General features: G+C 71.7%; 38 protein-coding genes and 2 pseudogenes. 11 read left to right on the plus strand and 29 right to left on the minus strand.

The annotated features are described in order from the left end of the window. Positions 1–860: pseudogene (locus ABT336_RS13370) on the minus strand (sugar-binding protein); the annotation flags it as partial. Positions 861–1,308: 448 nt separating this feature from the next. On the opposite strand from ABT336_RS13370, the gene ABT336_RS13375 reads away from it, so the two are divergent. From ABT336_RS13375 to ABT336_RS13385, 3 genes are all read left to right on the plus strand, one after another. Then, complete coding sequence (locus ABT336_RS13375; RefSeq protein ID WP_350896824.1) at positions 1,309–4,500, plus strand: FG-GAP-like repeat-containing protein; 3,192 nt, start codon at positions 1,309–1,311, stop codon at positions 4,498–4,500. 155 nt (positions 4,501–4,655) lie between these two features. Then, positions 4,656–5,033 carry a hypothetical protein gene (locus ABT336_RS13380; protein WP_350896825.1) on the plus strand — a complete coding sequence of 126 codons (378 nt, stop codon included), beginning with the start codon at positions 4,656–4,658 and terminating at the stop codon, positions 5,031–5,033. A 1,126-nt stretch (positions 5,034–6,159) separates the two neighbouring features. Further along, on the plus strand, positions 6,160–6,603 hold the full coding sequence (locus ABT336_RS13385; protein WP_350896826.1) for a hypothetical protein: 444 nt from the start codon (positions 6,160–6,162) through the stop codon (positions 6,601–6,603). Between the two features lie 152 nt (positions 6,604–6,755). Here ABT336_RS13385 and ABT336_RS13390 read toward each other — a convergent pair whose 3' ends face one another. Next, positions 6,756–7,304 carry a GNAT family N-acetyltransferase gene (locus ABT336_RS13390; RefSeq protein ID WP_350896827.1) on the minus strand — a complete coding sequence of 183 codons (549 nt, stop codon included), beginning with the start codon at positions 7,302–7,304 and terminating at the stop codon, positions 6,756–6,758. 51 nt (positions 7,305–7,355) lie between these two features. On the opposite strand from ABT336_RS13390, the gene ABT336_RS13395 reads away from it, so the two are divergent. Beyond that, positions 7,356–8,240 carry a YhjD/YihY/BrkB family envelope integrity protein gene (locus ABT336_RS13395; protein ID WP_350896828.1) on the plus strand — a complete coding sequence of 295 codons (885 nt, stop codon included), beginning with the start codon at positions 7,356–7,358 and terminating at the stop codon, positions 8,238–8,240. Here the strand turns inward: ABT336_RS13395 and ABT336_RS13400 are convergent. Next, entirely contained in the window at positions 8,210–9,370 is a 1,161-nt protein-coding gene (locus ABT336_RS13400; RefSeq protein WP_350896830.1) for an alkaline phosphatase PhoX, read from the minus strand. The genes ABT336_RS13395 and ABT336_RS13400 overlap by 31 nt on opposite strands. A gap of 63 nt (positions 9,371–9,433) precedes the next feature. Beyond that, positions 9,434–11,665 (minus strand): MMPL family transporter, encoded by a 2,232-nt coding sequence (locus ABT336_RS13405; protein WP_350896831.1) that lies wholly within the window; start codon positions 11,663–11,665, stop codon positions 9,434–9,436. A 407-nt stretch (positions 11,666–12,072) separates the two neighbouring features. On the opposite strand from ABT336_RS13405, the gene ABT336_RS13410 reads away from it, so the two are divergent. Then, complete coding sequence (locus ABT336_RS13410; RefSeq protein ID WP_350896832.1) at positions 12,073–13,668, plus strand: phytoene desaturase family protein; 1,596 nt, start codon at positions 12,073–12,075, stop codon at positions 13,666–13,668. 166 nt (positions 13,669–13,834) lie between these two features. Here ABT336_RS13410 and ABT336_RS13415 read toward each other — a convergent pair whose 3' ends face one another. After that, positions 13,835–14,818: a pyridoxamine 5'-phosphate oxidase family protein gene (locus ABT336_RS13415; RefSeq protein WP_350896833.1), complete on the minus strand. Its 984-nt coding sequence runs from the start codon at positions 14,816–14,818 to the stop codon at positions 13,835–13,837. A 183-nt stretch (positions 14,819–15,001) separates the two neighbouring features. Continuing rightward, the gene (locus ABT336_RS13420) at positions 15,002–16,573 is read right to left on the minus strand and encodes a Rieske 2Fe-2S domain-containing protein (RefSeq protein WP_350896834.1); all 1,572 of its coding nucleotides are present in this window, start codon (positions 16,571–16,573) and stop codon (positions 15,002–15,004) included. A gap of 236 nt (positions 16,574–16,809) precedes the next feature. Between ABT336_RS13420 and ABT336_RS13425 the strand changes: the two genes are divergently transcribed. Continuing rightward, positions 16,810–17,031, plus strand: a complete 222-nt coding sequence (locus ABT336_RS13425; protein WP_350896836.1) for a DUF2631 domain-containing protein — start codon at positions 16,810–16,812, stop codon at positions 17,029–17,031. Between the two features lie 144 nt (positions 17,032–17,175). Here the strand turns inward: ABT336_RS13425 and ABT336_RS13430 are convergent, their stop codons facing one another. The 9 genes and pseudogenes from ABT336_RS13430 to ABT336_RS13465 form a co-directional block, all read right to left on the minus strand. Beyond that, complete coding sequence (locus ABT336_RS13430) at positions 17,176–18,279, minus strand: DivIVA domain-containing protein (protein ID WP_502891174.1); 1,104 nt, start codon at positions 18,277–18,279, stop codon at positions 17,176–17,178. 231 nt (positions 18,280–18,510) lie between these two features. After that, positions 18,511–18,756, minus strand: a pseudogene (locus ABT336_RS27520) (DivIVA domain-containing protein); the annotation flags it as partial. Positions 18,757–18,787: 31 nt separating this feature from the next. After that, positions 18,788–19,936 (minus strand): dual-specificity RNA methyltransferase RlmN, encoded by a 1,149-nt coding sequence (rlmN, locus tag ABT336_RS13435; RefSeq protein ID WP_350896838.1) that lies wholly within the window; start codon positions 19,934–19,936, stop codon positions 18,788–18,790. Between the two features lie 101 nt (positions 19,937–20,037). Continuing rightward, positions 20,038–21,420 (minus strand): phosphatidate cytidylyltransferase, encoded by a 1,383-nt coding sequence (locus tag ABT336_RS13440; RefSeq protein ID WP_350896839.1) that lies wholly within the window; start codon positions 21,418–21,420, stop codon positions 20,038–20,040. A gap of 453 nt (positions 21,421–21,873) precedes the next feature. Next, positions 21,874–22,431: a ribosome recycling factor gene (gene frr, locus ABT336_RS13445; protein WP_350896840.1), complete on the minus strand. Its 558-nt coding sequence runs from the start codon at positions 22,429–22,431 to the stop codon at positions 21,874–21,876. Between the two features lie 103 nt (positions 22,432–22,534). Then, the gene (pyrH, locus tag ABT336_RS13450; RefSeq protein ID WP_350896841.1) at positions 22,535–23,302 is read right to left on the minus strand and encodes a UMP kinase; all 768 of its coding nucleotides are present in this window, start codon (positions 23,300–23,302) and stop codon (positions 22,535–22,537) included. Positions 23,303–23,465: 163 nt separating this feature from the next. Next, entirely contained in the window at positions 23,466–24,293 is an 828-nt protein-coding gene (gene tsf / locus ABT336_RS13455) for a translation elongation factor Ts (protein WP_350896842.1), read from the minus strand. A gap of 129 nt (positions 24,294–24,422) precedes the next feature. Further along, on the minus strand, positions 24,423–25,325 hold the full coding sequence (gene rpsB, locus ABT336_RS13460; protein ID WP_350896843.1) for a 30S ribosomal protein S2: 903 nt from the start codon (positions 25,323–25,325) through the stop codon (positions 24,423–24,425). 284 nt (positions 25,326–25,609) lie between these two features. Further along, the gene (locus ABT336_RS13465) at positions 25,610–27,460 is read right to left on the minus strand and encodes a hypothetical protein (protein WP_350896844.1); all 1,851 of its coding nucleotides are present in this window, start codon (positions 27,458–27,460) and stop codon (positions 25,610–25,612) included. Positions 27,461–27,676: 216 nt separating this feature from the next. Here ABT336_RS13465 and ABT336_RS13470 point away from each other — a divergent pair, with 216 nt between their 5' ends. The 5 genes from ABT336_RS13470 to ABT336_RS13490 all read left to right on the plus strand — a co-directional run bounded on the left by ABT336_RS13470 (position 27,677) and on the right by ABT336_RS13490 (position 33,008). Continuing rightward, positions 27,677–28,036 carry a YraN family protein gene (locus tag ABT336_RS13470; protein WP_350896845.1) on the plus strand — a complete coding sequence of 120 codons (360 nt, stop codon included), beginning with the start codon at positions 27,677–27,679 and terminating at the stop codon, positions 28,034–28,036. A gap of 15 nt (positions 28,037–28,051) precedes the next feature. After that, on the plus strand, positions 28,052–29,572 hold the full coding sequence (locus tag ABT336_RS13475; RefSeq protein WP_350896846.1) for a YifB family Mg chelatase-like AAA ATPase: 1,521 nt from the start codon (positions 28,052–28,054) through the stop codon (positions 29,570–29,572). Next, positions 29,482–30,798 carry a DNA-processing protein DprA gene (locus tag ABT336_RS13480; RefSeq protein ID WP_502891175.1) on the plus strand — a complete coding sequence of 439 codons (1,317 nt, stop codon included), beginning with the start codon at positions 29,482–29,484 and terminating at the stop codon, positions 30,796–30,798. Before ABT336_RS13475 ends, ABT336_RS13480 begins: the two co-directional genes overlap by 91 nt. Positions 30,799–30,813: 15 nt before the next feature. Then, positions 30,814–31,752: a tyrosine recombinase XerC gene (locus tag ABT336_RS13485; protein WP_350896861.1), complete on the plus strand. Its 939-nt coding sequence runs from the start codon at positions 30,814–30,816 to the stop codon at positions 31,750–31,752. Between the two features lie 74 nt (positions 31,753–31,826). After that, on the plus strand, positions 31,827–33,008 hold the full coding sequence (locus ABT336_RS13490; protein WP_350896848.1) for an aminotransferase class V-fold PLP-dependent enzyme: 1,182 nt from the start codon (positions 31,827–31,829) through the stop codon (positions 33,006–33,008). Positions 33,009–33,164: 156 nt separating this feature from the next. On the opposite strand, the gene ABT336_RS13495 is transcribed toward ABT336_RS13490, so the two are convergent. From ABT336_RS13495 to ABT336_RS13560, 14 genes are all read right to left on the minus strand, one after another. Further along, a complete protein-coding gene (locus ABT336_RS13495) occupies positions 33,165–33,812 on the minus strand; it encodes a M23 family metallopeptidase (protein ID WP_350896862.1) in 648 nt (215 codons plus the stop codon). A 313-nt stretch (positions 33,813–34,125) separates the two neighbouring features. Continuing rightward, positions 34,126–34,449 (minus strand): DUF2469 domain-containing protein, encoded by a 324-nt coding sequence (locus ABT336_RS13500; RefSeq protein ID WP_350896849.1) that lies wholly within the window; start codon positions 34,447–34,449, stop codon positions 34,126–34,128. After that, a complete protein-coding gene (locus tag ABT336_RS13505; protein ID WP_350896850.1) occupies positions 34,446–35,258 on the minus strand; it encodes a ribonuclease HII in 813 nt (270 codons plus the stop codon). Before ABT336_RS13505 ends, ABT336_RS13500 begins: the two co-directional genes overlap by 4 nt. After that, positions 35,252–35,785: an NUDIX hydrolase gene (locus ABT336_RS13510; RefSeq protein WP_350896851.1), complete on the minus strand. Its 534-nt coding sequence runs from the start codon at positions 35,783–35,785 to the stop codon at positions 35,252–35,254. Before ABT336_RS13510 ends, ABT336_RS13505 begins: the two co-directional genes overlap by 7 nt. A gap of 103 nt (positions 35,786–35,888) precedes the next feature. Next, entirely contained in the window at positions 35,889–36,530 is a 642-nt protein-coding gene (gene lepB / locus ABT336_RS13515; protein WP_350896852.1) for a signal peptidase I, read from the minus strand. After that, the gene (gene lepB / locus ABT336_RS13520; RefSeq protein WP_350896853.1) at positions 36,527–37,414 is read right to left on the minus strand and encodes a signal peptidase I; all 888 of its coding nucleotides are present in this window, start codon (positions 37,412–37,414) and stop codon (positions 36,527–36,529) included. Before lepB (ABT336_RS13520) ends, lepB (ABT336_RS13515) begins: the two co-directional genes overlap by 4 nt. 178 nt (positions 37,415–37,592) lie before the next feature. Continuing rightward, a complete protein-coding gene (rplS, locus tag ABT336_RS13525; RefSeq protein WP_350896854.1) occupies positions 37,593–37,949 on the minus strand; it encodes a 50S ribosomal protein L19 in 357 nt (118 codons plus the stop codon). A 173-nt stretch (positions 37,950–38,122) separates the two neighbouring features. Next, entirely contained in the window at positions 38,123–38,923 is an 801-nt protein-coding gene (gene trmD, locus ABT336_RS13530) for a tRNA (guanosine(37)-N1)-methyltransferase TrmD (protein WP_350896855.1), read from the minus strand. Positions 38,924–38,944: 21 nt separating this feature from the next. Then, positions 38,945–39,499 carry a ribosome maturation factor RimM gene (gene rimM / locus ABT336_RS13535; protein ID WP_350896856.1) on the minus strand — a complete coding sequence of 185 codons (555 nt, stop codon included), beginning with the start codon at positions 39,497–39,499 and terminating at the stop codon, positions 38,945–38,947. Then, complete coding sequence (locus ABT336_RS13540; protein ID WP_350896863.1) at positions 39,499–39,759, minus strand: RNA-binding protein; 261 nt, start codon at positions 39,757–39,759, stop codon at positions 39,499–39,501. The genes rimM and ABT336_RS13540 overlap by 1 nt, the downstream gene beginning before the upstream one ends. Next, positions 39,734–40,204 carry a 30S ribosomal protein S16 gene (gene rpsP, locus ABT336_RS13545; RefSeq protein WP_350896857.1) on the minus strand — a complete coding sequence of 157 codons (471 nt, stop codon included), beginning with the start codon at positions 40,202–40,204 and terminating at the stop codon, positions 39,734–39,736. Before rpsP ends, ABT336_RS13540 begins: the two co-directional genes overlap by 26 nt. A 237-nt stretch (positions 40,205–40,441) precedes the next feature. Beyond that, entirely contained in the window at positions 40,442–41,089 is a 648-nt protein-coding gene (locus tag ABT336_RS13550; RefSeq protein ID WP_350896858.1) for a ribonuclease FAU-1 family protein, read from the minus strand. Between the two features lie 93 nt (positions 41,090–41,182). Next, positions 41,183–42,589, minus strand: coding sequence for a proline--tRNA ligase (gene proS, locus ABT336_RS13555; RefSeq protein ID WP_350896859.1), 1,407 nt, complete (start codon positions 42,587–42,589; stop codon positions 41,183–41,185). Between the two features lie 200 nt (positions 42,590–42,789). Beyond that, positions 42,790–43,551, minus strand: a 762-nt coding sequence (locus tag ABT336_RS13560) for an amidohydrolase family protein (RefSeq protein ID WP_350896860.1), incomplete at its 5' end; no start/stop codon positions are given.

The following is a 43,551-nucleotide window of genomic DNA, read 5'->3' on the forward strand; positions in this document are numbered from 1 at the left end:
GGGACGTCCTGGCCGGCGAGCAGGGCGGCCACCGAGACACTGCCGTTGACGATCCGGCGGACCGGCTCGTCGTCCTCGGCGTCGGTGGGTGCCTCGTCGGCTGCGACCAGTTCCACCTCGCTGGTGACGACCGCCTCGGCGCCCTGACCGGGTGCCGAGAAGGGGGCCACCCGCAGCGGGGCCGCCCCGCCCTCGTCGGTGGCGCAGTCCCCGCCGTCGGGGTCGTCGAAGACGCAGTCCGGGAGCAGCATCAGGCCGAACCGGTCAGCGGCCTGGGGGCCGTACAGGTCGGCGAAGGGGGTGTAGTCGACGCTCAGCGCCACCTCGGCGGCCGGGTCGGCGGTGGCCGGGGGCGTGACCTTCATGATCAGACCGGCGACCCCGGCTGCCTGGGAGGCCTCCGGCGCGGCCAGGTCGACGGTCCAGGTTCCGGCCAGGTCGGCCGCGTCACCCCCCTCCGGTACGCCGAGCGCCACCGGGAGGTCCTCCACCGGCAGGGAAACTCCGGGAGCGGCGGCGGTGAGGTCGACGGTGCCGGTGCCCTCCTGCCAGGGGTCGACGGCCTGCGGCTCGTACGGGACCGCCGGGACCTCGGCTCCGGTGGTCAACTCGGAGACGGCGTCGGTGTCCCGGTCGACGTGCACCATCGTCGGGATCTCCGGCAGCTCGACCGGCATCCCGGTCCGGCTCATCCCCGGTCCGGGTACCGCCCACGCCTCGGCGGGGACGAGGGTGACCAGGAGGGTGGAGGAGAGCGCCAGGGCGATGGTGGTCCGGGTACGGGACCACGGGAGGCGGCCCGCAGTCGCCGGGTCGGGTCGGCCGGGCCGCCGTCGGGGCAGCAAACCGATTCCAGGCATACGTCGACTCCCACCCAGGCGCGAAGACGGAGGAAGAGCCACGGCGAGAGCCGTGACGGCGCACGTCAAACACGGCGTGCGTCCGAGCACTGTCGACCACCACGCCCGGTAACTCAAGATCACTTTCAGTAGCCGCCGACGATTGGTCGTGATCTACGTCACCGGCGAACACTCACCCATGCCCGCACACCGGAACTGTCCACCACAGTGAACTAATGCTGATTTAGCCCTTAGATCACGTACCGCAAAAGGTGCATAAGATCGATCTCACGGGCGTAACCATCGATCACCGATCCGTGATCATCACGGATTGGTAAACCTCCGGGTCCTAACGCAACCAAACGTCGACATGGGATCGTGTGCCCGCGATCGGCCCCCCGGCGCTGCCGGAAGGGGCTGATCGTCGTTGCCTCCCCTGTCCCGCCGGCCCCCACGGGAGTAGACCGCCGTGACCGCGCCACGCCTGCTCAAACCCTTCGTGCGTACGCGCACCCGGCTGTTGTGCACCCTGGGTTTCCTGGTCGCCGCCCTGCTGGCGACCTCGTTGCCGTACTGGCTGCGAACCGCCGACCCCCGCGCCGGGCGGGACCGGGTCACCGAGGCGGCACCGGCCGCCGTCGAGAAGGACCAGGCGACAGCGGTGGCCGAGGCGCTGCGGACCGGGCAGGAGGTGGCGGTGGAGACCGCCACCACCGAGACGTCCCAGACGTGGGCGCTTCCCGACGGGCAGCTGCGGACCACGATCTCGGCCCTGCCCCGCCGACTGAAGACCGACACCGGTGGATGGGCACCGATCGACACCACCCTGACCCGGACCGCACGGACCCCCGGCGGTCTGGACGTCCGACCGGTGAACGCCCCCGACGAGGTCCGCTTCTCCGGCGGCACCGTCGCGGCCGACCGACCGGCCGAGGACCGGAAGCGGGACGGGACCACCCAGTCCCTCCGGATCGTCCCGGTCGCCCGGACCTCCCCCCAGGGCGACCCCACCGAGTCCGTCCTGGCCGAGGTGGAGGTCGGCGAGCACACCGTCGGCTACCTCTGGCCCGGCCCGCTGCCGGAGCCTGTCCTCGACGGTCCCCGTGCCCTCTACCCCGAGGTACGCCCCGGAGTGGACCTGCTCGTCGTCGCCCGCGAGGAGGGCGGCTTCGGGCAGTTGCTGATCGTCAAGAACAACCTCCCGGCCACCACCGACGCCGTCACCTCCCTGACCTACGGGCTCCGCTCCACCACGGCGGTCTTCGAACACAACGCCGCCACCGGCGGGGTCAGGATCCTCGACCCGGAGACCGGGAAGGAGGTCAGCTCGATCCCCACCCCCGCCGCCTGGGACTCCGCCGGACGGGAACCCGCCTCCCCGGAGGTCGCGCCCCGGACCTCGGTGGCCACCACCGCCGACGTGCTCCAGCTCTCCGGCCTCGGTGGACCCGAGCCCGGTGCCCGGCAGGCGCCGATGCCCACCCGTCTCGACGGCGACCGCACCGGCGAGGCCCGACTGCACCTCGACGCCGCCGCCACCGGTCTGCTCACCGATTCCGAGGCGGTCTTCCCGCTCTTCCTCGACCCGACCCTGCACAGCCGGATGCAGTCCTGGGCCACCGTCCTGCGGCAGCACCCGAACACGAACACCTTCTACAGCACCAACTTCAACACCGGCACCTCCGACGCCCGGGTCGGCTACGAACAGCAGACCCCCCTGCTGACCCGGTCCTTCTGGCGGATGCAGTACGACGCCAAGATCAAGGGCACCACCGTCAGCTCGGCCACCTTCCGGGTGGAGAACACCCACTCCTGGTCCTGCACCAACCGGGAAATGCAACTCTGGCTCACCGGCGCCATCTCCTCCAGCACCACCTGGAACAAGCAGCCCGAGTGGCGGACCCTCCAGCAGCGCCGGTCCTTCGCCCACGGGTACGGCTCGAACTGCAACCGTGACTACGTCAGCTTCAACGTCATCAACGCCGCCCAGGAGGCCGCCGACAAGGGCTGGGCGAGCATCACCCTGGGGATGCGCGCCACCAGCGAGTCCGACACCCTCACCTGGCGCAAGTTCCGGGCCAACAGCGCCGAGATGACAGTCGTCCACAACACCCCGCCGAACGAGCCGACGGGCGGGAGGAACATGCCCGGCGGCAACTGTGTGCCCGGCCCCGGTGCCGGGGTCACCATCGCCCGTACCGCGATCACCCTCTCGGCCACCGGCAAGGACGCCAACGGCAACCTCAGGAGCCTGCGTTTCCGGTGGTGGCGGACCGGCACGACGGTCCCCGCCGGCACCCTCGTCACCCCCGACCACAACGGCTACGCCACCCTGACGATCCAGGCCAGCGCCCTGGTCGATCAGGCCACCTACTCCTGGGACGTCCGCGCCGAGGACCACTCGAACGCCAACTCGTCGTACTACCCGCCCGGCAGCGAACCCTGCCGGTTCACCATCGACGCCTCGGCACCGCCCGCCCCGACGGTCACCAGCACCGTGTGGTTGGAGGCGACCCCGGACGGGGCCACCTGGTCCACCCGGAAGTTCGGCGAGACCGGCCCGATCCGGTTCACCGCCGAGGGGGCCACCCAGTTCAGCTACTCCTACGAGAGCGTGGGGATCACCCACATCCCGGCCACGAACGGGGTCGCCGAGGTGCCGAACCTGGCACCCCGACACTCCGGGCCGGTCACCCTGCACGTCTACGCCTTCGACACGGTCGGCAACCGCAGTCTCCGTACCGACTACACGTTCTACGTCCCGCCCCGGGACATCGCCGACCAGCCCGCGGACACCACCGGTGACGGGATTCCCGACCTGCTCCTGGTCGACACCACCGGAAACCTGCGCAACTACGTCGGCGACGAGGGCGGGGAGTTGTACTCGTGGCTCGCCGGGTCGTACACGAAGGGCAACGTCCTGAACCCGTCCGGCCACTGGTTCGACCCGGGCACCGGGAAGGCCGCCCTGATCACCAAGTACGCCGACGCGTACCCGGGTGACGGCTCCACCGACCTGTTCGCCCGTACCCCCGACGGTCGGTTCTGGCTCTACCCCGGCGACGGGTACGGCAGCTTCGACGTCGACAGACGGCTGCGGATCCTCCTCCCCGCCGACGTCCCCGACCCGGCCACCTGGACGCAGATCAAGGCGATCGGTGACGTCACCGGCGACGGGCTGCCCGACCTGTTCGTCAGGGCCGGCACCGCCATGTGGGCGCTGTCCGGCTACACCGGGGCCAGCTTCCAGGAGGCGACCCTGATGGAGGGCACCGCCTGGGCGCGCCGGGAGGTGGTCAACGTCGCCGACGTCGACCAGGACGGCACCCCGGACCTGCTCTGGCGCAACCTGGACAACGGCAACATGTACGTCCGGCACGGCCGTCCCGGCCCGGTCACCGGAAGCGTCGACCTGAACTCGCTCAAGCAGGCAGCCGCCTCCCGCGACGGTGACGTCTCGTACGGCACCGGCTGGTCGGAGGCGAACATCAACGCGCTGATCGCCATCCCCGACGTCAACGGCGACGGAGTGCCGGACTTCTGGGCCCGGTTCGCCTCCGACGGGCAGATCCGCCTCTACTACCCGTCCCGCACCAACACCGGGACCCCGGTCAAGGTGGTGTTGGGAGCAGACTGGAACGGAATGAAATCCTTCGGCTGACCCGCTACCCACTGTCGGCACAGTTCATGCCATGGGATTCGGCACACGATCCATGTCGTACGCCGCCGAACCAGCCGCCACCTCCGTCCGTAGTCGGCACCACACCCGACTGCCGACTACCGACGACCGACCGACCACCGACGGAGGCTGGAAAAATGTCGATGCCCATCGAACACCCGGTGCCCACCGAGGACGAGACCCGCCGTAAGGCCGGCGGTATCCATTTCGAGGCCGACGACCCGCAGATGCAGAACGTCATCGAGCAGCAGAAGACCGCCGCCGCCCTCGACAGCGTCATCAGCGACCTGGAAGAGGACCACCTCGTCGGCACACCTGAATACGCGGAGGCCCGCCGCAAGCGGGACCTGGCCGCGAACGGCCAGCCCGTCGCGACCAGCCAGATCGCAGCGGTACGCGTCGCCGCCGCCACCCGGGAGGACCGGGTCGAAAGCCAGGAGAGCCGACCGAGTCCCCCCGTCGAGCACCTCGACCCGTCCCTCGAAGAAACCCCGACCCAGCATCGAACCCTCTGACTCGGAACCTCGCTCTCCTCGACCGACGAGGAACCGCTGACTCCGACCCTCGCTCTCGTCGACGACGAAGCCCGGTGCCGACCCTCCGGTCCACCGGGCTTCGTCGTTAGTACCGGCCGTCCCCTCCCCATCGTGTACACACATCTGGCCCACCGGGGAACCAAGATGGAACGTCACCCGATCAACAACGGTCTTCACGACTCCACAAGCAACGCCGCTACTGAACCATCCTTCCGATCGTCCGCCCGAAACCGCCACCAGCGACTCCCCGACAAACTCGGATCCGGCGGCAACCTCCGACGAACGGGGATACCGCGACAGAAATCCGAAAGGCCGAAGTACGGCGACCCGAATCGGCAGCGGCAGCGGCAGCGGCAGCGGCAGCGAGGGCCAGTGGACGCAGAGGGCCAGCAGGCCAGCGGGCCAGGGGGGCGAGGAGGCAACGATCAGTTGGACCGCCCCGTTCATGGGGGCAGCTCGACAGTGTCCGAAGCACCACCCCTGCCGGGCGTGCGAGCGGCCGTCGCGACACCCCTGACAGACCTGTGACCAGGCCCGAGGAGAGGGTTGGTGTCGGAGCCGCGACCATGCCGACGGGCGGAGCTACGACAAGGCCCAGGGCGGTAGCGCCGCACCCGACCCCGCCCGACGAGACCCAAGGCGACACCGCCGAACCAGACCAGACCCAGGGCGACACCGCCACACCAGACCCCCGCGACCAGACCCAGGGCGACACCGCCACACCGGACGCCTGAGGCACCGAGGCGACGCCGGCGCCGCGTCCGGGCGACTCGCCGCCGCTACGTTCCCACCTCCGCCGGGGCCAGGGGCCAACCCGCCGCTACGTTCCCACCTCCGCTTCGGCCGGGTGGGCCGGGTCGGGCCAGGTCGGGTCGGGTCGCGGGAAAGGGGGCGAGCTGGGCGGGCGGCCCGCTAGACAACCCCGTTCATGTCGCATTGTCGGTGAGGCCGGTCACGAATGCGACATCGGTGAATTTTGTGTCAGACAGTCTCATTTGTAATGACCTGGGACACACATTTCGTGCTGGTTCTCTCTGAACCGCTGGTGGGGACGGGCCGTAGGTGAGGCGCACGTCCACACACCTACCTTCCGGGAGGCCCAGGAATGACCGTCTACTACAGCATGCAGCACCGAGAACGTAGCGGTGACGACGCACACAGGAATACGAAAAATCCCCGCGTCGCACCAGACCAGCAGCAGGCCCGGGAGGCTATCGAACGGGTCAGCAACATCGCCGCCATCAACCAGGTGCTGGGCATCCTCAACGACCACGGCCTGCAGGGATCACCGTTGTACGCGGAGGCCCGCCGGGCGTTGGCCGCCGCGAGCAGCAGCGGCCGGCCGTTGTCACCGGGTGAGGTCGCAGCCCTGCGGGTCTCGGCGATCGTCAGTTACCGCCGTCAAGAAGAGAAGGACGACACCCACCCCTGCAAGGACGACAGTCACCCGTGCAAGGACCGCAGCCAACCCTGCAGGCAGTTCGACAACCACGAGCACCACGACCACCTGCAGGACTACGAGCACCGCGTACTGCACCGGGTCAGATGACCGGGCACGAGGGGTCAGCAGGTCGCGGTGACGTCGACCGATGAGGCACGGAATCGGATAGTCGACGGCAGGGCGCTGCCCTTCTGAGGGAGTCCGGTGGCAGCGACGGTCACCGGGCTCCGGTCATCAGTCGTCAGGCGAGCCCACCAGCCTCAGTTCTCCGTCCGGTGCCGGACGAACGTCTCCAACTCCTCGCCGCCGTACCAGTCGGTGCGCCGACCGACGTGGGTCATGCCGAGTCGACGCGCCACCGCCATGGAGGCGCTGTTCTCCGGGTGGACCACAGCGTGCACCAGCGGGGTGCCGAGGGCCAGTTCCCGGTCGACGAGGACTCGGGCAGCCTCCGTGGCGTACCCCCGGCCCCACGAGTCAGGGTGCAGGTGCCATCCCACCTCGATGTCGTCGGTGAGCCGAGTGGCGTCCCGTCCGGGAAGCGGATGCACCAGTACGGTGCCCACGACGAGACCGGTCTCCCGCAGCTCGACGGCCCAAGTGCCGTACCGGTCCCCGCTGTCGGCGTGGCGTCGTCGCCACCTGGTCACCTGTTCGACGGCCTGCGCCGGGTCGACCAGGGGCAGGCCGGGGCTGGCCAGGAAACGGGCCACCTCGGGCCGGGAGTACATGTCGAAGAACCGGGCCAGATCCGCAGGGGCCTCGGTCCAGTTACGCACAACGAGCCGGTCGGTGGAGACGATCGTCATGAACCCGGATCGTAATGCGTGCCGCAAGAGGGTACGGGGAAGAGAATCGCCATGGGTAGCGGATGGCAGCGGGCGAAACGGATCACCAGTGCCGCCTTCCGGCCGGTACGCGGACGGGACCTGTCGCTGCACGCCGCCGCGATCACCTTCTACTCGGCGATCGCCGTGGTCCCGGTGGCACTGCTGGCCATCTGGTTGACCGGGCTGGCCGCCGGGGCGGACCGGGTACGCCGGCTCGCCTCGTACGCCGTGGAGACGTTGCCGGACGCGATCGGTGCGCCCCGGGCGGTGGAGGCGCTGGTCGACGCGGGGGTGGAGTTGACCCCGCTGTTGGCCCTGGCGGCCCTGCTCCCGGCGTCGCTCTACGGCGAGGGGCTGCGCCGGGCGTTCGTGTCGGTGGCCAAGCCGCCCAACCCCGACGAGTCCCTGGTCGGCTGGCGGGGACGGCTGCTGCTGCTCCCCCTGCTCGCCCCGGCACCCGCCCTGCTGTTCAGCATCCTGCTCGCCCTGCCCACCACCACCGGGCTGGTCCGGCAGGGCGGGTGGATCGGGTTCGGCGGCATCGTGTTGTCGTTCCTGGGGGTGTGGCTGGTGCTCACCCCGGTCCTGCTCTGGGTGTTCCGGGTGGTCGGCCCGGCCTCCCCGGACTGGCTCTCCGCGCTGGGCGTCGGGTCGTTCACCGCGGCGAACCTCTCCGGTTTCCTGCACGGTTTCGTGCTCTTCTGCTCCCTGCCGCTGGACCTGGGGATCCCCTTCGGCGGGTTCGACGAGATCGGCGCCGGGGTGGCGGTGCTGTTGTGGTTGTACCTGTTCCACGTGATCGTGCTCGCCGGCTACTCCGCCACCCTGGCGCTGTCCGGGTGGCGGGCCCGGCGAGCCGGAGCCGACGCCACCCCGACCGCCGGTCAGGCCCGGAAGGGCCCGGTCACCTCGTAGGTGATGCCTCCGCCGTTGACCCCTGCCGTGCCACGCTGGGAGGAGAAGTAGAACCGCTGACCGTCCGGGGAGAACGCCGGGCCGGCAATCTCCGAGGTGTCCTGCCCGAGGATCCGGAGGAACGGGGCTACCACCCCGGTCGGCGTGATGACGTTGATCTCCATGTCACCGCCGTCCTCGGCGACGTACAGGTCCCCGCCGCCGGATCCGGTGATGTTGTCGACCCCGGTCAGGGGCGCGGTGCCGGCCGGGACGAGGTCGTCGTCGTACGCCAGGTCGATGGTCTCGTTGACCGCGTCGTACGCCCACACCCGGTTGTCGCCCTGGGTGGTGAAGTAGCAGACGCCCCTGTCGTACCAGCATCCCTCGCCGCCGAAGAACGGCTTGGCCCCCTCCACCTGGCTGCGGGTGGGCACCGGGACGCCGTCGCGGTCGGGGATGTCGACCCACGTCACCGGCCCGCTGGTCTGCTCCTCCGGGGCGCACAGCACCTGGAGTTGACCGGTCCGCAGGTCACCCCAGGTCTCCGGGACGAACCGGTAGAAGCAGCCGTCGGCCCGGTCCTCGGTCAGGTAGATGACCTCCCGGTCCGAGTCGCAGGCGGCGGCCTCGTGGGTGAAGCGCCCCATCGCGAGCCGCACCTCGGCCGGGCGGTTCCCCTCCGGCCAGGTCTCGAAGACCCGCCCGAAGGGTGTCTCCTCACAGGACAGCCAGGTGCCCCACGGGGTCGCGCCACCGGCGCAGTTCCAGTTGGTTGCGTCGAGAATCCGGTACGCCGAGGTGATCGACCCGTCGGCGGCGAACCGGATCGCCGAGACCCCACCCCGCTGGAGGACCTCCGAGTTGGACACGTAGATCCAGCCCGTGCCGGAGGGGAAACAGGCCCCGCCGTCGGGTGCCGGATGCCAGACGTACGAGGTGCCGGCGACCGGCTCCGAGGAGCGGGCCACCACCCGGCTGGTGAAGCCGGCGGGTAGTTGGATGCCGTTGGCGTCGGCGGCGAGCAGCGGCCCGTACGGGCTGGGGCCGGGTTGGGCGGTGGCGGCGAAAGCCTGCTGCCACAGCGCCCCGGAGAAGGCGGCGGTGCCCGCGCCGATGACTGAGGCGCGCAGCACGGTACGACGATCCATGGATTCCTCCCGATGTGTCGATACCCGGCCGACTATAGGTCCGCCGGGTATCGATCACCTCCACTATCGGTTGAGCGTGGAGTGCGGCTCCCCCGGGCCGCCGGGAATCGTGTCCAGTTCCTCGTCGGTGGCCTCGCGGATGCCCCACCGGCGGTAGACCCGACCCAACGGTCCCGGTGCCCACCAGTTCCACCGGCCCATCAGTCGCATCGTCGCGGGCACCAGCAGGATGCGGACCAGGGTGGCGTCGACCACGATCGCCACGATCATCCCGATGCCGATCAGCTTCAGGTAGGTCATCCCGCCGGTGGCGAACCCGGCGACCACGACGATCAGCAGCAGCGCGGCGGCGGTGATGATCCGCCCGGTGTACTGCAGGCCCGCGGCGACCGAGGCGGTGTTGTCCCCGGTCCGGTCCCACTCCTCCCGGACCCGGGACAGCAGGAACACCTCGTAGTCGGTGGCGAGACCGAACAGCACAGCGAGCATGAGGATCGGATTCGTCGGTTCGATGAACCCGGTGGGGGTGAAGCGCAGCAGGTCGGCCAGGTGTCCGTCCTGGAACACCCAGACGACCACGCCGAACGACGCCCCGATCGAGACGAGGTTCATCAGCACCGCCTTGATCGGCAGCAGCACCGACCCGAAGGCCAGGAAGAGCAGGATCAGGATGGCGACCGCCATCAGGACCGCCATCCACGGCAGCCGCTCCACGAGGCTGTCCAGGAGGTCCCGGTCGGCGGCCGGTCGCCCACCGACCAGCACCTCCGCGTCGTCGGGGGCGGGCAGGGCCCGCAGCGCCCGTACCACGTCGTGGGCCTCGTCGCCGGTGGGCTCGCCCGCGTAGCTCACCGCGAGCAGTGTCGACTCCCCCCGGTTGGCGGTGGGGGTCACCCCGGTCACCCCCGGCACCTGCGCGACCCGGGCGGTGAAGGTCTGGACGGTCTCCGGGGACGCGCCGGAGACGAGGACGTCGATCGGGGCGACACTGCCGCCGGGGAAGTCGTCGGCGATCCGCTCGGCCACCTGCCGGGGGGCGGCGCTGGTCGGCAGGACCCGCTCGTCGACCCCGCCGAACTCCATCCGCAGGGTGGGGGTGGCCAGGGCCAACAGCAGAATCGTGACCCCCAGCAGGTACGGCACCGGGCGGCGCATCACGCTGTGCGCGATCCGGGCCCAGGCTCCCTTACCCGGCTCGGGCGGGCGGGCCGGCCCCTTGCGTCGCCAGGGCAGGGGCACCCGCAGGGCGTCGATCCGGCGACCCAGCACCACCAGCAGGGCCGGCAGTACGGTCAGCGCCCCCAGCATGGCGACCAGGACGGCGGCCATTCCACCCAGGGCGATGGAGCGCAGGAAGGGCTGGGGGAAGATCAACAGGCTGGCCATGGCCAGGGCGATGGTGAGCCCGGAGACCAGCACGGTCCGCCCGGCGGTGACCATGGTGCGGGCGATGGCGGCGGAGGTGCCGCGCCCGGCGGCCACCTCCTCCCGGAACCGGCTCACCACGAACAGGGAGTAGTCGACAGCCATTCCCAGCCCGATCAGGGTGATCACGTTGATCGCGAAGATCGACACGTCGGTGAAGAGGTTGACCACCCGGACGGCGACGAACGCCCCGAGGATGGCCAGCCCGCCGACCAGCAGGGGCATCGAGGCCGCGATCAGACCACCGAAGATCAGCACCAGCAGCACCAGCAGGATCGGCATGCTGATCAGTTCGGCCCGGAGGATGTCCCGGGTGGTCTGGGTGTTCACCGTCTCCAGGAAGGCCACCGCCCCGCCCACCTGGGTACGCAGGCCGGGGGCGTTCAACTGGGGGCGCAGCTCCTCGTACGCGGCGAGCTTGCCGTCCTCGTCCCGAGGATTCAGCTGCACCAGGGCGTAGGTGGCCCGCCGGTCGGTCGAGACCAGGGCCGGCGCCTGGGTGTCGTACCAGGTGGTGACGCTGGCCACCGAAGGCTGCTCGCGCAGCCCGGCGACGGTGGCGGTCACCGGGTCCCGAAAGGCCGGATCCTCCACGGTCCCGCCCGACGTGTACCCGTCCCCGCCTTCCTCGCCTTCCCCGTTCTCCCGGGCGGACCAGAGCACGATCAGGTCCGCCCCCTGGGGCCCCAGCTCGGTGGCGATCCGCTCCGCCGCCCGGCTCGACTCACTGGCCGGATCGTCGAACCCACCCCCGCTGAGCTGCCCGAACACTCCCACCCCCCAGGTGGACCCGAGCACCACCAGGGCCACCGCAGCGGCCAGTACGGCCCACCGCGCGCGTACCACCACCCGTCCCCACCAGGCGAACATGTGCGGCTTCCTCCCCAACGACCACGAGGCGCCCCGGGGTAAGGAAGGGCACCTTCTTCACGCATACCGTAAGGAAGGCCCCCGCCCCCACCGACAGGCACCACCCATTCCCCTCAATGCCCACCTCCCCCAAACCTCCCCCTCTGCCCCCGCCTCCCCCTCTGCCCCCGCCTCCCCCTCTGCCCGCCCCGCCCCCCCGCTTCACCCGATTCGCCGCGGTGATCAAGGGGTTTGCGTCACGGATCCAGCCCCTGTTGACGCAAACCCCTTGATCAACGCGGCGAGGGGGGATGGGGCGGGGAGGGGGCGGGGGGCGCGGGGGGTGGGGCGGGAGGGGGAGGGGGAGGGGGAGGGAGGGGTGCTGAGGGGGGTTCGGGGGTGCTGGGGCGGGGCTAGGCTGCCGGGGTATGAGTGGTGAGCTGCCCGCCCGGGCCGACGTGGTGATCGTCGGGGCCGGGCACAACGGACTGGTCTCCGCCGTCCTGCTGGCCCGGGCCGGGCTGAAGGTGGTGGTCCTGGAGGCGGCCGAGGTGATCGGTGGGGCCACCCGCACCGAGCGTCCCTTCCCGAAGGTCCCCGGGCTGGCCCACTCCACCGGGTCGTACCTGCTCGGGCTGATGCCCCCCGAACTGCTCGCCACCCTCGACGTGCGGATCCCGGTGCTGCGCCGGGACCCTCACTACTTCCTGCCCACCCCCGGGGGCCCCGGTTCGCCGTACCTGCTGATGGGGAGCGACCGGGCGGCGACCCGGGCCCAGCTCGCGGAGTTCTTCTCCCCCGCCGACCTCGCCGCCGACGAGGCCATGCAGACCGAACTGGCGGCCCTTCGGGAGGATCTCGCCCCGGCCTGGCTGGCCGAGCCCCTGCCGGTGGCGGAGACCGCCGAGCGTTACCTGCGCCCCGCCCTGCGGCAGGTCTTCCTGGACCTGGTCCGGGGCTCCGTCGCCGACTACCTGGACCGCTTCGGGTTCCGCTCCGAGCTGCTGGTCAGCATGTACACGGTCACCGACGGCCTCTCCGGGCTCACCGCCGGCCCCGACGACCCGGGGACGGGTCACAACTTTCTCGTGCACAACATGTGCCGCCTGCCCGGGGCGGACGGGACCTGGATGATCGCGCAGGGGGGCATGGGGACCGTTTCCGGGACCTTCGCCGAGGCCGCCCGCGCCGCCGGGGCCACCATCCTCACGGGTACCCCGGTCACCGCCATCACCCTGGCGCAGGGAGCCGCCGAGGGGGTGGTCCTCGCCGACGGCCGGCAGGTCACCGCACCGGTGGTGCTGGGGGCCTGCGACCCGTACCGGCTGATGGGGTTGCTGCCCGAGGGGGCCCTCCCGGCGGAGCTGACCGAGCGGATGGCGGGGGTCCGGCGCACCGGCACCACCCTGAAGGTCAACCTGGCCCTGACCGGGCTACCCCGCTTCTCCTGCCTGCCCCGGGAGGCCCCCAGCCCCTTCGGCTCCACGATCCACCTGCTCCCCGGCTCGACCAGCCTGGTCGGGGGCGCGGGCGAGCCCCCGATGGCCGCCCTGCGGGGAATGTGGGAGCAGGTACGCGCCGGGCAACTGCCCGCCGAACCGACGATCGAGTGGTACCTGCACACCACAGTCGACCCCTCGTTACGGGACGCCGAGGGGCACCACTCCTCGGCCCTGTTCGTCCAGTCGGTCCCCTACGAGCCGGCGGGCACCACCTGGGAGGAGGCCCTGCCCGGGTACGTGGAGCACCTGGTGGGGATCGTCGAGCGGTACGCCCCGGGCACCGGGGACCTGATCGCCGACGCGGTGCCCCTGACCCCGCCCGGGATCGAGGCCCACTTCGGCATCACCGGGGGGCACATCCACCACGTCGACAACACGGTCTCCTTCGCCGACCGGATGCCGTACGCCACCGGAATCCCCGGGGTGTACGCGGGCAGCGCCGGCTGCCACCCGGCAGGCAGCGTCATCGGAGCCGCCGGCCACAACGCCGCCCGCCGCATCCTCACCGACCTGCACCCCTGACCCCCTGACCCCCTGACCCTCCCTGGCCCCCCACCCCGCCCCCACCCCGCCCGGTTCCCGATGTTGATCAAGGGGTTTGCGTCAGCAGAATTCGGATCCGTGACGCAAACCCCTTGATCAACGTTGCAGAAGCCGCCGGTCAGCGGTCGGAAGCAGCGGTCTGGGATCAGTGGTCGGTGTCGGGGCGGAGGGCGCGGTAGGCCGCCCAGGGGACGGTCGGGCGCGACCAGCCGCGTCGGCGCAGGTAACGGCGGGTGGCAGCCCGGAGGGTGCGGATCGTGCGCAGTTGGTCCGTCGGGCCGGGCTTGTGCCGGGCTGCCGGCTCGACCAGTCGCCGGGGGTGCAGGATCCAGCCGTCGGCATCGTGCCCCAGCTCACCGCGCACGTTGGCGTTGTGCAGGCTCGACAGCTCCGCGTCGTGCCGGTGGACCAGCAGGGAGGCCGGCCCCTCGGCCGGGTCGAGCCCCTCCGGCACCCGCACCCGGTAGCCGTCCGCGCCGACGGTCGCGGTGGTCCGCACCAGCAGCGGCGCCCCGGCGGCGTCCCGGGCCGCCAACACCACACTCGGGTACGCCGCCACCACCTCCGCGCCGACCAGCGAGCTACCCCCGACGGGCGCAGTGTCGGTGGTGGTCGGCAGCGGACGGGTGGTCACCTCGGCCGGGGTGACGGTGGTGGTCGGCAGCGGACGGGTGGTCACCTCGGTCGGGGTGACGGTGATGAGCAACCGCATGAAGTAGAAGTCGGTGAACATGGTCGCCGGCCAGTCGAGGTACCTGCGGCTGACCGGCTGGCGCCGGAACATCTGGGCCCAGAAGGCGCCCAGGTCCCCGGTCGGCTCGGTGTGCACCTGGTCGGGGCAGTCCGCCGTGCCGCGTACCAGGATCTGCTCCGGCTGGTCCAGCCCACTGGCGGTGGGGTCGGAGAAGAGCAGCGCCACCCGGGGATCGCGGCGGACGTTGAAGGCCTTCTGCGGGTACCCCAACGAGGTGGTGACCATGATCGTGCCGTCCGGGCGCAGCAGTCCGGAGGTCGGCCAGGCGACCGGTGTCCCGTCCTTGGCGAGGGTGGCCAGCTCACAGGTGCGGTAGGCGGAGATCGCCGCGCCGAGCGCGGAATCGGACACGACGGCGCCAAAGGGATGCTGCATGGCCAGCATCGTAATCAGTGACCCGGCTCGATGCCGGACAAGTCAGTGATCCCGCTCGATGCCGGACAAGTCAGTGATCCCGCTCGATGCCGGACAAGTCAGTGAACCCGCCCGATGCCGAGAGAAGCGGTGACCCGGCTCGATGCCGGGTATGTCGGTGACCCGGCTCGACGTCGGTGACGCCTACGAGGCCTCGGCGGCCTCCGGCGTCTCGCCGACCCGGTGCGCGCGGACCTTGTGGCCGACGCTGGTCAGGCAGCGGCCCGACGGCAGGTCGAACCTCCAGCCGTGCAGCTGACAGGTGAGCTGGTCACCGTCGACGATGCCGAACCGGCTCAGGTCCGCCTTCAGGTGCGGGCACCGGCGCTGGACCGTCCAGTCACCGAGGGTGATGTCCTCGGCGTCGACGGACCGCTCGTGCTCGTCGTACCAGCCCTCGGCGTACTGGAGACGCTCGGTGGACAGGCACTTGAAGAAGGCGTACACGAACTCGTTGTACTGGCCGATCCGGGCGGCGGAGAACCGGCAGGACAGGAAGAGGGAGTTCACCCAGTCCACCTCGCCGATGTGCAGCAGGTGCTCCACGAGCGCCCGCTCGGTCCGGAACCGGTACCGGACCTTCTCGTCGGCGTACGGCCTGACCTGCTTGCCCGGGAAGTCCACAACGATCGACTCGACGCTCTCGCCGTCGTAGCCGACCAGGTCGAAGCGGACCGGGCCGCCGACCCCCTTGGCCAGGTAGATCGACTCCTCCAGCAGCGGCTCGACCCGCTGCTTCAGCTCCTTGAGCACGTCGATCTCCGGGTGCCGCCAGGATGCCTTCTCCGCCTCGATGACCGGCCGCTTACGCTCACGCATCTCTTCCAGGTGGGCGACCTTGTTCGCGAAGAACTCCTCGACCGGCTGCGGGTGGATGGTGGTCGCGCCGGAGGTGGTGACCTCCGCGACGCTGCCCGGCAGCAGGACGATCCCGTTCGTGCCGCCCACCTTCGCGTACTCGGACAGGAAGACCGACTGGTCGGGGAAGATGTTCCCCTCGTCGCCGTGGATGTCGTTGAACTGCCACAGCTCGTCGTCGAGGAAACACGGCGGGCCGGCGATCGGGAAGACGTTGTCGGCCTTGAGGTCGTCGATGTAGCGCCAGGTCCGGTCGAACTGCCGTTCCCGCTTCTGCTTGCCGAACGCGGACTTCGCCGCCTGCGGCAGCTCGTAGACCATCGGGTACCAGATCGCGCCGGAGAACTGGAGCAGGTGGGCGTGCACGTGACCCAGCTCGGCGAAGATGCTCAGGTCGGTGGGGCGGGCGTCGTTCTGGTTGAGCAGCCGCACCCCGTCGTACTCCACCCAGAGGGAGGAGTCGCCGATCGGGCCGTCGGTGGGGCTGGTCAACGCCTGGATCATGATCTTGAGCCCGCCGTCGAGCTCCACCACCTGCTCGTTGGGCGCCTTCAGGAACTTCGTGAACCCCAACTCCCGCAGCTCGTCGGCCATCTCCGAGGTGGGGAACTCGGGCAGCAGGACCGTGGCGTCCTTCGAGACGTACCGCTTGAGGTGCGCCGCGTCGAAGTGGTCCCGGTGCAGGTGCGACACGTACAGGTAGTCGACCTGGCCGAGGGTCTCCCAGTCGAGCAGGGAGTTGTCCGGGAAGGGGAACCACGAGGCGAAGTACGCAGGGTTCACCCACGGGTCGCACAGGATGCTGCCCGCAGGGGTGTCGATCCGCATGCTGGCATGTCCCGTACCGGTCACTCGCACCGCAGTTCTCCCTAACAAGGCAATCAAGGCGTACGCCAGAACGCTACCGGAGGCAGTGTCGCCACCCACCCGCGACGCCGGTAGTGCCCTCCGCCCCACCGGCACGGGACCTTCGGCAGCAGCTCGTCGGGGCCCCCGCCCAAGGTCCACGGGCACCATCAGGGCGGACCCCGCACCGACGCCGACACGGGGCGTGCCAGACTAACCGGAGATCCGATCGCGAGGAAGGACCGACAGTGGCTGGAAGTGAGCCGGTGACGTCGCCAGATCAGCACAAGCCCGGACACCGCAAGGCCGGGCGGATCGGCGCGGTGGTCACCGCGTTGGCGCTGCTCTCCATGCTGTGCGGAAACCACGAGGGCAGGGTCGAGGATCTCTGGCTGGTCGGACTGGCCGTCCTGCTGCTGGGCATCGTGATCGGCGACGTGGTGCTGCGCCGCAACGGTCTGCGGTCCTGACCCGGGTTCCGTTCGCGCCCGGGCGGCCCGCCCGAACCGACCCGACCGGCCGGAGTCGCAATGCCCGACGGCCCGCCCCGATGATCATCGGGGCGGGCCGTCGGCGTCACGTGGGGGTCTTCCCGGTGGGCGACAGGGGTGGGGTCAGCGGCCGAAGAGGATGTCCTGCACGTTCTTCAGGGCCTCGTCGACCTCGGCCTCGAAGTAGCCCCCCTGCACCAGGCCGAACCGGAGGGTGTCCAGGTCCTTCGGGTTCACCGGCATCGGGCCACGACCGGCCATCCCGCTGAGCAGACTCTCGAAGAAGTGGTCCACCTGGTCCGGGTCGTACCCGCTGCCGAAGCGGCGCACCTGGAAACTGCGCCGGATCTGGTCGACCTGGTAGAGGTCGCTGCCGGGGGGACCGGCCATCGGCGGACCGGCCACCGCAGGCGGACCACCGGCACCGGGGCCGGCCGGGGGTGGGCCGCCCGCCGGCGGACCGGCGATCTGCGGCTGCTGCGGCGGCGGGCCACCCGGGCCCCGCCCTCGCATCTCACGCTCCGGCATGTGGATCTCGGCGGTCATGTCCGGCCGCCCGTGTCGACCGGCGGCGAAGCCGTCGAAGCGGGACTCGTCCGACCCGTACCCGTCGTACCGGGACTCCCCCGGACCGTACGAGTCGAAGCGGGACTCGTCCTGGTCGTACCCGGTCGGACCGGCCGGCAGACCACGAGGCGGCGGACCGCCGTGGCCGATCGGCGCACCCGGTCCACCCGGACCCGGACCCGTCGGAGCCCGGGGCGGCTCGTACCCACCGCGCTGCGGCTCGTACCCACCGGCGAAGGCTCCGGTCGACTCCTCGTACCGGCCGTACCGCTCGGGTGGCGGGCCGGACTGCGCCGGCAGCGCCCGGGGGGGCATCGACGGCGCGCCGGGCGGCAGACCCCGGTCGTCGCGGGGCGGCGGACCCATCCGGTCCCGGTCCGGCGGACCCATCCGGTCGGGGGCACCCATCCGGTCGGGGGCACCCATCCGATCAGGGGGACCCATGCGGTCAGGCGGACCCATCCGGTCGGGGGGACCCATCCGGTCCCGATCCGGCGGCGGACCCATCCGGTCGGGCGGACCCATCCGGTCCCGATCTGGCGGCGGACCCATCCGGTCGGGCGGACCCATCCGATCCCCGGGACCCATCCGGTCGGGCGGACCCATCCGATCCCCGGGACCCATCCGGTCGGGCGGACCCATCCGATCCCCGGGACCCATCCGGTCGGGGAGACCCTGACGATCGGGAGGACCCATCCGGTCCCGATCCGGCGGACCCATCCGGTCCGAGGGACCCATCCGGTCAGGCGGACCCATCCGGCCTGCGGCGGCTATCCGGTCCGGGGGACCCTGACGGTCGGGAGGGCTCGTCCGGTCGCGCGGGACCATCCGGTCGCGGTCCGGGAGGACCCGGTCGGTGATCCGGGTCTCCGCGTCCCGGTTCGCGGCGTCGCCGCGCTCCTCCAGCTCGGCCAACTGCCGTTCGACCCGGTCCAGGTGCAGGTCCACCTGCCATTCGTCGTAGCCGTTGAACCGGACCCGGAAGACGACGTCGTGGACCTCCTGCGACGCCACCGGGGCACCGACCGGCTGGCCGTCGAGGGTGGCTTCCACCCGGTCGAGGAAGGCGTCGACCTCATCGACCTTGTAACCGCGGCGAAGCGCCTTGCGCCGGAACCGCTGACCCTGACTCGCCACTATGTCTCCTGGTCCTGTTCGCTGAGCCCGGTCACGCCGTCGCCTCCCGCGGCGGCTCGGTCTCCGTGTCCTCGGCGGCGGCGAGTTGCCCACACGCTCCGTCGATCTCCTGGCCCCGGGTGTCCCGCACGGTGGTGGAGACGCCCGCCGCGCGGAGCCGCCGGACGAACTCCCGCTCCACCGGCTTGGGACTGGCGTCCCACCGGCTGCCCGGAGTGGGGTTCAACGGGATGAGGTTGACGTGGGTCCGCCTCCCCGCCAACAACCGGCCGAGCAGGTCGGCCCGCCACGGCTGGTCGTTCACTTCTTTGATCATCGCGTACTCGATCGACACCCGCCGGCCGGTCCGCTCCGCGTACTCCCACGCAGCCTCCAGCACCTCGGCCACCTTCCAGCGCTGGTTGACCGGCACGAGCTCGTCGCGCAGATCATCATCGGGCGCATGCAGGGACAACGCAAGGGTCACCCCGAGGTCTTCGCTGGCCAGGCGGTGGATGGCGGGGACCAGGCCCACGGTGGAGACGGTGATGTGCCGTTGGGACAACCCGAGGCCCTCCGGCGGCGGCGCGATCAGTCGTCGGATCGCCCCCACCACCCGGGAGTAGTTGGCCAGCGGCTCACCCATGCCCATGAAGACGACGTGCGAGAGCCGGGACGGTGAGCCGGCCACCGCACCGGAGGCGGCCACCCCGGCCAGGTAGACGGCCTGGTCGACGATCTCGGCGGTGGAGAGGTTACGGGTCAACCCGGCCTGGCCGGTGGCGCAGAACGGGCAGGCCATGCCGCATCCGGCCTGGCTGGAGATGCAGACGGTGACCCGGTCGGGGTAGCCCATCAGGACGCTCTCCACCAGGGCGCCGTCGTGCAGCCGCCACAGGGCCTTGCGGGTCGCACCGTCGTCGCAGGCCAACTCGCGAACCGCGGTGAGCAGGGTGGGCATCAGTTCCCCGGCCAGCCGAGCCCGACCGGCGGCAGGCAGGTCGGTCATCTGTTCCGGGTCCCGCACCAGGCGACCGAAGTAGTGGGTGGAGAGCTGTCGGGCCCGGAAGGCCGGCTCCCCCAGCTCGGTGACCGCCGCCTGGCGGCCGGCGAGGTCGAGGTCGGCGAGGTGGCGGGGCGGCATCGCGGCGCGGCGGGCCGGAGCGTCCGACGTGACGGGGATCAAGGGCAGACTCGTCATGGCACGTCCAGTCTCCCACGTCGCGGCCCGGACGCATCCCTCCGGAGGTGCCGAACCCACCCTGGTCGGCGCAACGGCGGCGGGCCGACGCGGGTCATCCCTCAGCTCACCACCGGTACGAAGACCGCCAGGATCAGGTACGCGGTGGGTACGGCGAACAGAATCGAGTCCAGGCGGTCCATCAGCCCCCCGTGTCCGGGCAGCAGGGTGCTCATGTCCTTGATCCCGATGTCCCGCTTGATCATGGATTCGGCGAGGTCACCGAGGACCGCTGCGCCGGAGACGGCCACCCCGAACAGCGCCCCCCACCAGGGGGGCACGTCGAACAGCAACCAGATCAGCACCGCGCTGCCGGCCGCTGCGGCGAGCACCGAGCCGGCGAAGCCCTCCCAGGACTTGCTGGGGCTGATGGTCGGTGCCATCTTGTGCCGACCGAACGACACCCCGGTCGCGTACCCGCCGGTGTCGGAGAGGACCACCGCCACCAGGGTGACCAGCACCCGCCAGTGCCCGTCGTCGGGGACCGCTGCCAACAGGGCCGCGAAACCGGCCAGGAAGGGCACGTAGACCGCGATCATCGCGATGGCGACCAGGTCCGGTTTGAGGCCCCTGAACCCGTCGCCGAGCCGCCAGATCGTGGCACCGACGATTGTCACCAACAGACCGAGGGTGAGCGCGTCCGGGCCGGCCCACCAGGCCAGCACGATGGTGAGCACCGAACCGGCGACCAGGGGCACCGTCGGCGGCCGGGCACCGACCCGGCGTACCGCCCGGCTCATCTCCCAGACCCCGACCCCCACCGCGGCAGCGATCACCGGCAGGAAGGCAGGCGGGTAGGTGAACAGCGGGACGAGGATCAGCGCGCCCAGCGCCAGCCCCACCCCGATCGCGGCCGGCAGGTTCCGTCCGGCCCGGCTCGGCCTCGGCTGCTGGGTCGCGGGGCGATCGGCGCTCGCCCGGCGGCGACCCGGGCCACGCCGGTCCGAGGGCTGCTGGGGATCCGGATCCGACTCGGGTTCCGGCTCCGGCCTGATCGCGGCGAACTGGGCGGTGGGTCGCTCGTCCACTGGCGGTCGTGCGGGGCCGGAGGCGGGCGGCCGACCCAGGCCCGTGCCCGGAGCCGACGTCGGCGTCGGGGTCGGGGTCGGGGTCGGGGTCGGGGTCGGGGTCGGGGTCGAGGGTCCTGCCGCACCCACGGTTGAGGAGACACCGGGGTCGGTGGCCGGCGCGTCGTCCCGGTCACCGGTGGGAGTTCCCGACACCGGACGGTCCGTGGCCGGGATCGGTCGGGTGCCGTACGGGTCGGTGGGCTGTTCCCGGTCTGCCGGTTCGGCGTACCGGCCGGGCAGGGGTCCGGTCTGCCGGGCCGCCAGTGGGCCCGGGCCCGGCTCCATGTCCCGGTCCGGCCAGGGCAGCCCCGGCCCCGGCTCGGGGCGGTCCCAACCGCGCGGCTCGGTGCCGCTGTAGGGGTCGAGAGGGGACATCACGAACCGGACGAACGAGGTACAGGTACCACCACAGGACGCAGAAACACGATCATCCCCTACCGGCGCGACTGTTCCGTTCGATGTGGTCCGCCCGACGGACGGATGACTCCTGCCGTGCACCCGTGGCTGCCAGGAATCGTGCCGAGCCTACTGCACTCGACCAGCGGGCCGGGTGGACGACCGACCGGGCGGAGGCCGCTTCTCGGTCCGACCCGGCCCATCAGGGGCCTGACCTGGGCGTGGAGCTGAACCCGACCCGGGCCCGACCTGGACCTGAGCTGGAGCTGAACCCCGACTCGGGCCTGACCTGGACCTGACCTGGAGCTGGAGCTGAACCCCGACTCGGGCCTGACCTGGTTCGGGCCGCAGAAGCAGGGTGGCACCGGAGGCACGCCCACGGGGCGCACACACCCGGTGCCACGGCGTCGCCGACGCTCGTCGGCGAGCGGCTCAGACCTCCAGCAGCTCGGTCTCCTTGTGCTTGACCATGTCGTCGACGGTGCCCACGTACCGCTGGGTCAGGTCGTCCAGGTCCTTCTCGGCGCGCCGGCCCTCGTCCTCGCCGACCTCGCCGTCCTTGACCAGCCGGTCCAGCTCTTCCTTGCCCTTGCGCCGGATGTTGCGGATGGCCACCTTGGCCTCCTCGCCCTTGTTCCGGGCGATCTTGATCATTTCCCGGCGCCGCTCCTCGGTCATCTGCGGGAGCAGGATGCGCAACTGGTTGCCCTCGTTGTTCGGGTTCACGCCGAGGTCCGAGTCGCGGATGGCCCTCTCAATCGCGCCGATCTGCGAGTTGTCGTACGGCTTGATGATCACCATGCGGGGCTCGGGGACCCCGATCGAGGCCATCTGCGGCAGGGGGGTGGGAGTGCCGTAGTACTCGATGATGACCTTGGAGAACATGGCGGCGTTGGCGCGGCCGGTACGAATCGCGCCGAACTCCTCCTTGGCGTGCTCTACCGCACGGTCCATCTTCTCTTCGGCCTCGAGGAGGGTGTCGTCGATCACCGCTGCCTCGCCTCCTTCTTGTGCTCGTCGTGGCTGGTGGTCTCGGAGGGCCGGTGGCCACGCCCCGGCGTACCCGGCCCCCGGCGGGTGGGAGCCGGCGCGGTCAGGCGGTGATCAGGGTGCCGATCTTCTCGCCCCCGACGGCCCGGATGATCGTGTCGTCGCCCTGGGCGCCGAAGACGAGCATCGGCAGGCCGTTCTCCATGCAGAGGCTGAACGCGGCGGCGTCGGCCACCCGCAGATTACGCCGCAGGACCTCGGAGAAGGTGATCGACTCGAACTTGCTGGCGGTCGGGTCCACCCGGGGGTCGGCGCTGTAGACGCCGTCCACGCCGTTCTTGCTCATCAGGACCACGTCCGCGTGGATCTCCAGGGCCCGCTGGGCGGCCACCGTGTCGGTGGAGAAGTACGGCATGCCGGCCCCGGCGCCGAAGATGACCACACGGCCCTTCTCCAGGTGCCGGATGGCCCGCAGCGGGATGTAGGGCTCGGCGACCTGCGCCATCGTGATCGCGCTCTGCACCCGCGTCTCGATGCCCTCCTTCTCCAGGAAGTCCTGCAACGCGAGGCAGTTCATGACGGTGCCGAGCATGCCCATGTAGTCGGCCCGGGCGCGGTCCATGCCGCGTTTCTGCAGCTCCGCGCCGCGGAAGAAGTTGCCCCCACCCACCACCACGGAGACCTGTACGCCCCGGCGGGCCACCGTCGCGATCTGTCGCGCGATCGCCTGGACGACGTCCGGGTCGACGCCGATCGCCCCACCGCCGAAGACCTCACCGGAGAGCTTCAGCACCACCCGCCGGGCCCGGCCGGGTGGTGGTGCGGTCGGATCCTCCGCCCCCGGACCCCGGTCACTCACACCCTGCGTCATCCGCCCGCCCTTCCCTCACCCGCGTGCCCCTGCCTGCCCGCGCCCTGCGGGCCTGCCGCTGACGACCCTATGCGACGAGGAGGCCGCGGTGCCTGTGACGTACACCTGCGGCCTCCTCGTCGATGCTTCCCCCGCACGGACGCCGGAGCGCCCGTGGCACGGCTCAGGCCTGGCCGACCTCGAACCGCACGAACCGGGTCACCTCGATGCCGGCCTCGGCCAGCACCTGCTTGACGGTCTTCTTGTTGTCCGCCACCGACGACTGCTCGATGAGGACGTAGTCCTTGAAGAAGGCGTTGACCCGACCCTCGACGATCTTCGGCAGGGCGGCCGCGGGCTTGTTCTCCTCGCGGGCGGTCTGCTCGGCGATCCGCCGCTCGGACTCGACGACGTCCGCAGGCACCTCGTCGCGGGTGAGGAACTTCGGCCGCATCGCGGCGATCTGCATCGCGACGGCACGGGCGTCGGAGTCGGCGGCCTCGTCGGACTTGCCGGTGTACTCGACGAGCACGCCGACGGCCGGGGGCAGGTCCTGGCTCTTGCGGTGCAGGTAGACGGCGGTGGTGCCGTCGACCTTGGCGAAGCGGTTGAGCACCAGCTTCTCACCGATCTTGGCGGACTGCTCCTGGACCACGTCGGCGACGCTCTTGCCGTCGAGGGTCGAGGCGAGCAGCTCCTCGGCGTTGGCGACACCGGCGGTCTCGCCGTGCTCGACCAGCTGCTGGGCCAGGGCGATGAAGGCGTCGGTCTTGGCGACGAAGTCGGTCTCGCAGTTGAGCTCCAGCAGCGCCTTGCCGGAGTGCGCGACCAGACCGTTGGCGGCGGTACGCCCGGCCCGCTTGCCGACATCCTTCGCGCCCTTGACGCGCAGGATCTCGATGGCCTTGTCGAAGTCGCCCTCGGCGTCGGTCAGCGCCTTCTTGGAGTCCATCATGCCGGCGCCGGTCAGGTCGCGGAGCCGCTTGACGTCCGCAGCGGTGAAGTTGGACATGACTCTCTCTTCGGTGTTGGGACTGCGTGGATGGTCGGCCTGGTCACCCGGTCACGAGCGGGATGTGCCGGGCTGGGCGAGCGCTCCCCACCGCCGGGGCGACCCGGCGGTGGGGAGCGACGGTACGCCTTACTCGGCGGCGGCGGCCGCCGGCTGCTCGGTCTTCTGCTCGGACTCGTCGGCGGCCTTCGCCTGCTCGTCGGCCTTCGCAGGCTCGTCGGCCTTGGTCGGCTCGTCGGCCTTCTTCGGCTCCTCGAGCAGCTCACGCTCCCACTCGGCCAGCGGCTCGTCGGCGCCGACCTGACCCGGCTCGGGCTTCTCGTCGGTGCCCCGACGACGGCCCGAACGGGCGATCAGACCGTCGGCCACGGCGGCGGCGACGACCCGGGTGAGCAGTTCGGCCGACCGGATCGCGTCGTCGTTGCCCGGGATCGGGAAGTCGACCTCGTCCGGGTCGCAGTTGGTGTCGAGCACCGCGATCACCGGGATGCCCAGCTTGCGGGCCTCGTCGACGGCGATGTGCTCCTTCTTGGTGTCGACCACCCACACCGCGGCCGGGAGCTTCTGCATGTCCCGCAGACCACCAAGGGTCTTGGTCAGCTTCACCTTCTCGCGGGAGAGCTGCAGGGTCTCCTTCTTGGTGTAGCCGACGGCGGTGCCGCTGAGGTCGCCCAGCGCCTCCAGCTCCTTCATCCGCTGCAGCCGCTTGTACACCGTCTGGAAGTTGGTCAGCATGCCGCCGAGCCACCGGTGGTTGACGAACGGCTGGCCGACCCGGGTCGCCTGCTCGGCGATAGCCTCCTGGGCCTGCTTCTTGGTGCCGACGAAGAGGATGCTCCCGCCCTCGGCCACCGTGGTACGCACGAACTCGTACGCCTTCTCGATGTACTCGAGGGTCTGGCGCAGGTCGATGATGTAGATGCCGTTGCGCTCGGTGAAGATGAAGCGCTTCATCTTCGGGTTCCAGCGGCGGGTCTGGTGCCCGAAGTGGACACCGCTCTCCAGCAGCTGACGCATGGTCACGACGGCCATGGTGGGGTACTCCTTGTGATCCCTGGTTGGTCCGCCCGGCCGGCGGCCGGGCATCCTGGCGCCCGGTCGCCGGCCGTGGTGGGCCCGATCATGTTCGACCGGGACCAGGGAGGGCCGTCGCCCCACGACAACCGTGGAGAGGGCACGCGAGGTCGACCGCACGAGGCGGTCGCCAGTCGCCCAGTGTACGCCCCCCTCCGGTCCCCGGGACCGAACCCCCTGATCCGGCCGCCCACGGCGGGGTGGGTCGCCGGATCAGGGGCGGAACCTGCGGCGATGCCGGGTCAGCCGGCCGCGATTGCGGCGGCGAAGAACAACGCCAGACCGACCGCCAGGTACGCCGTGGGCGGACGGAGCCAGCCCCGTCCCCCGTCGGAGAGGGCGAGACCACCGGTACGCAGCCCGTACAGGCCGACGGCGAAGATCGGCAGCCCGAGCACCAGGAAGATCCCGACCACCACGTTGGCGGTGGAGAGGGGATCGACCACCGTCCCGTTGTAGAGCACCCGCAGGGCGGGCACCTCGAAGATCACGACCAGGAGGGTGAGCAGGGTGGCCAACGCGGGCCGCCGGGTCCGGTACACCCCGTCCCCCGCCGGCCCGCCGGTCGGACGACCCGCGTCGACCCCGAAGGTCAGCGGCTCACCGGCAGGGCCGCCGAAGTCCGACCTGGGGGTGATCGGGGACATCGGTCCGGTCGGCAGGTCCATCGGGTTCGGCGGCTGCGGGCGGCCCGGCTCGGCGACCGGATCGGTCCCGCGTACCGCCTCGGCCCCGCCGGGCTGGTCCCCGCCGGGCCGGACGCCGACCTCGCGGGCCTGCTCGCCGAAGCGGTCCCGGTCACCGGTCCGGTCCAGATCGGCGAACGGACTCCGGTCACCGGTCCGGTCCAGGTCGGCGAACGGACTCCGGTCACCCGAGCGGTCCAGGTCGGCGAACGGACTCCGATCGCCGCCACGACCCGGGTCGGTGAGGAGGTCCCGGTCGCCGGTCCGGCCCTGGTCCGTCCCGGGGTTCGGGTCGACGCCACGGGGTGCGGGTACGCCGCTCGTGGGTGCCGGGCCGCGTCGCGAGTCGATGCCACCGGTGGGGTCCACACCACGCGCGAGATCGACACCGCCGAGCGGCGCCGACCCCTCGGCAGGCTCGGCTCCACCAAGATGGTCCCGGCCTCGACCCGGATCGGTGGTGCGGGCCGGGTCGGTGGTGCGCATCGGATCGGTGGTGCGCATCGGGTCGATGGTGCCGGCCGGGTCGATGGTGCGGGCCGGGTCGGGGCTCAGGCCGGGCTCCCCGGCGAAACCCGTCTCCGTGACCCGACCGGCAGCGTGGCCCCGCACCGCCGGAATGGCGCGTTCCACGGCAGGGCTGCGCTGGAGACCACCGCCGGGGCCGCGCTCCAGGGCGACCGCCCGTCCGTGTTCCGAGCCCACCGCCCGCTCAGGAAGCGGCTCGGGGCCCACCGGCGGCTCCACGCCACGGCCGGAGACGGCGGTACGCCCGGAGTCCGCCGGACGCTCGACGTCGGGCGTACGACCGGGGTCCGTCGGTCGACCGAAGTCGCCCGGACGCACCGGCTCGGCCCCCCGGCCCGGCTCGACGATCGGATACCCGCCCAGCGGTGCCGAGCGCAACGGATCGAGCGACCTGACGGGCGGCTCGGCGTCGTAGCGGGCAGGCGGCTCGGCGTCGTAGCGGGCAGGCGGCTCGGCGTCGTACGGGTTCGACGAGACCGGTGCGGCCGGCGTCGGGCGGGCCACCGGCAACGCGATCTCCATCGAGGTGTGCGCCGACCGGGACTGGTCCCATTCCACGGTTCGGCCGCTCCCCGTCACCTCGGGGGACTGCTCACCCCGTCGAGGTGGCGACTGAGCGTAACCGCCGGACTCGGTACCGTCCCCGCCGAACGGGTCACCCGGGGCGTACCGGCCCACAGTCGCGTGCCGCCCGGACGAGGGCTCGTCGAGCTCCTCGTACCGCCGCTGCCCCGGGTCGGTCCGCTGGTCCGGGGCACGGCGGTCGTCCGCCCGGTACCGTCCCTCGTCCGCCGCAGGCCAGTCCGACTCGCCGTATCCCCGTTCGCCGGAGTACCAGCGGGGGTCCTGATCATCGGGAAAGCTCCGTCGTCCGTCCACGACCGGCACGGTATGTGACGAAGGCTCCACCGCGCCATTCGTACGGCGTGCCGCGCCCCGTACGTCCTGGTCGGCGGGAGATCCTGCGGTCGGCCGACGGCTGCGACAGCCGACCCCGCCATAGCACGACAAGGGCATGATCGTCCGGTTGTCCACAGAACGCCGTCGTCCACAGGAGGTCCCCCGGCGACGTCTCCTCGACGGCACCCTGCACACATGACGAAACGGAACCAGGCCGTCGGCGCGTACGGCGAACGTTGTGCCCTGCGGCACCTGATCGCGACCGGCCTGCGGCCGGTCGACCGCAACTGGCGGTGCTCGGCGGGCGAGATCGACATCGTGGCGTGGGACGGTGACGTGCTCGCCTTCTGCGAGGTGAAGACGCGCCGGAACGAGGCGTTCGGCACCCCCGCCGAGGCGATCGTGCCGACGAAGGCGCGCCGGTTGCGCGGACTGGCCGTACGATGGCTCGCCGCCACCGGCACCAGCGCCGCCGAGCTGCGGTTCGACGTCCTCTCCGTACGGCTCGCCGCGGCCGGACCGGCACGGGTCGAGCACGTCAAGGGTGCGTTCTGAGATGGGCGGGCAGCGATGAGCTACGCCCGGGTGCACTGCGTCGGACTGGTCGGGGTGACCGGCCACGTGGTGCAGGTGGAGGCGGACCTGGCTCCCGGGCTGCCGGCCGTGGTGGTCTCCGGGCTGCCGGACACCGCGTTGCACGAGGCCCGCGACCGGGTCCGCGCCGCCGTCGTCAACTCCGGCCAACGGTGGCCCAACCGGCGGATCACCATCAACCTCCTCCCCGCCGACCTGCCCAAGTTCGGATCCGCATTCGATTTGGCCATCGCTGCGGCGCTGCTCGGTGGGGCCGGTGAGCTGGCCCTGACCGCCCTGGACCGGGTGGTGCTCCTCGGTGAGCTGGGCCTCGACGGGACGGTACGGCCGGTCCGGGGGGTCCTCCCGATGGTCACCGCCGCCGTGCGGGCCGGCCTGGACCGGGTCGTCGTTCCCGCCGAGAACGCCGCCGAGGCGGCGATGATCCCCGGCGTACGGGTCCGGGGGGTCGACACACTGCACCGACTCGTCGGATTCGTCCGCGACGGCACGCCCCTGCTCGAACCACCCACCCCACCGACGTCGCCACCGCCGGACGGGCCGGACCTCGCCGACGTGGCCGGACAGTCCCTCGGCAGAAGGGCAGTGGAGGTGGCCGCTGCCGGTGGCCACCACCTGGCGCTGCTCGGACCACCGGGAGCGGGGAAGACGATGCTCGCCGAACGACTACCGTCGATCCTCCCCGAGCTTGACGACGGGGCCGCACTGGAGGTCACCGCCCTGCACTCGATCGCCGGACGGCTCCCGGCGGACGGACGGCTGCTGCGCCGGCCACCGTTCCAGGCACCGCACCACACCGCCACTGTCGCCTCCCTGGTCGGCGGCGGCTCCGGGCTGGCCCGGCCCGGAGCGCTCTCGCTGGCCCACCGGGGGGTGCTCTTCCTGGACGAGGCCGCCGAGTTCGGCAAGAACGCGCTGGAGGCGCTCCGGCAGCCGTTGGAGAGCGGACGGGTCCGGCTCACCCGCTCCCGGGGCGGTACGGAGTTCCCGGCCCGGGTCCAGTTGGTGCTGGCAGCGAACCCCTGCCCCTGCGCGAAACCCGCAGGGGACTCACATTGCGAGTGCACCCCACTGGCCCGACGGCGGTACCTCGGCCGGCTGTCCGGTCCACTACTGGACCGGATCGACGTGCAGGTGACGGTCCAGCCGGTCCGAGCTGCCGAGCTGATGGCCACCGAATCGACGAGCGAGTCGTCCGCCGTGGTGGCGGCCCGGGTAACCACCGCCCGGGCCGCCGCCGCCCACCGGTGGAGACCGTTGGGGCTGAACCTCAACGCCGAGGTCCCCGGTCCGGTCCTGCGTCGGCCACCGTGGCGCCTTCCCCTGTCGGACACCGCTGAGCTGCGTGCCCGGCTGGACCGGGGTTCCCTCTCCGCCCGAGGCTTCGACCGGGTCGTCCGGCTGGCCTGGACCATCGCCGACCTGGACGGTCGGGACCGCCCGGGCCGCGACGACGTGCTGGAGGCCACCGGCCTGCGGACCGGGGAGGAGTCGTGAGCCGCGACGACGACCGGCTGGCCCGGGTGGCGTTGACCTGGCTCACCGAGCCCGGCACCCGGTCGGTGCACGGCCTGGTCGGTCGGTGGGGTCCGGCCGCCACCCTGGATCTGTTGCTCGACGGTGGTGCGCCCGACGATGCCCTGCGGGCCACTGTGACCGCCCGGCTCGGGGCCGGTGACCCCCGGGCGATCGCCACCGAGGCGTTGGCCCGGGCCGACCGGCTCGCCACCCGGCTGGTCACCCCGCACGACCCGGAGTGGCCCGTTCGGGTCGACGGGCTGACCGGCCTCGGACCGGTCGCGCCCGGCCGCCGGGTCGACCGGGAGACCGCTCCCCCGCTCTGCTTCTGGGTACGCGGCTCCTGGTCCCTGACCGAGGTACTGGAGCAGTCGGTGGCGGTGGTCGGGGCCCGGGCCGCCACCGGCTACGGGGTACACGTCGCCACCGACGTCGGCTACGGGCTTGCCGAACGGGGCTGGACGGTGGTCTCCGGCGGGGCCTTCGGGATCGACGCCGCCGCCCACCGGGGTGCGTTGACCGCCGGTGGGGTGACGGTCGCCGTGCTCGCCTGCGGGGTGGACCGGCCCTATCCGGTGGGCAACACCGCCTTGTTCGACCGGATCGCCGAGAGTGGACTGCTGGTCAGCGAGTGGATACCGGGTTCGGCACCGCTGCGACCCCGGTTCCTCATCCGCAACCGGGTGATCGCCGCCGCCACCCTCGGCACCGTGTTGGTCGAGGCGTCGGCCCGCAGCGGTGCCACCCAGACCCTGCGCCGGGCGATCGGGTTGCGACGCCCGGCGATGGTGGTGCCCGGCCCGGTCACGTCGGCGATGTCGGTGGGGGCACACGAGACCCTGCGGGAGTATCCCGAGAGCACCCGACTGGTGACCGGGGTGCCGCACGTGCTGGAGGAGGTGGGCCGGATCGGCGTCGACCTCGCCCCGCAGGCCCGGGGGCCGGAGCGCCCCCGGGACGACCTCGACGACGAGGCGGCAATGATCCTGGAGTCCATGCCCCGCCGGGGAGTGGCCGGGGTGGAGGCGCTCGCCGCCGGCGCCGGGGTGGACCTCCGTACCGCCCTGCGCAAGCTCTCCCTGTTGGAACAGCTCGGCCTGGTCGGTCGCCACGACGGCGGGTACCGGCTCGTGGTCGCCTCCGACACCGCCGGCCGGTCCGGCTCGGGTTCCGGCGGGGCGGATGCGACCACCGGTCGGCGGTGACATGATCCGTTCGTGGTGGTTGACCCCCGGGGCACCCGGACCCGGCACGAGGCGCTGCCGGTGGCCCTGCGTGCCTCCGTGGACGACTTCGCCGGTCACCTCGGGCAGGTGCTCGGTCGCTCCGAGCACACGGTACGGGCCTACGTCACCGACCTGGTCTCGCTCCTCGACCACGCCGCCCGGATGGGGCGTACCACCCCGGCCGAGCTGGACCTCGCGGTGCTGCGGAGTTGGTTGGCCCGACAGCGGACCTCCGGGGCGGCGCGCTCCACCCTGGCCCGGCGGGCCGCCTCGGCTCGGGTCTTCAGCACGTGGGCGCACCGCACCGGGCTGCTCACCACCGACGTGGCCGCCGCACTCGCCACCCCGCGGGCCCACCGGGACCTGCCCACGGTCCTCCGGGCCGACCAGGCCGAGCAGTTGGTCCAGGTGCCCGTCGACGACGACCGCCCCGTGTCGCTGCGTGACCGTCTGCTGCTGGAACTGCTCTACGCCACCGGGGTTCGGGTCAGCGAGGCGTGCGGGGTGGACGTCGCCGACGTCGACCAGGGGCGACGACTGCTTCGGGTGCTGGGCAAGGGCGGGCGGGAACGGGCGGTGCCGTACGGCCAGCCGGCCCAACGGGCGCTCGACGGCTGGCTCCGGGCCGGTCGACCGGCGCTGGCCGCCCCGACGAGCGGGGACGCCCTGCTGCTCGGGGCGCGTGGTGGCCGGTTGAACCCGACCACCGCCCGACAGGTCGTGGCCGCGTACGCCCGCGCCGTCGGGCTGCCCGGCACCAGCCCGCACAGCCTGCGGCACTCGGCCGCCACCCACCTGTTGGAAGGCGGCGCGGACCTGCGCTCGGTGCAGGAGATGCTGGGCCACTCCGCCCTGTCCAGCACCCAGATCTACACGCACGTGTCGGTGGAACGGCTGCGGTCGGCGTACCGGCAGGCTCATCCCCGGGCCTGAGTCCCGGCGGCCCCGGGAGCGCCAGCGCCAGGCGAAGACCGGGCCGGGAGGCCGCGCCGGGCTACGATCAGGTGGTGAGCCCGTCGCCACCGCCCGAGCCGATCGCCGGTGCCCGACTGCTCTTCTCCCTCGACCCGGCGGTCAGTCACCTCAACCACGGTTCGTTCGGTGCGGTACCGATCCCGGTGCAACGCGCCCAGCACCGGCTGCGCGACGAGATGGAGGCCAACCCGTTGCGCTTCTACAGCCAGGGGTTGACCGACCGGATCGCCCACGCGCGTCGCCACCTCGCGACCTTCCTGGACGCGGACCCGCAGGGTGCGGCGTTGGTGTCCAACGCGACCACCGGCGTCGGTGTGGTGTTGCAGTCCCTCGGTCTCGGCCCCGGCGACGAGGTGATCAGCACCGACCACGCGTACGGGGCGGTCACCCTCGCCATCGCCCGGGAGTGCCGCCGGACCGGAGCGACCTCCCGGGTCCTGCCGGTGCCGCTGACCGCCCCCGACGAGGACGTCGTCCGGATCGTCCGGGCCGGTCTGCGTCCCGGCCGAACCCGTCTGGTCGTCCTCGACCAGGTCACGTCCGCCACCGCCCGGCTGATGCCGGTAGCGGCCGTCGTCTCGGCGGCCCACGCACACGGGATTCCGGTGCTGGTGGACGCCGCCCACGTGCCGGGCATGCTGCCGGTGTCGGTCAGCGACGTCGCCGCCGACTTCTGGGTCGGCAACCTGCACAAGTGGGGGTACGCCCCGAGAGGAACCGCGCTGCTGGTGGTGGCCGAGCCGTGGCGGGACCGGATCGAGCCACCGGTGGTCTCCTGGGAGCAGGAGTCGGGCTTCCCGGCCCGGCTGGAATGGCAGGCCACAGTGGACTACACCCCGTGGCTGGCCGCCCCGGTGGGGCTGTTCACCCTCCGCAGTCTCGGTCTGGACCGGGTACGCCGACACAACGCCGCCCTGGCCGCGTACGGGCAACGGGTCGTCGGTGAGGCACTGGGGGTGGGGCCGGCCGCGCTCCCGGACCCCGGCGATCCGGCGGTGGCGATGCGCCTGGTGCCGCTGCCGCCCGGGGTCGCCACCACCTTCGACGCGGCCCGGTCCCTGCGGCAGCGGATCGCCGACCGACTCGCCACCGAGGTCTCGGTGGCGTCGTGGCACGGCCGGGGGTGGCTCCGCCTCTGTGGCCAGGTCTACAACACCCCCGACGAGTACGAACGCCTCGCCCTCCGGCTGCCCGCACTGCTCGACCACCGCTGATCCCGCCCACGACCACCCGCCGCCGAGGACTTCCTGTCCTCGGCGAGCCGGCACTGCCATCCGATGTCGCCCTGCGGACTCGACCGGGAAGTCGGTTCAGTCGGGGTGCCGGCACTGCCGTCCGATGTCGCCCTGCGGACTCGACCGGAAGTCGGTTCAGTCGGGGAGCGGGAGCAGACGGACGGGGCCGAGGCCGAGCAGCGAGAGCGGATCGAGGTACTCCTGCCCTCGGCGTAGTCCCCAGTGCAGGCAGGCCGTTGCCGAACAGCCAGGGTGCCCGGGGAGCAGGACACCGAGGCCGCCGCCCGCATCCAGCCGCTGCCCGACGTCGACGACCGGTTGGACGGGCTCGTAGGTCGTTCGCAGTCCGTCGGCGTGCCCCACCGTGACGACCGGGCGACCGGCGACAGCTCCGGCGAAGAGCACCACCCCGGGGCCGGCCGCGTGGACGGTGCTGCCCGGTCCCGCAGCCAGGTCCACCCCTCGGTGTCCCGGCAGCCAGGGCTCGGGCGGAGGGGTGAATCGCCGCCGGAGTTCGGGCGTGCCGGGCAGGGGCCAACGGAATCCGCCCGGGACCACCTCACCCGGCTGCACCGACCCGACCCGAACGGAAGCCCCCACCGACCTGACCGCCGACACCGGCGGCACCGCCGCGACCGCCGGTAACGGAAAGACCGCCGGTAACGGAAGGACCGCCGGTAACAGGGCGGCCGACCAAACCGGCTCGACGGTGGTGGGGCGGGCCGGTGGGGCGGGGTCGAGTGGGGTCGACGCGGGTACGCAGAGCAGCAGGGCGGTCGCCATCACGATGAACATGTCGGCGAGGGTGCCTGGGTGACCCGCAGCGACGCAGCCCCGTCCGTCGTCGGCTGTGGACAGGGCACCGGCTGTGGACGACGCCCCACAGACGACGACGATCTGCTATGGCCGTACCGGCGGCCGGGCGGCACCACGCAGGCGACCAGGACGCGGGCGAGCAGCCGACCCCGGGGGCGGGTCACGGGTACACGGTGGAGGGTCGGGACGCGAACGAGCGGCGGGGCCTGGCGGCCGGGCTGAGGAATCCGGGCCGGAGGCACCCTCCCCCGCGCAGCGGTACGCGGGAACGGGTGGCGGGTCAGTTACCGAAGCCGGTGTCGGTCGGCAGGGAGATGTCGGGCTTCTCCAGCTCTTCGACGTTGACGTCCTTGAACGTCATCACCCGGACGTTCTTCACGAACCGGGCCGGACGGTACATGTCCCAGACCCAGGCGTCGTGCATCTCCACCTCGAAGTAGACCTCGCCGTCGGAGTTGCGCACGTGCAGGTCGACCTGGTTGGCCAGGTAGAACCGGCGCTCGGTCTCCACCACGTACGAGAACTGGCGGACAATGTCGCGGTACTCCCGGTAGAGCTGCAGCTCCATCTCGGTCTCGTACTTCTCGAGATCTTCCGCGCTCATCGCACTCCGCCTTCCATGACGACATCTTCCCCCACCGGCGCGGGAGGTCGAGGTTGCTCGCCCGACGCCACGCCGACGGTACCTGCTGACAACCCCGTACGCTCCATCGGCTCGTACGACCTTTCCCGCCCGGGACGGCGTGATCGGGGCGGTCGACCGGCCCGCCCCGAGACGGTGGCGACGTTGACGTACGAGAATCGGTGTTCCCGGCACGGGCCGAGTTCCCGCAGCGCCGTCGAGTGATCGGCGGTGATGTAGCCCTTGTGCTCGGCGAATCCGTAACCGGGGTAGGTGCCGTCCAACTCGACCATGAGCCGGTCCCGGGTCACCTTGGCCAGCACGCTGGCTGCGGCCACACAGGCGGCGACCCGGTCGCCCTTCCAGACGGCCAGCCCCGGCACGTCCAGCCCGTCGACGCCGAACCCGTCGCTGAGCACGTACTCGGGGCGGACTGTCAGCGAGGCGAGCGCCCGACGCATGGCGGCCAGGTTGCACACGTGCAGGCCCCTGGCGTCGACCTCCTCGGCGGGGACGATCACCACCGCGTACGCCAGGGCCTTGGCCACCACCTCGTCGTGGATCCGTTCCCGGGTGGCGGGGGTGAGCAGCTTGGAGTCGGCCAACCCGTCGATCTCGCCCCGGCGTCCCTCGGGCAGCACGGCGGCGGCGGCCACCAGCGGCCCGGCGCAGGCCCCCCGACCGGCCTCGTCGGCTCCGGCGACGTACCGGAAGCCCCGGCGCTGCAGGGCCCGTTCCAGCGCGTACAGTCCGCCCTCCCGGCGTACCACGGTGCGCGGCGGCGTCAGCATCGGGCGCCCGTCTCGGGGTGCCCCGGCGGACCGGCGGACGGCTCGGTCGTCGGGGCGTCGGTTCGGGGATCGGTGGCGGCCAGCAGCCGGGTCAACAGGGCCGGCAGCTCCTGCGGGTAGCAGATCTCACCGCAGGTGCTCAGCTCCTCCACGGGCCACCACCGGTGACCGGTGACGGTGGCGCGTTCGATCTCGCCGAAACCCGCTGTGTCGACCTCCCAGGTGGAGACCCGGACCAGGAAGAACTGCTGTTCCTGCCGGTACCACACCCCGTCGAAGGGGAACTCGACGGTCTCGGTCCAGACCGGTTCGCCCAACTGGCCGGGGGTCACCCGCAGCCCGGTCTCCTCGGCCAGTTCCCGGGCCGCCCCGTCGGCGGGGGTCTCCCCCGGGTCGAGCCCGCCCCCGGGGGTGAACCAGTACCGGTGGCTGGGCCGGGCCGGATCGAAACCGGTGAAGAGCAACACCCGGCCGGTGGCGTCGACGAGCAGCACCCGGCCGGCCCGGCGAGGGGTGAAGACGGTCACCGTGCCAGCCTGCCAGACGACGCCCGTCGCGCCCATGCCCACCCGGGCCGCGACGGCCCTCGGTGCGGGCCGTCGACCGAACCACAGCGCCGACGAGGCAACGTCACGACGCCGGATCGGGTACGTCGTGGTAGCCCTGCGGAACGGTGAGCCAGGTGGCCCGGTTCACCGGCCAGAAGACCGTGAACGCGCGACCGACCACCGCGTCCTCGCTGATGGTGGCCGACTCGATGTTCTGGCCGGACTGCTGGTAGTGCTCCAGGGAGTCGCCGGAGGCCTCCCGGTGGTCACCCATCACCCAGATCCGCCCTGGCGGCACGGTGACGTCGAACTCCTGGTCGGCCACGCGGTCCCGCCGCCCGTTGGCCTCGTAGATGTACGGCTCGTCCAGCGGCAGACCGTTGATGATGAGCCGGTCCTCCGTGTCGCAGCAGACCAGGTTGTCACCGCCGACGGCGATCACCCGCTTGATGAAGTCCTCACCGTCGGGGTTGCCGCTCCACTCGGTGGGTGCCTTGAACACGATCACCTCGCCCCGCTCCGGGGTCCGGAAGTTGTAGACCAGCTTGTTGACAAGCACCCGGTCGTCGATCTTGAGCGTGTTCTCCATGGACGGAGAGGGAATGAAGAAGGTCTGCAGTACGAAGGCGCGGACCAGTACCGCGACCAGGACGGCCACCCCCAGGAGGATGGGCAGTTCCTTCCAGAACGAACTACGGGGCTTGTCGGTCTGCTCGTCAATCACGACAGGAGCCTACGTCGCCGGGCATGTGTCGACCTTCCGTAACGCGCTAGAACGGATACCACGGTGGCAATCGGGACGAGCAGTGCGACTCCCCCACCGGGAGTCGGTCGTACCGGCAACGGCCCGTCGCCGGCGCTGGCGGTGGCCGCCGGCACCGACTCGTAGGTCTCCGGCACCGGCAGTGGGGCCCACCGCGACGCCGGCCAGACGACCATGAACGCCCGCCCCACCACGTTGTCGATGGGTACGGGACCCTGGCAACGGCCGTCCTGCGAGACGAGCCGGTGGTCGCCCATCACGAAGATCTGACCGGGCGGCACCACGATCTCGTCGAAGCGCCGGGACCGGCACTCGGCCGGGTTCGGCGGGAGGTCCAGAGGGGAGTCCTGGAAGACGTACGTCTCGTCGAGGGGAACGTCGTTGACGGTGACCCGACCCTGCTCGTCACAGCAGGCCACCCGGTCCCCGGGCACCCCCACCACCCGCTTGATGAAGTCCTTCTCGCCGGGGCGGCCCACCCCGATGAGATCGCCCACTGTCTGCGCGGCCCGGCCCGCCAGGCCGGGGTCGGGGCCGAGGTCCACCTGGGGCACCCACTGTTCGGTGCCCCGGAACACCACGACCTCACCGCGCACCGGGTCCCGTACGTCGTAGACGACCTTGTTGACCAGGACCCGGTCTTCGACCAGGAGGGTGTTCTCCATCGACCCCGAGGGGATGAAGAACGCCTGCAACAGGAACGTACGGATCAGCACGGCCAGGCAGAAGGCCACGATCAGCAGCAGCGGCAGTTCCTGCCACAGCGGCATCTGCCTCGGCGTCCGGCGTCGGGACCGGCGTTGCCACGGGTCGACTGTGCCGTCGTCGTCAACCGTCCGCACCACGCAACTCCCCGGTCCGCAGAAACGTCACTACCGCCCGGGAGCCTCCCTGGAGGCCCCACGGGCGGTAGTGGACATCTGTCGTGCCGTCGCTGCCCACCTGCGCCCGTACCGAACAGGGTAGTGCGCCCTCGTCGGTGCGACACACGGGCAGGTCAGGCGGGGGGCGCCGAGTGAGGGGTCAGCTCGGGAGCTTCTCGCGACGCTCCTTGATCTTGGCCTTCTTGCCCCGCAGCTCGCGCAGGTAGTAGAGCTTGGCCCGCCGGACGGCACCCCGGGTCACGATTTCGATCCGGTCGATGGCCGGGCTGTTGACCGGGTAGGTCCGCTCGACGCCGACGCCGAAGCTGACCTTGCGGACCGAGAAGGTCTCGCGCAGACCGTCACCCTGACGGCGGATGACCACGCCCTGGAAGATCTGGACACGGGACCGGTTTCCCTCGACGACCCGGGCGTGCACCTTGACGGTGTCACCGGCCCGGAACTCGGGGAGGTCGGTCCGCTTGGACTGGGCGTCAAGGGCGTCCAGGATGTTCATCACAAACCTCGTGAGGCTCACGGCGCACCGTCAGTCGGCGCGCGGATGGGCGATTCTGATCCCCGGGTGGTGACGACGGGGTCGGCACCGGTCGAGGATCCTCGCAACCTCCCGCGGCGCGGTCGGTTGCGGCAACCGCTCTACTCTGCCACACCCGGCCTCGGCAGGCGAAATCAGTCCCGGCCCGTCGCGGTCGGGTCGGAAACCGTCGGCTCGACACCGACCCGCTCCAGGGCGGCCCGGTCGTGCCGGTCCAGCGACTCCGGGGTAAGTGCGGCGACCAGGTCCGGACGGCGGTTCCCGGTGCGTACCAGCGCCTCGTCGCGTCGCCAGCGGGCGATCCGGGCGTGGTCGCCGGAGCGGAGCACCTCCGGCACCTCCTGTCCGCGCCACGTCTGCGGCTTGGTGTAGACCGGCCCCTCCAGCAGGCCGTGGGCGTGTGACTCCTCGTCCAGCGAGTCGGCGTTGCCCAGCACCCCGGGCAGCAGGCGGACGACCGCCTCCAGGACCACCAGCACCGCCACCTCGCCGCCGAACAGGACGTAGTCGCCGAGGGAGACCTCGGTGACCCGCATCCGGGTCGCGGCGTGGTCGAGGACCCGCTGGTCGATGCCCTCGTACCGGCCGCAGGCGAAGAGCAGGTGCGACTCACCTGCCAGGTCCTGCGCCATCGCCTGGGTGAACGGTGCGCCGGAGGGGGTGGGGACCACCAGCCGGGGCAGGGTCAGCCCGTCCGGGGTCAACTCGTCGGGGGCGAGCGCGTCCAGGGCCTCCCCCCACGGCTCCGGACGCATCACCATCCCGGGGCCACCGCCGTAGGGGGTGTCGTCGACGGTGCGGTGCACGTCGTGGGTCCAGGTCCGCAGATCGTGTACGGCCAGCCGGAGCAGCCCGCCGGCCCGGGCCTTGCCGATCAGGGACAGGTCCAGCGGGGCGAAGTACTCCGGAAAGATCGACACGACGTCGACACGCATGAGGGGGAGACTCCAGCTCGGTCAGAGATCGAGCAGACCGGACGGTGGGTCGACCACCACGCGACTGCCGGCGAGGTCCACCTCCGGCACGATCGCCCGGACGAAGGGGATGTACGCGTCGCGCCCGTCGGGACGACGCAGCACCAACAGGTCGGAGGCGGGAGCGTGGTCGACGCGGCGGACCTCGCCGAGCCGTTCCCCGTCCGGGGTGACAGCGACGAGACCGACGAGTTGGTGGTCGTGGAACTCGTCCGGGTCCGTCGGTGAGTCGATGTCGACGCTCTCCACCACCAGCATGGTGTCGCGGAGCGCTTCGGCGACGTTGCGGTCGTGGACACCCTCGAAGGTGACGAGCAGTCGGCTCTGGTGCCACCGCGCCGCGACCACTGTCAGCCGGTCGGGCACCCGGTAGGCCCCCGGGGTGGGCGGCGCGGCCCGCCCGGCCGCCGCTCCCGGCTCGGTGACCAGCACCGAGCCGGGGGCGAAGCGAGCCTCGGGCTCGTCGGTACGCACTTCCACGGTGACCTCACCGCGGATGCCGTGCGGCTTGCCGATCCGGCCGACGGTGAGCTGCATCAGTACGAGTCGACGATGTCGACCCGGACGCCGCGCCCACCGATGGAGCCGACCACCTGACGGAGGGCCTTGGCGGTACGACCGGAACGGCCGATCACAGTGCCCAGGTCCTCCGGGTGCACGCGGACCTCAAGCCGCTTGCCCCGACGGGAGTCGACCATCCGGACGCGAACGTCATCGGGGTTGTCGACGATGCCCTTGACCAGGTGTTCGAGCGCCGGACGCAGCGCCACGTCAGGCCTGCTCACCGGAGTCCGCAGCGGCCGGTTCCTCGGCCTTCGGGGCCTCGGCCTTCGACTCGTCGGCCTTCGGGGCCTCGGTCTTGGCGGTCTTCTTGGCCGGCTTGGCCGGCGCGTCGGCCAGACCGGCGGCGGCCTTCGCCTCAGCCTCGTAGGCAGCCTTGCGGTCGGTCCGCTCGGCGGCGACCTTCAGCGGCGGCGGCGCCGGCAGGCCCTTGAACTGCTGCCAGTCACCGGTCAGCTCCAGCAGGCGCTGCACGGCCTCGCTCGGCTGGGCGCCGACGGACAGCCAGTACTGGACCCGCTCCGACTTGACCTCGATCACCGAAGGGTCTTCCTTCGGCTGGTAGATCCCGACGAACTCGATCGCCCGGCCGTCGCGCTTGGTGCGCGAGTCGGCGACGACGATGCGGTACTGCGGGTTGCGGATCTTGCCCATCCGCAGGAGCCGGATCTTTACGGCCACAGTTGTTTCGCTCCTGTTGCGATTCTCACCAGCCCGGAGGGCGGTGCACGGGTGAGAGCCGACCGGCACAGTGGGGATGGGCCGGAGACTGCTCGGTGGACTGGCGAGGTGCCCGGGTTAGAGGGCGCCGGACGCTCGCCTGATACCAGCGCCCCATTCTGCCAGATCCGGAGCCGAACGCTCACACCGGACCCGCACCGGCTCCCCCGACAGCTGTCGGGGTGACGAGGAACACACTCAGCGGGCCGGCGGCCGGTCCCATCCGGGTGGCAGTCGGTCCGGCGTGTCCCAGTCCGGGGGTGCCTGGAAGTCGCACCAGGTGCCGTCGAACGGGAACTCACCCGCCTCCGCGAGGGCGATCACCCGCTCCCCCTCGGCGCGGACCGCCCGCTCGTCGGCGACCCAGTAGTGCTCGGGGAAGGCGAGCCGCTCGGAGAACTCGTCCTCGTCCTTCCACGACCACCGGCGGTCCGGCCTGACGATCACGTCGAGGTCCTGGTCGGTCACGTCGACCCCGGCGAGGGTCCCGTCGTCCCACCGGACGCCCGGTTCCTCCAGGTTCACGTACCAGTTGGTGAACCTGTCCTCGTCGTCCCGGAACCACCACACCGAGTGGGCGGCACCGGTGGGAAGGAACTTCAGCAGCGACGGACCCTGCCAGGTGGCCTGCGCCAGCCGGTACGACGAGGTGATCCACTCGGTGAACGGGACCGCCCGCATCCCGAGCCCGGCCGCGGTGACCTCACTGGCCACCGGTGAGTCGCGGGCCACGTGGATCAGCAGCCCCCGCTCGTCGTCGCTGACCACCCGGCCGGTGCGTACCCAGCCGATCCGGCCGCGTCGCACGTTGCGGTGCAGGATCAGCCGCCCCGGCTCGAAACTCATGCACCCCTCCGGCGACTGTCGACCCCGGCACCGCCCCCGGGCGGGAGCGGACCCACCCGAAGGGCCCCACCCCGTGGGACCCTTCGGCGTACCTCAGTAGGCGCGGGCGAGGATGGCGACCAGGTCGGGCTCGTCCTCGGAGTCCGGGACCGACCCGTCGGCCCGCACCAGGCACCGGACGGTCACGCCCTGGCCGTTCGCCTCCGCCTCACCCGACACGCCGACCGCCGACCACGGCACCCGGGCCCACCCGGTGGCCGCCGCGTCGATCGCCTCGGCGAGGGTCGCGACCTCCACGGTGCGCTCCTGCCGGAAGGCGAGCGCCTGGTCGTGGAGGACCTGCTGGTCGGCGTCGAGCGCGGCGAGGACCGCACCCACCACGTCGGCGACCGGGGTCGGTGCCTTCGACCCGTCGGTACGCCGGACCACCACCGCCTTGCCGGCGGCCAGGTCACGGGGGCCGACCTCGACGCGTACCGGGTAGCCGCGCAGCTCGGCGTCGACGGCCCGGCGACCGAACGCGGTGTCGGTCCGGTCGTCGAGCGCGACCCGGACACCGGCGTCACGCAGTGCGTCGCGGAGCCCGGTCGCCGCCTCGCCGACCCCCTCGCCGTCCTTGACGACCATCACGTACGCCTGGATCGGCGCCAGCCTCGGCGGCACCCGCAACCCGTTGTCGTCGCCGTGGGCCATGATCAGCCCACCGAGCATCCGGGTCGAGGTGCCCCAGGAGGTGGTCCAGGCGTGCTCCCGCCCACCCTCGGCGGAGGAGTAGGTGATGTCGAAGGCCTTGGCGAAGTTCTGCCCCAGCTCGTGGCTGGTGCCCAGCTGGAGCGCCTTGCCGTCGCCCATCATGCCTTCGCAGGTGTACGTGGCGGTCGCCCCGGCGAACCGCTCCCGGGTGGTCTTGAGGCCCACCACCACCGGGATGCCGAGGACGCTCACCATCAGGTCCTCGTACGCCTCGTGCAGGATCCTGCGGGCGTAGGCGCGGGCGTCGTCACGGGTGGCGTGGGCGGTGTGCCCCTCCTGCCAGAGGAACTCGCTGGTACGCAAAAAGACGCGCGGACGCAGCTCCCACCGGACCACGTTGGCCCACTGGTTGAGCAGCAGCGGCAGGTCCCGGTAGGAGTCGACCCACTTGGCCATGAACTCGCCGATCACCGTCTCGCTGGTGGGGCGGACCACCACCGGCTCGGCGAGCTGCTTGCCGCCACCGTGGGTGACCACTGCCAGCTCCGGGGAGAAGCCCTCGACGTGCTCGGCCTCCCGCTTGAGGTAGCTCTCCGGGATGAAGAGCGGGAAGTACGCGTTCTCCGCCCCGGCCGCCTTGATCCGGGCGTCCATCTCGGCCTGCATCCGTTCCCAGATGGCATAGCCGGCCGGTCGGATCACCATCGTCCCGCGGACCGGGCCGTTGTCGGCCAGCTTCGCCTTGGCGATCAGATCCTGGTACCAGCGGGGAAAGTCCTCCGCACGGGGAGTGAGCACGCGCGCCATGACCACACATCCTATTCCCCCACCCCCGCCCCACCCCCGCCCCCTCCCTGCCCCACCCCCATCCCCTGCCCCCTCCCCTGCCCCCTCCCCCTGGGGCGCGTTGATCAAGGGGTTTGCGTCACCGGGGGGCCGAAGGCTGACACAAACCCCTTGATCACGCGACTGGAAGGGGGGTGGGGGTTGGGGTTGGGGGTGGGGGGTCAGGTGGGGAGGGGGTGGCCGCGCAGGATGAGGTGGGAGGGGGTGCGGACGGCCCGGAGGTCGCGGCGGGGGTCCTCGGGGTAGACCACCAGGTCGGCGAGGCCGCCCTCGACGAGGCCGGGGAACCCGAGCCACTCCCGGGCCTTCCAGGAGGCGGCGGCCAGCACGTCCACCGGGGACATTCCGGCCTGCTCGTGCAGCAGGAGCATCTCCTCGGCGGCCAGGCCGTGGTCGATCCCACCCCCGGCGTCGGTCCCGACGTAGATCGGCACCCCCGCCTCGTACGCGGCCCGGACCACCTCGGGGAACCGGTCCCGCAGGGCGACCATGTGGTCGGCGTACCGGGGGAACTTGGGGCGAGCCTGGTCGGCGATCCCGCCGAAGGTCCGAATGTTGATCATCGTGGGGATCAGGGCGGTGCCCCGTCGGGCCATCTCGTCGATCAGGTCCAGGCTCAGCCCGGTGCCGTGCTCGACCGAGTCCACTCCGGCCCGCACCATGATGTCGACGGCCGTCTCGGAGAAGGTGTGCACCGCAGCGCGTACCCCGGCGGCGTGGGCGGCCTCGACGGCGGCGGTCATGGTGGTGGCGTCCCAGGCCGGGGCGAGGTCCCCCTCTCCCCTGTCGATCCAGTCGCCGACCAGCTTGACCCACCCGTTGCCCGCCCGGGCCTGCTCGGCCACCGTCGCGGCGACGTCGGCCGCCGCCACCTCCACCCCGATGTCCCGCAGGTACCGCCGGGGCGGCGCGACGTGCCGCCC

This window comes from Micromonospora sp. NPDC000207, assembly GCF_040300925.1.
Lineage (GTDB): Bacteria > Actinomycetota > Actinomycetes > Mycobacteriales > Micromonosporaceae > Micromonospora.

Excerpts from the sequence above, each read along its gene's own strand:
- ABT336_RS13500 (WP_350896849.1), bottom strand. The coding sequence starts at position 34,449 with ATGAGCGCGGAAGATCTCGAGAAGTACGAGACCGAGATGGAGCTGCAG.
- trmD (WP_350896855.1), bottom strand. The coding sequence starts at position 38,923 with ATGCGTGTCGACGTCGTGTCGATCTTTCCGGAGTACTTCGCCCCGCTG.
- ABT336_RS13470 (WP_350896845.1), top strand. The coding sequence starts at position 27,677 with ATGACGAAACGGAACCAGGCCGTCGGCGCGTACGGCGAACGTTGTGCC.
- rplS (WP_350896854.1), bottom strand. The coding sequence starts at position 37,949 with ATGAACATCCTGGACGCCCTTGACGCCCAGTCCAAGCGGACCGACCTC.
- ABT336_RS13390 (WP_350896827.1), bottom strand. The coding sequence starts at position 7,304 with ATGACGATCGTCTCCACCGACCGGCTCGTTGTGCGTAACTGGACCGAG.
- rimM (WP_350896856.1), bottom strand. The coding sequence starts at position 39,499 with ATGCAGCTCACCGTCGGCCGGATCGGCAAGCCGCACGGCATCCGCGGT.
- ABT336_RS13415 (WP_350896833.1), bottom strand. The coding sequence starts at position 14,818 with ATGCAGCATCCCTTTGGCGCCGTCGTGTCCGATTCCGCGCTCGGCGCG.
- proS (WP_350896859.1), bottom strand. The coding sequence starts at position 42,589 with ATGGCGCGCGTGCTCACTCCCCGTGCGGAGGACTTTCCCCGCTGGTAC.
- ABT336_RS13475 (WP_350896846.1), top strand. The coding sequence starts at position 28,052 with ATGAGCTACGCCCGGGTGCACTGCGTCGGACTGGTCGGGGTGACCGGC.
- rpsB (WP_350896843.1), bottom strand. The coding sequence starts at position 25,325 with ATGGCCGTCGTGACCATGCGTCAGCTGCTGGAGAGCGGTGTCCACTTC.
- ABT336_RS13430 (WP_502891174.1), bottom strand. The coding sequence starts at position 18,279 with ATGGGTCCCGGGGATCGGATGGGTCCGCCCGACCGGATGGGTCCCGGG.
- ABT336_RS13440 (WP_350896839.1), bottom strand. The coding sequence starts at position 21,420 with ATGTCCCCTCTCGACCCCTACAGCGGCACCGAGCCGCGCGGTTGGGAC.
- ABT336_RS13410 (WP_350896832.1), top strand. The coding sequence starts at position 12,073 with ATGAGTGGTGAGCTGCCCGCCCGGGCCGACGTGGTGATCGTCGGGGCC.
- ABT336_RS13395 (WP_350896828.1), top strand. The coding sequence starts at position 7,356 with ATGGGTAGCGGATGGCAGCGGGCGAAACGGATCACCAGTGCCGCCTTC.
- ABT336_RS13400 (WP_350896830.1), bottom strand. The coding sequence starts at position 9,370 with ATGGATCGTCGTACCGTGCTGCGCGCCTCAGTCATCGGCGCGGGCACC.
- ABT336_RS13385 (WP_350896826.1), top strand. The coding sequence starts at position 6,160 with ATGACCGTCTACTACAGCATGCAGCACCGAGAACGTAGCGGTGACGAC.
- ABT336_RS13505 (WP_350896850.1), bottom strand. The coding sequence starts at position 35,258 with ATGCTGACGCCGCCGCGCACCGTGGTACGCCGGGAGGGCGGACTGTAC.
- rlmN (WP_350896838.1), bottom strand. The coding sequence starts at position 19,936 with ATGACGAGTCTGCCCTTGATCCCCGTCACGTCGGACGCTCCGGCCCGC.
- ABT336_RS13405 (WP_350896831.1), bottom strand. The coding sequence starts at position 11,665 with ATGTTCGCCTGGTGGGGACGGGTGGTGGTACGCGCGCGGTGGGCCGTA.
- tsf (WP_350896842.1), bottom strand. The coding sequence starts at position 24,293 with ATGTCCAACTTCACCGCTGCGGACGTCAAGCGGCTCCGCGACCTGACC.
- ABT336_RS13550 (WP_350896858.1), bottom strand. The coding sequence starts at position 41,089 with ATGAGTTTCGAGCCGGGGCGGCTGATCCTGCACCGCAACGTGCGACGC.
- pyrH (WP_350896841.1), bottom strand. The coding sequence starts at position 23,302 with ATGACGCAGGGTGTGAGTGACCGGGGTCCGGGGGCGGAGGATCCGACC.
- ABT336_RS13380 (WP_350896825.1), top strand. The coding sequence starts at position 4,656 with ATGTCGATGCCCATCGAACACCCGGTGCCCACCGAGGACGAGACCCGC.
- ABT336_RS13495 (WP_350896862.1), bottom strand. The coding sequence starts at position 33,812 with ATGGCGACCGCCCTGCTGCTCTGCGTACCCGCGTCGACCCCACTCGAC.